Consider the following 57,671-nt stretch of genomic DNA (forward strand, 5'->3'; position numbering starts at 1 on the left):
TCAACCATTTTAAACACGCGATTGATGCCTAATGATTTTCTTCGTGTATATACATCTTCTTCAGAAACATTTCCTAATATCCAGGCAATCTGACCATCTGAATAGCCTTTCTGCTTTAAGGTTAGGAAGAATTCTTTCGGGATGTTATAGAGTTGATATCTTTTAAGTTCTGTTTCTAATAGAACAAGTTCTTGTATTTGAACTAAGAACCATTTGTCGATTAGAGTGATTTTACGAATGGATTCTAATGGTACACCCATTTCGAAGGCATCTTTGATATGGAATAAACGATCAGCGCTTGGATGTTCAAGACTATACATGATTTCTTCCAGATTTCTGTTTTGACGACCATCGGCGCCTAATCCCAGACGGTTGGTTTCTAAACTCTGACATCCTTTTTGAAGAGCTTCGATGAAGGTACGACCGATCGCCATCACCTCTCCTACTGATTTCATTTGTAAACCTAATTCGACATTTGCACCTTTAAATTTATCAAAGTTCCAGCGTGGTATTTTCACAATCACATAGTCTAAGCTTGGCTCAAAATATGCTGATGTGTTTTTTGTAATCTGATTTTCTATTTCATCCAGGTTATAGCCTATTGCTAATTTTGATGCAATTTTTGCAATCGGATAACCGGTTGCTTTGGATGCAAGAGCAGATGAGCGTGATACACGAGGATTAATTTCAATAGCGATTATTTCTTCATTATCAGGATTAACAGAGAACTGAACGTTACAACCACCTGCAAAGTTACCAATAGCGCGCATCATTTTAATGGCCTGATTGCGCATCTCTTGATAGCAGCGATCACTTAGAGTCATGGTAGGTGCAACAGTTATTGAGTCTCCTGTATGAATACCCATTGGGTCAAAGTTTTCGATTGCGCAAATAATGATTACATTATCGTTGCTGTCACGAAGAAGTTCAAGCTCAAACTCTTTCCAGCCTAATACGGCTTGTTCAACTAATACTTCGTGAGTAGGAGAAGCTTGCAGGCCTCTGCTTAAAGCTAATTCAAATTCTTCTTTCTTATGAACAAATCCTCCTCCTGTTCCACCAAGTGTATAAGAAGGGCGAATTACCAATGGGTAACCTATCTCTTGAGCGGCTTCTTTTCCTTCTAAAAAGGAGTTTGCGATTTTTGAGCGGGCAACTCCGATGCCAATATCAACCATTAATTGTCTGAATGCCTCGCGGTTTTCAGTTGTTTCAATTGCGGCAATATCAACGCCTATAATATCGACATTGTATTTTTTCCAAATACCTCTTTCGTCGGCCTCAATACATAAGTTAAGAGCAGTTTGTCCGCCCATTGTAGGTAAAACTGCATCAATCTTACGCTCCGATAAGATTTCTTCAATACTTTCGCATGTGAGCGGTAGTAAATAAACATGATCCGCAATAACCTTATCGGTCATGATGGTTGCTGGATTTGAGTTTATGATTGAAACTTCGATACCTTCTTCTTTTAAAGAAAGTGCTGCTTGAGATCCAGCATAATCGAATTCACAGGCTTGGCCGATTATTATAGGTCCTGAACCAATAATTAATACGGAACGAATGGAAGTGTTTTTAGGCATTTTTTATTTAAAAAGTATAAAACGAACAGCACTATTACAGATCGGGATTTGTCCGTTTAGGAAGGAAATTCCGACTGCTTTGTCGGAGTGCAAAGATAGAAAATTTCTAGAGTCTTTTTGATAAAATCAAGCGTTTTTCTTAAAAATCTTTGCATACACCTGTTATTTCTTTTTCTAGTCGTAAATTGCGGGTTGATATGGGGGCAAATAAAATTATTAAGATTGCAATTGTAGGGCCGGAATCGACTGGTAAATCTTCTTTAACCAAACAGTTGGCAGATTATTTTGAAACTTTGCTTGTTCCTGAATTTGCCAGGGAATATTGTAAAGACCTTCATCGGAATTATACGTTGGAGGATGAGATCAATATTTTTCATGGTCAAATAGCTTCAGAGAAAAGGATTATTAAATCAGCGAAGAAGGATTTTATTTTTTGCGATACAATGGTTCTGACTGTGAAGATCTGGTGTGACCATCTTTTTGGCTCTACTCCGAAGGAAGTGTTAAAGGGTATAGCAGAGCAATCTTATGATTTATATTTATTGATGGATATTGATTTGCCTTGGCAGGAAGATGAATTGCGTGATTTCCCAACATTAAGAGAACATTTTATGGAAATATGGCATCAGGAGTTGCAGGCACTCTCTGCAAATTATAAGATAGTTTCTGGAACTGGTGATCAGAGGCTTCTTAATGCCAAAGATATTGTGCAACAGTTCCTAAGAGAGAACAGCAAAAGTGTTTAATTATAAACGGTTGCTTTTAAGATCAGCTAAACCCTTCTTTAAGGTAAATAAAATGTAATTTTCATCACGTTTTACACGTTTAGCTAAACGATTTACCAGTTCAGCTTCTTGTCCTGGCTGATATGCCAGGTCTTCGGCACTCAAATGAATATATTTGCGCAGTAGCTTTAGTTTTAATACTTCCCATTGCTCTGCATTGATAACTAGATCTGCCATTTTATTAACTTTTCACAAAAGTAATTAAAATGAAGATGGAAGTCAAACAAATTATTGATGGTTTAGGCTCGAAATTTGCTTGTACTTTGTAATTTTTAAACTATATAATTATTAACCATGAAAAAAATCTTTCTAAGTCTGCTTTTAATCGCGGGAACGACGCTGGCAGCATCGGCACAAATACTTCCTTCTTTTCAGTTTGGATTGAAGGCGGGTGCTAACTTTTCTAATTTAAAGGATGTTTCTATTAAATCAGAGACCCGAACAGGAGTTCTTGGGGGAGTATGGGCACGTGTTGGAGGTGCAGGAGTTCATTTTCAACCTGAATTGTATTTTATATCCAAAGGTTCGGATGGGACGGATGGTAAATTTAAATTTACTACTATGGACTTACCTTTATTGTTAGGTACTCGTATAGGAGTAGGGCCAATTGCTGCTCGTGTGCAAATAGGACCTGTAGTATCATTTGTAATGGATGAAGAGCACTCATTTATAGATAATGTTGGACAAGTAACACAGTTTGATGAATATAAGAAACAAACTTTTGCTTTAACAGGTGGTATCGGGGTTGATATCAGTAACCTTAGAGCTGATCTGCGTTACGAACAAGGCTTGAGCGATGTTTATGATAGTAGTGAGAGCGATGATAATGGTCGTTTAAAACTATGGACTTTAAGTGTTGGTTACCGTCTTTTTTAATTCGATAGCTCTTTAAGATTAGAGTTTTGATCAAAAGAAATTTAGAGGTGAGGATCCATATCCTCACCTTTTTGGTTGAATGGAATATCTTCACGCCTTAATCGTTCTAATCTTTTCTCTGCCATTTTATTGGTTTCGTAGATTCTTACAGTAATTAAAAAGTATGAAAGTAAGAGCGGACCATAAACTAATCCCATCAGTCCAAAAAGAGGGATGCCTATAATTACCCCAATAATTGTAATAATGGGGTGAATATTCCCCACACGTTTGGCTATGATTAGCCGGAGAACATTATCGATGTTACTAATGAAGATTAATCCGAAAAGTAACATGCCTATTCCATTAAAGTTATCGCCCTGAACAATTGCCCATATACTTGCTGGTACAAATATCATAGGAGCACCCACTACAGGAATAAAAGATAAAATGGCTGATATTACTCCCCAGAAAATAGGGTCATTGAAATTAAAATACCAATAACCTAAGGTTACCAAGGATCCTTGAATCAGTGAGATTAATCCCTGACCTAAGACATTGGAATAGGTGATATTTCTGAGTTCGCGACCAAATCGAAGTGCATTTTCCTGTCTAAATGGTGCAAACCTAAATAAGCCAGCCTCAAATTGTTTATAGTCTACCAGAGCAAAATATAAGAGGAAATACATAACAGAGATACTTAAGAGTAAGTTGGCAGCTCCGCTTAACAAAGAAGTGAATATATTACCGGCAGAGGATAGGATATTCCGAAGTACGTTTTCTATTAAATCTGGTTGATGTAGCTTGTCACCGGCAAAATCGCTTATTTGTTGAATTACTTGCTGTATCCATTGTGGATTTTCTTGAATTTCCACAATCTTTGAAACTACCATAGATCCTACACCAAGGATTGGAAGTATAATGACCAGAAATGAAAAAAGAATGATAAAGATCGCGGCAAAATTCTTTTGTAGTTTCCATTTATCCATTATGTATAGAAACATGGGACGGAAGATAGTATACATAACAATGGTGCCCAATATAGCGCCGAAGATTCCGCGAACAGAATAGAGAATAAAGCCTCCTAGTATAATTAATAAGACGAAAGTAACACGATTTCGTTCTTTGTTATTATAAAGTGGAGTAGCCATCTTGCTTTAAAGTTAGGATTAATCAGAAATTAGGCTTTCTTTTTTCCAGAAAAGCAAGTACCCCTTCTTTGAATTCTTCGGTGCCAAACAGGTTGGAAAACTCATTAATCTCTGTTTCATAACCTTCGTTAGATAGAGAGGCGTTTACTGCACGGATAGCTGCAGAAATGGCTCGTGGAGAACGTGTGGCAATTTTATTCAATAGTGTGTTTGCTTTATTTATGAGGTCTGATAATGGAACTACATAGTTTACAAGGCCAATAGAAAGAGCCTTATTGGCATCAATCATATCTCCAGTCAAAATAATCTCGAGTGCATGCCCTCTTCCTACTAATTGAGTAAGACGCTGTGTTCCGCCATAGCCGGGTATCAATCCTAATGAAACTTCCGGAAGTCCCATTAAGGCGTGATCTGCTGCTATGCGGATATGACAAGCCATGGCTAATTCCAATCCTCCACCTAGTGCAAAACCATTGATTGCCGCAATAATTGGTTTGCTTGCTTGATGTATTACATCAAATACTTTGCTTTGCTCTTCACGAGCTAATTCCTTACCTTCTTTTGAATCAAACGTTGAAAACTCAGCGATATCTGCTCCTGCGACGAATGCTTTTTCACCTGTTCCAGTTAATATAACACCTTTTACATTATCTTCTCTTAAGGCATCGATAATTGCATGATGCAGTTCATCTAATGTGTCTTTATTGAGCGCATTTAGTTTCTTTTCCCTGTTAATTGAGATCGTACAAGTTGAAAGATCCTGATTAACAATAATGTTATGATAATCTGTTTTCATGAAAGACAAATTAGAAGATTAGTAATTTCTGTTCTCTAAAGTCCAGTTTTGGATATATGCTACAATATCATTCATAGAAGTTCCTGGAGCAAAGAGTTTGCCAACGCCTATTTTATTCAAGGCTTGCATATCGTCCTCTGGAATAATCCCTCCTCCTGTAAGCAAGACGTTTTTTACGCCTTTTTCTTTCATAAGATTGATGATCTTCGTGAAGACAGTCATATGTGCTCCAGATAATATAGATATTCCGATGGCATCAACATCCTCCTGAAGAGCGGCATTAACAACCATTTCCGGACTCTGGCGTAAACCGGTATAAATAACCTCCATTCCTGCATCACGTAAGGTTGTTGCAATGACTTTGGCCCCACGGTCATGTCCGTCTAATCCAACTTTAGCAACTAAAACGCGAATAGGTCTGCTTAATGTTTCTGCCATAAATACTTTTGCTTAAAGTTAGAAACTTTTAGATGAATTAGGATATTGAATTATTCTGATTTTTAATTTAAAAAATAATTTTCGTATATTTATACTTAATTATCTAATAGTTACTTTTTTGGCATTAATGAGTTTTAAAAATTATATTTGCCAACTTTAATAGAGATTTTGCATGGATGTGAGAAAGATTACTTTATTTCCGAAATTAATATTGCTTGTAATAGCTATCATTACCCTAAGTTGGGTGCCTGTTAATTCCGTAAATGAAAATAGTTTTAAAGTAAATAAAAAGAGTTCGGTACTAAGCCCGGTTAAATTATTAGAAAGCGAAGCCTCGACAATTTATGAGAACACTAAGTTGGCGGACGTTGGTCTTTCTTTTAATGTATTTGAACAAGCCTATATTGGTTTTCTAAATTTAAAAAAATCAGATAAAATAAGTGAAGACGCTTCTGTCTTAAGTATTGCCGATTTTGATCAATCAAGTAAAGCCAAACGTTTATGGATTCTTGATTTGAAGACAGATAGTTTATTGTTAAATACCTGGGTATCTCACGGTAGAGGAAGTGGCAATGATATGGCAACAAAATTTTCTAATTTGAGTAATTCATATCAAAGCAGCTTAGGATTTTATGTGACCGGAGAGGTATATAGGGGTAAGCATGGACGTTCTTTGCGATTAGATGGTATGGATAATGGATTTAATGATAATGCACGCGATCGCGCCATTGTTTTGCACGGCGCTCCTTATGTAAGCTCTCAAGCCATTAAAAGTTTGAATCGTTTAGGTTTGAGTCATGGTTGTCCTGCTGTTCCTCTTGAACTAACTAATCAGATTATTGATCTTATCAAGGAAAAAACGGTTCTTTATATTCATGCAAGTTCACCTGTCTATCATTCTGTATATTTAGATTCAGAAGAAGCCGGCAAACATTTATTAGCCTATACTCATCTAGATTCCACTTTTCAAGTAGGGATATAAAACAGTATCTTCTCCGTATATATCGGAATAAAAATACAAAGTATTGTTTCTCAGATTGATGGTTTTATAGTCTAAAACTACTTGCGTCTGTGGTGATAATGCGATGTCGTTAGCGTCCATTTGTTCGGTTGATTCCATCTCGCTTTTAATTTCATTGAATTTATCCCCATTTCCAAAGAGTGCTTGTGCCAAATCCAGAGGTTTAGCAACCCGAACACAACCATGGCTTAGTGCTCTATTTTCTTTTTCAAAAGCAGTTTGAGTAGGTGTATCGTGTAAGTATACACTGCTATTATTTTTAAATAAGAATTTAATTTTTCCAAGTGCATTCTCACTTCCGGGTCTTTGTCTAAAACGATAAGGCAGATTGTCTGGTGAGAAAGCAGACCAGTCTATATTCTCCGAGCCTTCTATAACTTTCCCATCTTCAAGAACGTCAATTCCACTGTTAACGAGATAGAATCGATCCTCCTGTACATGCTTTAACATTTCTTTACCAGCAATACTTTTTGGAATATTCCAAACAGGGTTTACTTGTACACTATGAATTTTGCTTGCTAAAACAGGAGTCTCGTGACCAGTTTCGCCAACTACCACCTTCATGTTTATTATGGATTTCCCTTCTTTAAATACATCCAATTGAAAGGCCGGAATATTTACATATACCATATTAGAAGCATCAAAATCTTGTTTCCAACGTGCTCGTTCCATATTAACTATAATAGTTTTTGAAATTTCTTTTCTCTGCTGGTCTTCTACTGCTAAGTTCGACTTTAATTCTTTTTGTAAAGCGAGGTAAAGAGGTGATGTTGGTTGGATACTATCCAAGAGAGATGTTAGGTCTGTCGAGGTAAGAATGCTTTTCATAAAAACAGAATCTGGCCGTTTTGTTTCTATATAATAGCGCCGCAACACTTTATTAGGATTAACAACACCGTATTGAAGGGCATTGCTATAGTTAATTAAAGCATCTGCAGTTGAGATTTCCAACTGAGCAAGCTCTTTGTATGCATCTTCTTCTGTCTTGATTGCATCCTTGGAGATTATCGCATTTAGAAGCTTCTGATAATTATCAGCGTGGAAATAATCAGAACCTATTCCATGCTCAAGACTATTAGCTAATCGTTCAGCAAGTTGATTCAATTTATTGTCGTGAATAAACTTCTTAATTAGCGTAGCCTGATAGCCATTTTGTTTATAGTAGTTGGCAAGGAAGGTTTTATTTTTGAAATTATTTCCTTCTTTTTCAAGGGTTGACTGTAGAGTAGCGGCCAGCTTCTCTTCCTCTATATTCTTATAGACATCATTCTTTGTTTCTTTAGATAAGATACTTCCTAAAGTAGATTCACGATTACAAGATGTAAATATTAATAAAAATATAAAGGATATAAGTAATATCGGATGGTAACTTCTAACTTTCATATATAGTTTATGTTAAACTATGGTTAGAATGCAATAAGTTTGCCAGTTCTGAAGAGAAGAATTAATTAGTAATAGGTGTCGCTGGCTCTATTCTTAATCCAATGTCACTAATCCCTTTAAGGCCATTTACACGCATATTTTGCTCGAATTGAAAAGTATATTTTCCAGTATCAGTGAAGTGATAATCTTTTAAAAAACGCACCTGTTGGCTAATCAGGCTCCCGGCACTTTTGCCTTTCCAAAGGCCTTCAGGGTTGGCTAATTTAACTTCTACCCGGTAGGTTATCCTGGTTTTATCCGGATTTTGCTGATGGATTAAGATGAAAATATTTGAAAAGGGATAATCGATAGAATTCCTTAGGTTTAAATAGAGATGATATGGAGTATCCTTATTGGTTATATGAACAGGAAACAGAGGTTTCTGTTCATATAACCAAGCTTTGTTTTTAATGGGTATATTTTGATCTATAAGCGCATTGTCTGAACAAGCAGCCAGACCAAAAAAAAGAATTATCAGCAAGGAAAGCTTAGCCTTCATTTGTATTATCCGGTTTGTTAGGATTTTTAGGACGCTTATTATACCGCTTCTTTTTACGTACTTGTCCTTCTGTTTTAGGCTGAGGCTCCTTTGTTGCACCTTTTACTTCAACAGTTTTGTTTTCTACAGGAACTCGTTCAGCAGGTTTTTTTGCAGGAGCCTTATCCATTAAAGGTTTATTCTCGCTTGTTGTCTTTTCTAACCGATTATTCTTATTTCTTGAACGATTCTTTGAATTGCGTCTTTTATTTTTGTTCTCGTCTAAGCGGGTTAAGCTGTCTTGTCCTACTACATTTTCATAATCATAGGTACGTTCTTTTTCTTTAACTCCTACAGTCGGGATTGTTAGATCTTTAATATCCTCCGGTTTTATCCCTTTAAGGTTTTGTTGTTGAATTTCTTTTACCCGGTCAATTGGTAAAGGAATCCAGCTGTCATCACCTTGAAAACTAAACCACATCAGTCGTTTAAAGATATCGGTCTTCTGTAGGTAAGCATTGCCTTTTATGGTTTCCAGTTTATTAATATCTGTTGGAATATCCTTTAAAGCATCCATATAAGTGTCTAACTCATAGTTTAAACAACATTTCAGTTTGCCACATTGGCCAGCCAATTTTAGGGTATTTAAAGAAAGATTCTGATATCGGGCTGCAGAGGTGGATACCGTTTTAAAGTCTGTTAACCAAGTTGAGCAACATAATTCACGACCGCAGGAGCCAATACCACCTAAGCGGCTAGCTTCTTGACGCATACCTATTTGTCGCATCTCAATCCTTATGCGGAAGGTCTCGGCCATGCTTTTTATTAGCTCTCTAAAGTCAACACGACCATCGGCTGTATAATAGAAAGTAGCTTTAGATTTATCTCCCTGATAATCTACATCGCTAATTTTCATGGATAAGCCTAATTGCAGAGCAAGGGTACGTGCTTTATGCATAGTTTCCCATTCCAATGCTTTTGCTGCTTCATATTTTTCAATATCAGATGGTGTCGGTTTACGATATACCTTCTTTAAAACAGATTCTTCCTTTGTGTTTTGTTTTTTTAGCTGTAATCGTACCAGTTCGCCCATGAGCGATACATGTCCGATATCATAGCCATTAGTAGATGATTCAACAACAATCATCTCACCCATTTCCATATATAAGTCATTCTCATTTACGAAAAACTCTTTTCTGGATCCCTTAAAACGTACTTCAATGATGTTAAAAGGTTTATAATTTGATGGCATATCCATGTGGGACAGCCAGTCGTAAACATCTAATTTATTGCAACCATTTGTGGTGCATGTGCCATTACTTTGGCAACCCTTTGGTGAACAACCACCTCCGGATGAACAACTATTACATCCCATATTATATATATTGAGTCCCTTTCGGGAGCGTTTGGTACTTTAAAAACAATACGATCTGCAAAGATACATCTAAAAATAAGATTTTCGGATTTGCATTCCGTTCAATATGATAGCTTGCTTTCTCAAACTCAGCTACTACTGCTTCAATTTGTGTGTAGTCAAAACGTTTGCTAAACTTATCTGCAAAGTCTTGCTCCACTTCAGGTAAAAATACTAACTCAACCAGATCTTCTTTTAATAGAAGCGCCTCTCGCATCATGTTTATGGCATATAGAAGAAAGCTTTTCTGGCCTTCTCTGCCTAGTTTAGCCAAACTATTTTCTACAAATTCAATGATATCAGAACCCCTATCTGTTACACAAACATTCATCCATGTTTTTAGCAGATCCAAGTGGTCATTCTCTTCTTCACCAATTAAATTTTGAGCTTTTTGAATGTTCCCATCACTAATGTATGCAATTTGTTTGGCCTTATATTCGTTTAGCCCTTTATTTACTAATAAATATTCAACTACTTCTTGTTCTTTTAACCGATTAACTTTTATCAATTGAGTACGAGAGAGAATAGTTGTTAAAATCTGGTCCTGATTTTCGGCTACTAATAAGAATAGAGTATTAGCAGGTGGCTCTTCAATCAGTTTAAGCAGTGCATTCCCTTGTTTATCCAGGTATTCAGGGAGCCACATAATAAGTACTTTATAAGCCCCCTCGTAGCTTTTTAGACTTAATTTCTTTATGATTTGGTGGCATTCGGCAATATTGATATTAGCCTGCTTATTATCTTCTCCCAGATGATTACGCCAATTATCTAAATTTAGATAAGGGTTCTTAAGGAAAATTGATCGCCATTGTTCCATATAATTCGCCGCAGTTTCATCCTTCTTTTTTGCAAAAAACGGGTAAGAAAAATGAAGGTCTGGATGAATTAGCTTAATATATTTCCGACATGAAGGACAAAGGCCGCAGCTGTCTTCTTCTTGTTTGTTTTCACAATTCAAATATTGCGCATAGGCTACAGCAAGAGCCAGACTTCCGCTTCCTGTTGGACCAAGAAATAGTTGAGCATGGCTCACCCTATTATCCTGAACAGACTGTATAAGTCTCTTCTTCAGAACCTCTTGTCCGAAAATATCTTTAAATTGCATACAAGGTGAAAATGTCTTTGGTTTCTAAGGCGTATCTTTGCATCTTAACAAAGATAATAAAAATGAGGATAATGGCTTTTGATTATGGAACTAAGCGAATCGGAATTGCGGTTACAGATCCGCTTCAGATCATAGCTACGGCTTTAACTACTATTCATCCAAATGAATCCTTAACTTTTATAAAAAAATATATCCAGACCGAAGCTGTCGAAAAGTTTATTGTTGGCTCTCCTTTGCAAATGGATGGTAGCCCCTCTGAATCGGCTCCTCATGTAAATGGTTTTGTTCGAAGCCTGAAAAAGAACTTTCCTGATATTCCTGTTGTTACAATTGACGAGCGATTTACTTCAAAAATGGCATCGGCAGTTATTGCACAAAGCGGATTAAAAAAGGGTAAAAGACAACAAAAGTCGTTGGTAGATCAAATTTCTGCTGTTATAATCTTGCAAAGCTATATGGAAAGTTCGTATCTTGAATAGGTTTTAATTATTACTTTTGCTATATGAATTTGTTTGATGATAATTTAGCTGGTTATTTAGAGAATCATTCTAGTCCTGAGAATGAGCTTTTGAAGCAGATTAACAGAGAAACACATCTTAAAGAGCCAAGAGCACACATGCTTTCAGGCCATTATCAAGGTCGTGTGTTAAGCCTGATAAGTAAAATGAAATCTCCAAAAAGAATTATTGAAGTAGGTACTTTTACAGGATATGCAACGTTATGTCTGGCAGAAGGATTAAACTCTGATGGAATTATTCATACCATCGATATAAATGAGGAGCTGGAAGAAAGGGTTCAAGGATATTTTAATGACTCAATTTATGCAGATCAAATAAAATACCATATAGGAGATGCGATTGATATCATTCCTACCCTTCATGATTCATTTGATATGGCTTTTATTGATGCCGATAAAAAGAACAACTTCAACTATTATGAGTTAATTCTTGATAAAATGCCATCAGGTGGTGTTATCCTAATTGATAATGTACTATGGAAAGGTAAAGTACTGGAAGATACACCTGATAAGCAAACCGAAATTATTTTAGAGCTAAATGAGAAAATAGCTGCGGATGAACGTGTAGAAAAGGTAATTCTACCCATCCGCGACGGATTGTTCCTGATCCGTAAGTTGTAACAAAAAAGACAAAGATGGAAGTTAAGAAATATATAGGTTGGATATTTATCAGTATCAGTTTAACTTTATTTATTCCTCAACAACTGCTTGCACAGCAAAAATACACGGCTCAATCTTATATCCAGGCAAACAAAGACGCTGCTATAAAGTATATGAAGGAATATGGAATCCCGGCAAGTATTATACTGGGTATTGCTTATCATGAGAGTGCTCATGGAAATAGTAAGCTTGCTACTTATCTCAATAATCATTTTGGAATTAAAGGTAAAAACAACAGCACCAAAATTAAATCAGCTTATAAAGGGTACGATTCAGTTGAGGATTCTTATTTCGACTTTGTTAATCTCATAGAAAGTCGTAAACAGTTCAATGTTCTTATCGATAAATATGGCCCTGGAAATTATAAAGATTGGGTGTTTGGTATTGCAAGAGGCGGTTATGCTGCAAGCAGTAAATGGGCATCTCAGGTAATTGCAATTATAGATAAACATAAACTTTATGAATTGGATGAGAATCCTGCTAGCCAGTCTAATGTACAGCTTGCTGATTCCCAGAATAATTATACAGTTAAGAAAGGAGATTCATTATCAGAATTAGCAAGGCGTTTCCAGACAACTGTAAGTGATATCAAGGATAAAAATAAGCTTACATCATCAAACCTTCAAATCGGTCAAGAATTAATGCTCTAAACTTCTATGAGGCAAATTTCCTTATTATTTATACTTATTGTTTTTCTGTCATCCTGTTTGCCGAAGCAAGGTGTTGTTCGCCAACCTCCTGACAGACGTGATTCTGCTCCTGAAAGATCGTCACCTGCACCCACACCTATTACAGGAAGCAGCACTAATTTAGCACGAAGTACTTCCGCAGAAGCTTATATTGCCCGCTTTAAAGATATTGCTATCTCAGAGATGGATGAGTATGGCATCCCGGCCAGTATAAAATTGGCCCAAGCACTTTTGGAATCAGGAAATGGGAATTCATCATTGGCGCGTAATGCGAATAATCATTTTGGAATCAAATGTACAACCAGTTGGCAAGGACGAACTGTTTTGCAATCAGACGATCATATTAACGATTGCTTTCGCGTATACAACAATCCGGAAGAGTCATTTAGAGACCATTCAGAATTTCTTCTGAGAGCACGCTATGCTGCTCTTTTTAAATTAGACAAAGATGATTATGTAGGTTGGGCCAGAGGTTTAAAAAGTGCAGGCTATGCAACAAACCCACGCTATGCTGAACTGCTTATCAGTTTAATAGAGCGTTATAATTTGCATCAGTATGATAAAGCAGAAACAAGGAGAGAGAAAACTCAGCGCGAAGAAGTAGTCTTAACAGAAATCGTACAAGAGATGCCGCAGCAAGCTAAAATGGAGCAAGCCCAACCTGTTGTTGCTATGAGTATCCACGAGGTTAGACCAGGAGATACACTTTTCAGTATTTCTCAGAAATACAACCTTACAGTTGATGAGCTTAAAATTTTGAATAATTTGAATGGAGAAGGCATCAGTGTCGGACAGTTGCTACTAGTCTCTAAGTAGTCATCTGTTAAAAATTGTGAAATCGTTAAACCTTCTGAATTATCTTCTTAGTTTTACGCTAGTGAAGAAATTAGGCCTATTTATATCTTTTATATTCTATTCCGGGTTCCTTTTAGCCCAGCAGGAAACTGATGGCTTAGTTTACGATGAAGGTACCAAGCAACGCATCGCAAAAGTTTATATCTATAATACCAATAGTGATACAGGAACCTTTAGTAATCTTAAGGGTGAATTTCATTTAAAAGTTTCCGATGGTGATGTTTTAATAGCTGCCGTTGAGGGTTATTTTCCTGATACACTTACATTCAGGAATGAATCAGCTATTTTGATTTATCTTAAACGGTCATCAACTTTATTAAGGGAAGTAACAATCATTGCTCGTAGGTCGCCAGAAGAACTCTTAAAAGAAAAAAAGGAGGATTATAATACAGCCTATAGTAAGGGAGATCCAGGCCCTCTATTCTCAGTTGGTAATACAGGTGCCGGGTTGAGTATAGGTGCTTTATATTCGCTTTTAAGTAAAGAAGGAAAGAATGCACGCTATCTTCAGGAAATAATAGAGCGGGATTATCAAAACGATATCATCGACTATCGATTTACCCCAGAGCTGGTAACCGCACTGACTGGATTGAGGGATAAAGATCTGGATGATTTCATGATGCAATACCGTCCTTCTTATTATTTTATATTAGCTAGCAACGATTACTCATTGGCTTTATATATTCGTTCATCTTATCAGGACTATAGGAGAAATCCTTACTTAAGACGTTTGCCTCCATTAAAAGAGGAGTTACAAAGTCCATAGATAAATATAGATAATTAGATACTTTGCTTACTTTTGTTTTATGAAGTATATTTTTACCTTGTCTACCGTATTGCTTTTAGCTTTTCAGTATGCGGCTTTTGCTCAACAAGATACTGATCTGAACTCTCTTCGTCAAGCTCCTCAAAAGGAAAGTTTACCAGTAAAAACGCCTCCATTAATTATTGAAGAAATAAAGGTGCCACAAAGTACACTGGATTTAGAGATAGATTATTGGAGGAATTGGACAACCTTTGGAATCAATGTCAATCAAGCTTCTTTTAGTGACAATTGGAAAGGAGGAGGACTAAGTTCATTCTCTATCGGGGGGCTTTTCAATCATAAATCGGAATATAATAAAGACGGCAAAAACTTTCATACAGAATTAGTACTTCAATATGGAACGTTGAGAAATAAAGATCAACTTTCCAGAAAAAGTAATGACCGTATCTTTTGGGATAATAAAGGAGGTATTAAGCTATCAAAATCCTGGTCATTCTTTGCTTCTCTAGCTTTGGAGACTCAATTTTCTGCAGGTTATGCCTATGAAATGGAGGATGGAAAGGATACCAGGGGCGCATTGATTTCTAATTTCTTTGCTCCTGGCTATATAACAGAGTCGGTGGGTATTGAATTTGCACCAGATAAAACATTCTCTTTGCGGTTTGGTACAGGAACAGCACGGCAAACTTTTGTTCTGGATGATCGTATAATGCTAGATAAAAATAAAAAACGATTTGGTGTTGATTCAGGGAAGAATTTTAGAAATGAACTGGCATTTCAGCTTGTTGCAAATTTGAATCGTGACTTAAGTAAGAACTTTAATATAAAGAGTCGTTATGCTTTTTTTGCAAATTATAATGAATTGGGAGATGCTAGTCATCGTTTAGATGCAACTCTCACAAGTCAGGTAACTCGCGTTATTAATGTGTCATTAAGTGGTGTATTATGGTATGATAAAACCATTGTTGATGGCGTTCAACTAAGTCAGGCATTGGCACTTGGAGTTATATACAAATTTCCACGATAGTAAATGGAATGTTAAATGATGGGATTATGAAAGGACTAAACGTATTTATTTTTGGATGTATATTAACGTTGCTTATAACCTCCTGCGCAGCGAAGAAAAATAAGTACGCTGAAACCAATGAAATTCATACTCAGCATGTTGAAGAAATAGTTGAAGACATTCAGAAACCATTACCTCCTCCTCAGCCTTCGCCCGAGGTTTTTGTGGCAGATGTCAAAGGAAAACGAGATGATCTTGATTGGGTAGGTACGGTTAACTTTGATATGCGCAGACCCAGCTATGTAGTTATTCATCATACTGCACAAGAAAGCCTGGATCAAACCATTCGTACTTTTACTCTTGAAAGCACACAAGTAAGTGCTCACTATGTAATTGGTAGAGATGGAAAGACTGTGCAGATGTTGAATGATTACCTACGTTCATGGCATGCCGGAGTTTCCCGTTGGGGCAAGATTACTGACATGAACTCTCAATCGATTGGTATCGAATTAGATAATAATGGAAAGGAGCCCTTCTCTAATCTACAAATCAATAGTTTACTTCGTTTATTAGATACGTTAAAAGCACATTATCGCATTCCAACAGAAAACTTTATAGGGCATTCCGATATTGCCCCAACTCGTAAACAAGATCCCAGTGTTTATTTTCCCTGGAAATTATTGGCAGAGAAAGGCTTTGGGATCTGGTACGATGATTCTCTCGCAACACCGCCTATAGATTTTAATCCGGCCCTGGCCTTACAGATAATCGGCTTTGATACACGAAATATGCCTGCAGCTATTATAGCTTTTAAACGGCACTATGTTCAAAGTGATATCTTGCCAGTATTTACAGAGTCCGATCTCAAGATACTCTACAACATCTATTTAAAGCAGAATTAACGGGTTATTTATTAGTTTCCTTGGCCCAATTATCCCTTAATCCTACAGTACGGTTGAATATAAGTTTGTCAGAACTTGTTAGCTTATCCAACGTAAAATAACCCAATCGAATAAATTGATAGCCTCTGCCAACTATTGCATTTGCCAGGTCCGGCTCAATATAAGCGTTTATAATAGTTAAGCTATCTGGATTTAATGTCGATTTAAAATCTTCTTCTAAAACAGGATTCTCTACTTGGAATAAGCGATCATATAAGCGAACTTCAGCAGTTTTGGCATGAAGAGCACTCACCCAATGGATGGTTCCTTTTACCTTTAGGCCACTTGTATCTTCTCCACTTTTAGAGTTTGGTATGTAGCTGCAATGTATTTCTGTTACCTTACCATCGGAATCTTTCTTAAAATCGTCGCATTGGATAATGTAAGCATTCTTTAAACGTACTTGCTTATCTGGTCCTAAGCGAAAAAATTTCTTAGGGGCATCTTCCATAAAATCATCACGTTCAATCCACAATTCTCTGCTAAAAGGAATCTCGCGTTCACCCTCACCACCTTCTACTTCCGGATTGTTTTCTCCAATTAGAATCTCTTCCTTTCCTTCCGGATAGTTTGTAATTATTAGCTTAACAGGATCTAATACAGCCATTCTTCGCCAGGCTGTTTTGTTAAGGTCTTCACGAATGCAAAACTCCAGCAAGCCAAAATCGATCATATTCTCACGCTTCGCTACACCAATTCTATCGCAGAAATTACGAATACTGGCTGCTGTATAACCTCTTCTTCGTAAACCACTAATCGTTGGCATACGTGGATCATCCCATCCATCTACCAGTTTTTCATTAACTAATTGCAATAAGCGGCGCTTGCTCATAACGGTATAAGTCATATTTAAGCGAGCAAATTCATATTGTTTTGACTCATAAATACCAATATTCTCTATCAGCCAATTATATAGATCACGATGTGGAATAAACTCTAACGTACAAACAGAGTGAGTAATTTCTTCGATCGAATCACTTTGTCCATGTGCAAAGTCATACATTGGGTAAATGCACCACTCATTTCCGGTACGGTGATGATGTGCATGTTTAATGCGGTATAATAAAGGGTCGCGAAGATGCATATTAGGATTAGCTAAATCAATCTTAGCTCTTAATACCATTTCGCCATCTTGATATCTTCCTGCACGCATTTCTTCAAACAAACGCAGGTTATCTTCAACGCTTCTACTACGGGCACTTGTAGGTTTACCAGCTTCTGTTGGAGTTCCTTTAGCTGCTGCAATTTCTTCAGCACTACTTTCATCTACATAAGCTAAACCTTTTTTGATTAGAATGACTGCGAAATCATATAGTTTTTGGAAATAATCAGAAGTATATAATTCCTTATCCCATTCAAAGCCTAACCATTTGATATCGTTCTTGATGCTATCTACATATTCCACATCTTCTGTTACAGGATTGGTATCATCAAAACGTAAATTGGTCTTGCCATTATATTTTTTTGCTAATCCAAAGTTTAAGCAAATAGATTTAGCATGACCAATGTGTAAATAGCCATTTGGCTCAGGCGGGAAACGCGTTAAAACACGACCACCATGTTTATTGGTTCTTAAGTCTTCCTCTATAATTTCCTCAATAAAATTGAGTGATTTCTCTTCAGTCATAATGTGACAAAAATAGCGATTTGACCTTGATAAAAATAATATAGCCTATTATTAATAGGAGAATGAAGTTAATAATTTTGACTCATTATTAATAATGTTATATTTGTTAATATAAACTCTGGTAATATATACTCAAATGATATTGCTAACCAATTATTAATACAATGAAAACCAATCGGTTAAGTTCTGGTGAGATGAAGGATTTAGCGACTTCGCAGATCTTTTCTCTTGAAAATAGAATAGCCAATGGCAAATGTACTTTAAATGAAATTGGAGATTTCATACCAGGATCAGTTATGGTTCAGAACCTGAAAATACCACAGGTTACTTATATGAATACTTGGGGGTGTGAAAACTTAGGTCATTCAATGGACGAAATTAATGCACTGGGCGATGAATATTATGATAAATTCTTTGTGCCTGGTGAATCTGAAAGACTTCTTAATGGTATGAAGAATTACCTTCAGCGTGGTGACCAATCTGAATTATACAGCTTTTTTCAGCAAGTAAAGACTGGCCCTAAATCTGAATACGGATGGTTTTATACTATATGTAAACATATGAGGGGAAATGTGAAAAATCAAGACCCCACCGGACTCTTTCTTTTATCTACCCCAATGTCTGGAATGAACCCTGTAGTAACTAAAGTTAATAAACTTCTTGATGGCAATGAATTTGTTGTTAAACACTACAGAGTGTTCGCACTATTAACCAAGCGTGAGAAAGAAATAATTTCACTTCTGACAGAAGGTAAATCTTCACCCGAGATAGCTGACCAACTATTTATCTCAAAACATACGGTCAGCACTCATAGGAAGAATATAGCCAGCAAACTTAACATAACATCCTTCGCAGAACTATTAAAGTTTGCTATTGCTTTTGATCTTATCCGGTAATTATTTCTTTCATATTGTATATAGCTGATCTTCTTATAAATACCTAAAAGTGAGTATTGTATCGAAGCCATCAATAGCTGATTTTTGGATTTAATTGTAAAGTTAAATTATAACCAATAGTATTAAAACCAAAAATTATGAAACACAATTATTTGCTAATCGTCACAATATTAGCATTTGGACTCATTACGTCCTGTAAGAAAGATCCTGCTCCTAAGCCAGATCCAGAACCCGATCCAGGTACAACTATCGTAGATGACCGTCCACCTGAGAAAGTTGTTGAAGCATTAACAACAGAACTTGCCAAAGTAGAAGATGTCAGTGAGTTTGCCGAAGCCCTGAAAAATGTTGTGCTTACCCAGGAAGAGGTCTCCCAGGGGCTTACTATTTTTGCTCCTTTAAATTCGCAAAGGTCTGCTCCACAAGCTATAGCATCTCGGTTTTCTAATAGAACAATGGTTGCATCTGCTTCTCAAGAGCGTTTTTCGAACAGATTATCTGCTGAAGTCTCTGAGCCTGTTGAATTAACTGACGCGGAATTAAGAGATCATATTGTTAAAGGTGTATATAAACTTGCAGATTTAGCAGATGGAACAGTATTGATTACTTTAAGCGGTAAGAGTCTTAAGATTAAGAAAGAAGGCGATCAGACGTGGATTAATGGAGTAAAGATGAATGAGGGTACAGTCTCGGCTGATGGTAAACAAACAATTTTTGTAGTTAATGAGCCATTAACTGGTACCGAAGTAACCGATGAGCCGGCTGCTCCGAGTGGCATTGAGGTTACCGTATGGGATGCAACAGAATGGAGCCCTGAAAATTCAATGGGTAAAGTTGCTTCAGGTGCACAAGTAGCTATTTATCGCACTCAGTTAGATTATGCCAATGATAATCCACTTTTTGAGGAAGAATCAGATGCTCAAGGGAAGGTAACATTTAATAATGTAGAACCAGGAATCTATTATATAGTAGCAACAAAAGGGGATATGAGCAATATCTTTTATAAGAATAAAAACCCTGGGGATGAGCTATTTACTGGTATGGTTTCAGTGGGAATTTTCCAAACTCAAGGTCAGATGGATGCTGCCGCTGCGAATCAATCAAAAAAGCTTGGTAATTTTGAATGGATGGATATGAATGGAGATGGAGTGATTAACAATGATGATAGAGTAACTCTGCCAGCTGAATCTGTGGATATAGAAGAGGGTAATATAGTTCCAATTTCAATTTTAATTGGCTACAGTGATAACGATGCAATGGGACCTTTAAGAAGAGAATCTCAAGTGCTTGATTTCTTGACAGGTGGTTATATAAATATCACAGATTGGTTAAGCAAAGAGATCCCATTGTTGGATGGAGTATTGAGTGATGACTCAGACGCTCCTCAGGATGGGTACTCAACTTATTTGGGCATGCCGGCAATCGATAATTTTACCTTTTTAGCAACTAATGTTGCAATTAATCAGTTATGGAATGTTTCATATGGAAATATAAGTAATTTAAATAAATTGATCCGTGACGTTCCTAATGTAAATATGGCAAATAAGAACCAAGTACTTGCTCAGGCAAGAGCTTTGCGCGCTGCTATTTACATTCAGTTAATGACCTATTACGGAAATGTTCCTATTCAAAACGATGTAGTGATGGAAGCGGGAATAGTTAATAGTAGTAAACAAGAAGTGTATGAGTATATTAAACAAGAGCTAACTGAAATTCAGAATGATATGCCTGGCGCAAATACAGGTAATTTAGGGCAATTAAATAACTTGTTTACTTCTGCATTATTATCTAAAGCTGCTTTAGCAAATAAAGATTATACACTAGCTGCTGCAGCTGCTGCCGAGGTTATTAATTCAAATAAATATGTATTGGAGAGCTCGAACACTGCTTTTACACAAACTAGTAAAGAAACTATATGGGGTTATCCTTCACAGTTTACAAATGAATTCAGAGCATACTTCTTTGGTAGAACATTCTCGCCTGTTATACGCTTATCAGAGATCTATTTAATTGCTGCTGAAGCGAATATTCAAACAGGAAACGTTCAAAAAGCAATAGGTTATTTAAATCCGATCTTGCAAAGTAATTCATTACCTAGCCTTTTGGGTACAGAAAGTACAGGTGCTTTAAATAATGCACTCAGAAATGTATGGAAAACTTCCATGCCACGTGAGGGACTTCGCTTTGCTAATTTAGTACGATGGGGAATAGCTTCTGAAGTATTGGGAAATAAAGGATTCAATGCGTCTAAGCATAATTTATTGCCAATACCTCAAGTAACTATTGATAGATTCTCAGGTATCACACAAAATCCTGGATACTAATTAGATTCCATAGAGAGATAGAAATTGTAATTATTGATTTCTATCTCTCTATTTCTTGTGAAGATAACTATCTTTGCATCAAACGTGAATATAGCCAGTATCTTAAAACAATTTAAAAGTAATGCCAGTGTAGAAGCTCTGGTGAAAGCTTTACATGCGCCTAATCCTAAAATAGCATTAAAAGGGTTAATTGGCTCGGCAAATGCTATGGTAGCTATTAGCTCCTATCAGATTCAAGAAAGACCTTACTTGTTTATCCTTCCAGACCATGAAGAAGCCTCCTTCTTTTTGAGCGATATGGAAAATATATTGGATAGAGGCTTACTTTTCTTTCCATCTTCTTTCCGTAAACCATTTGATTTTACACAAATAGATAGTGCACAGGTTTTACAGCGTGCCGAAACGTTGAACTCGTTAAACCATGCCAGCGAATTTCCAAGATTAGTAGTTACTTATCCAGAGGCTTTGGCCGAGAAAGTAATTAATCGTAATGAGCTTGTTAAAAACACATTAGAAATAAAGCAGGATACACAAGTTAATATTGACTTCATTAATGAATTCCTGATAGAATATGATTTTGATCGGGTAGATTTTGTTTATGAACCAGGTCAATTTGCTATTCGTGGTGGCATTGTTGATATCTTTTCATTCTCTAACGACCTACCCTATCGAATTGAATTCTTTGGAGATACCATTGAAAGCATCCGCACATTTGATATAGAAAGCCAACTTTCTGTCAGCAAGATTCATACGGTCACTATTTTGCCCAATGTACAAGCCAAATTTCTAACAGAAAGCAACATCTCCATTTTAGAGTATATTGATAAAGATTCTGTGCTTTGGTTTAAAGATGTACAGTTTACATTAGATATAATAAAAACTGGTTACAAGAAAGCAACTGCACTATGGCAGGCACTTTCTGATCAGGAGAAAGAGCATAATCCTGAATGGATTGACCCTAAGTTCAGTTTTACGACAGAGAAGTTAATTGCAGACCTCGTTCAGGAATTTCCGATTATTGAGTTCGGAAAGCAATTCTTTTATACAGCTAATGAAACCATCCATTTTGAACAAAAACCTCAACCTTCTTTTAATAAAGATTTCAATCTGCTAATCCATCATTTAAAAGAAAGTAAAGAAGCTTCTTTTCAAAATTATATATTCAGCGATTCAGTAAAGCAAACCGAGCGGCTCTTCTCAATTATAGAAGATCTGGATAAATCGGTCACTTTTACACCCATTAACATTGCCTTGCGACAAGGATTTGTAGACGATAGTCTGAAAATCCGCGCCTATACCGATCATCAGATATTCGATCGTTACTACAAATACAAGTTAAAAAAAGGTTATACACGTTCGCAAGCGATTACCCTAAAAGAATTACGTGATTTAAAAGCAGGCGATTACATTACCCATATTGATCATGGTGTGGGTAAATATGCCGGGCTCGAAAAGATTGAGGTGAATGGTAAGGCTCAGGAAATGATTCGTTTGGTATATGCCGATAACGATTTATTGTATGTCAATATCAATTCCTTAAACCGGATCTCAAAATATTCTGGTAAAGAAGGTACTGTGCCTAAAATGAATAAATTAGGAACCGATACCTGGGAGAAGCTAAAAAAAACTACTAAAAAAAAAGTTAAGGACATTGCCCGTGACCTGATTAAGCTTTATGCACTGCGAAAAGCTGAAACAGGAAATGCATTTCCTCCAGATACCTATCTTCAAAATGAGCTGGAAGCATCTTTCATTTATGAAGATACCCCCGATCAGGAAAAAGCGACCATTGATGTAAAGAGAGATATGGAATCGCCGCATCCGATGGATAGGCTAGTTTGTGGAGATGTGGGCTTTGGAAAGACCGAGGTCGCTATTCGTGCTGCCTTTAAGGCTGTGGCAGACAGTAAGCAAGTCGCCATTTTAGTTCCAACAACCATTTTAGCCTCACAGCATTATCGAACCTTTATAGATCGATTGAAAGATTTTCCGGTTACGGTAGATTATATTAACCGCTTTAAAACCTCAAAGCAGATCAAGGAAACCTTAGCCAAATTATCAGAAGGAAAGGTTGATATTATTATCGGTACTCACCGTTTGGTTAGTAAAGATGTTAAGTTCAAAGATCTCGGTTTGTTAATTATTGATGAAGAGCAAAAATTTGGTGTATCTGTCAAAGAGAAGCTAAAGCAGATGCGTGCAAACGTGGATACCTTAACATTAACGGCAACTCCCATTCCTCGTACACTTCATTTTTCATTAATGGGTGCACGCGATCTAAGCATTATCAGCACCCCTCCGCCAAACCGGCAATCTGTACAAACAGAGCTTCATGTTTTCAATGAAACGTTAATTCAAGAGGCAGTTTCTTATGAATTAGAAAGATCCGGACAAGTATTCTTTATTCATAACCGTGTAAATGATTTGGAACAGCTGGGTGGACTGATAAAGAAATTAGTGCCACATGCGCGGATTGGAGTAGCACACGGGCAATTAGAAGGAGATAAGCTGGAAGATGTAATGCTCAAGTTCATCAACCATGATTTCGATGTACTGGTTGCCACAACTATTATTGAGGCAGGGCTAGATATTCCTAATGCAAATACCATTATCATCAACCATGCGCATATGTTTGGTTTAAGTGATCTGCACCAAATGCGTGGGCGTGTTGGTCGTTCCAATAAAAAGGCCTTCTGTTATTTATTAAGCCCTCCTTTGTCTACCCTTACAAGCGAAGCGCGCAAGCGATTGAGTGCTATTGAAGAGTTCTCTGAATTAGGAAGTGGTTTTAATGTAGCTATGCGTGATTTGGATATCCGGGGAAGTGGTAATTTATTGGGTGCCGAGCAGAGTGGTTTTATTGCAGAGATTGGGTTTGAGATGTATCACAAGATTCTGGATGAAGCCATTCAGGAGTTAAAGGACGAAGAATTTGTTGGCTTATTTAAAGATGAAAAACCAAGAGCCTTTGTTAGTTTCACCCAGGTAGATACCGATTTAGAAGTCCACATTCCAAGCGATTATGTTACCAATATTACCGAACGATACAATTTGTATTCAGAGCTTTCTAACTTAGAAAATGAAGAACAATTGCTTGCTTTTCAACAACAGCTTCTCGATCGTTTCGGCCCTTTACCAGCCGAGGTAAACGAGCTTTTTAATACTTTACGTTTGCAATGGTATGGAAAATCTATTGGCTTTGAAAAGATATCCTATAAGAAGAATGTATTACGTGGTTATTTTGTAAGTGATAAACAATCTCCATATTTTGAGAGTGATCGTTTCGGCAAGGTATTAGAATTTGTACGAAACAATCCTTCTATCTGCAATCTAAAAGAAGTGAAAGGCACTTTGCGTATTGGCTTTGAGCGCATTTATACCATTAAACAAGCCATTGATATATTACAAGAACTCGCTATTTAATGGACTCTGAAATTCTTCTCGCACTGGTCAAAACCACTATGCCCTTTGGCAAATACAAAGATCGCTATATCTGCAATTTGCCAGAGTCTTATCTCGTCTGGTTTCATTCACAAGGTTTCCCTCCCGGAAAGCTGGGAATCTTATTAGGCACCATGTATGAAATTAAGCTAAATGGCTTAGAATACCTGCTTGATCCCTTAAAAAAACGTTAATCTTCCTGATCAACCGCTTCATAAAGAAATTCCAAAAAGGGTTGTAGTCCTGAAAAGATCTTCAATATTTCTTCGTCAGCGCGGTTGCTTAGTAAAACTTTGTCTTCAATGAAATGGCTTGCCGTAAAGCTTTTTAGTCGTAAAAATTCAATATCAGGATGATCAACAAGATAACCACTTGGTGCTTTCTTTAATTTATCCTCTTGATCAAGAGTAACCGTGCTTTTAAAAGTAGGGTCGTTGATGATAGCATTAAACTTCTCACTATTATAATCTATTTCCTGGCGGATTGCTGCTAGCTCTTCTTTATCCGGATGCCATAATCCGGCAGTAACAAAACTTTTTCCAGGTTGAATATGAACATAATAACCCGGTAAATTGGTGGTTCTTCCATGAGTAGAATAGGCAGAAGAAAAATAATCCTTATAGGGTGTTTTATCTTTGCTAAATCGGATATCCCTATAAATCCTAAATACACATTTCGAAACAGGCATATCTTCCGGAACCCGTTTGTCAATACTCGATAAACCTGTTAAAATAAGCTGGGCGAATTCAATGAAATTCTGTCGGGCTCTTTCATAGGTTTCTTTATTATCTTGAAACCATTCTCGATTGTTATTTTCTTTTAAAGCTCTTAAAAAGTCGAAAGTACTTGACGGAACGTTCATTTTTATATAAGTTTAATTCATGGATCATTTACACCACGTGCTTTCTTCAACAGCCATTGACTCAACAAGCACAATTGAAGTTGAAGAAGGGTTCGTTACAGCCGCTAAGTTAATTCTTTTAGATTATAAGCTTGTTGCAGGAGACACAGATTTTGAAGTTCTTGAACTAGAATTTTATTTCTATCAGAAGAATATTCATCCCGATCCATATTCCCACGCCTTTCAATATCCCAATCGGGTTGTTGCAAAAATGTCTGTTACAGGCTCCTGGTATTTCCACCGTTTTATTGGAATTGAGAAATATACCCATACGCGCAGAGGGCTTGATTTAACCTATGGCAGTGGTGCACATGAAGCCTATGGCGGTTTATTAATTCGTTCTGTAAAAAGAGAATACGATGGAAAGGTTATCTCCGGGCCATCGAATGTGGTTTCCTATGTATTAGATGCAGCCAATGATCCAGAAGGAATTCAGAAACTTGCTTTTAATTTGGAAGAGGGCATGGCCTTTCGAAAAGATTCAGTAATCAGATGGGTTCCGCGTGAGAAGCCTCTTTCAATCCCTTTATTTAGAACGAAACGTCAGGGCTTAGGTGATAAGAATCCCTTTTACCGCGATAAAGAATTCCGGTTCTTCTCTGACCTTTCTGTTATTAAAAAAGGCAAAGGTTTTCACTACAGCCCATTAAATTAGTTAGCTACAACTTCTGGTCTACCAATACCTTTTTGTGGGTTATCTGCAAGTTCCTGAAATATTTTTTCTAGAGTTCTAATAGTCCCTTCGTCAGTTCCAGAAACAGATAAACCAGCGGTGCTGCTAAAAGCAAACCATCAAAGCGATCCAGTAAACCACCGTGTCCTGGTAAAATATTCCCAGAATCTTTGATGTTGTAGCTCCTCTTTAGCATGGATTCAACCAAATCGCCATAGGTACCAAAAACTACAATAATCATCGAACTAACCAACCATTGCCAAGGTGCAATCCCTATGTAAAAGCGTGAAAGAATAAAAGAAGCAATACCACTAATAATTAAACCGCCTAAAGCTCCTTCCCATGTTTTCTTGGGTGAATGACGCTCAAATAATTTAGTTTTCCCAAAAGCATTTCCAGCCAGATAGGCTCCTGTATCGCTTGCCCATAGCATAATTAGAAAACCCAAAGGATATTGGAAGTTATAAGCTCCTTCTATAAAACCCAGTTGAAAAAAGAATAGAAAAGGTAATACAGCAAAGATTATCCCCAAAAAAGTGAACGCAATATTGCTAAAGGGGTTTTCTTGTTTTCGAAATAGCTCCAACCAGAATATCAGTGTTATAAAAGGAATGCTATATAACAATATGGAAAATGAAGCTCCGCGTAAATGGATTAAAACTAAGGTAATAAATAAAACAGCACTCAAAGCAAGACCTGCCCAGCGGTTAGCTTGCACAGATCCTGTTTTATCTCCTTTTAAGCTATTCCCTCCAGCGGTATTGATAATGCGATAGAACTCATCGAGGCCAAATAAGCTGACCAAGAAAAAGAAAACAGCAAATACCCAGGGTCCCAAAAGGGTAGACGCCACCATGACGATTACAAATAAAACTCCGGTTATCGCTCTTGTTTTCATTCTGTTTCGGTTCCTGGTTCTGACATCTCCTCAATGATTGCCAGGGCCGCAGCCTCATCATCATCGTGTGTATAAAGTTCAATTTGCCCGAAACGATATGATGAATCTTGCTTATTCATAATTACTGCAGCAATATTGTTTTCATCCAAAGCCTGACGTATCAGTTCGATCCGAAAGAAATCAGTTGTTACGTAAATCTTTTTCCAGTCTTTTTCCATTAGGATAGGTTTTGAATTGTATTCGTTTCTATGTTTTGTGTTTTACTTAATTTCCAGAATCGGTAGATAAAAAATGCAAGAAAGAAAGCACTAACAATATAAAAGCTCCAGTGAGGGATTCCTTCATTGTTAATCTCTTCAAAGCTTTTACCTTGTTTCAACATGACAAAGGTATAAATAACCGCGGCGGCATTGTTTATAAAGTGAGCAATTATAGGTAGCCAGATACTTTTGCCCCAATAAAGCATATATCCAAATACGGCACCCATTAACATACGTGGTATAAAACCATAAAATTGAATATGAATGGCACTAAAAAGGATGGCTGAAATCCATATAGCAACATGAATGTTATTTGTCCATCGATGAAATATAGGCTGCAAACAACCTCTGAAAATTAATTCCTCTCCGATCCCCGGAATTAAAGCAATCATAAAGAGGTTAAACAGTAAACCCGAAATAGAGCTTGTAAACAAGAGCTTCTCAGTTAATTGTTTCATCTCTAGCTCCTTATCCTTCATCCAATTTTCCATATCAGATAGAAAATCTGGCAATTGCATTTGTTGGTTTACAAGAGAAGTAAGTTCAAGAAAGGGACTGGATACCAACATAATCACGACGGCAATGATCATAAGCCGTTTCGGATTAGGGATGGAGAAATTCAAGTATTGAGTTCTATTTCTTTCAATATATTTTAAAAGCAAAGCCGGTATAACAAATGTTCCTATGCTTGATAAGGTTTGGAAAAGTTTAAGAAAATTCAGACCTGTACTGGTATCTCCGGTCATTAAACTGGTTAGGTTTCCTAATAATCCTGGTCCGTATAAAACAACTCCGATCAAAAAAGCCAGTAGCGAAAATACCAAAGAAGACACCACAATAAGCAGCAATAGATAGATTAAAGACACTATCGGGTGATTTTCAGGATATTTGTAGGTAAAGCCTTCTGAATTTTCGTAAATTTGCGACATTGTTTTAGAGATTAAAAAAATCTGGCTCAAGATAGGGAATGTCTGTTAAGATTGGAAATATAGATTTAGGAGAGTTTCCATTGTTGTTAGCACCAATGGAAGATGTAAGTGATCCACCTTTTCGCTTTGTTTGTAAACAAAACGGGGTGGATATGATGTATACAGAGTTTATTTCTTCTGAGGGACTTATTCGCGATGCTGCCAAGAGCCGTCAAAAGTTAGATATCTTCGAATACGAACGCCCTATCGGTATTCAAATCTTTGGAAGCGAGATAGAAACTATGCGCGAGGCCACTGCAATCGCCAGTCAGGCCGGCCCAGATTTAATCGATATCAATTACGGATGCCCGGTAAAACAGGTAGCTTGTCGCGGTGCTGGTGCTAGCCTCTTACAAGATATTGATAAGATGGTTGCTATGACAAAAGCCGTGATAGAATCAACCCATTTACCAGTTACTGTTAAAACCCGCTTAGGCTGGGATGATAATACTAAAAATGTTGATGAGGTTGCTGAGCGATTACAAGATATTGGTATCCAGGCATTGAGTATTCATGGCCGCACGCGTGCACAAATGTATAAAGGGCAGGCAGATTGGTCCATGATCCGTGATGTTAAACGCAATCCGCGCATTAAGATCCCTATTTTTGGTAACGGTGATATCGACAGCTTAGAAAAAGCAGCAGCCTGGAGAATGGAGTATGAGGTAGATGGCATTATGATTGGGCGGGCATCCATCGGTTACCCTTGGATATTTCGTGAGATCAAGCATTTTTTCAATACGGGCGAGCGTTTAGCAGAACCAACTATTACCGAACGGGTTGATACCTGTCGTATCCATCTTCAAAAATCCATTGAATGGAAAGGCCCCAAAACTGGTATTTTTGAAATGCGCCGTCATTATGCCAATTATTTCAAAGGCATTCCTCATTTTAAAGAATACCGCATGAAATTGGTTAAGCTTGATCAGCTTTCAGATATTGAAGAGGTTTTGAGTGAGATAGAATCTAATTTTGCTAATTTGGAAGCCATTTATTAACTTGGTAAAAATTGCAATGAATGATTACACAAATTACAGATGGTGTTAAAGTTACTGTAGAAACAGTTTACCAATCGGAATACTCAAATCCGGGGAACGACCATTTTATGTTTGCCTATCACATTACAATCGAGAATTTAGGTCCGCACAGCATTCAGTTATTACGCAGACACTGGCTTATCTATGACTCTAGTGGAACCAAGCGCGAAATAGATGGTGAAGGAGTGGTAGGTCTTCAACCTATTATCCCGCCAGGCGAACAGCACGATTATGTATCGGGATGTAATCTAAAGAGTGAGATGGGTTATATGGAAGGAAGCTATCAAATGCTTCGTGAAATAGACGGAACTGTGTTTGATGTCAACATCCCACGCTTTGATTTGGTTGCTCCTTTCCGAATGAATTAGAAAGACATTTCTAAAAGTACCGGACAATGGTCTGAATGCAAAGCATCTTTTAAAATTACCGATCGCTTAATTTTATCACTCAATTGTTGGCTCACCATATTATAATCAATACGCCAGCCTAAATTCTTAGCTCGCGCATTTGCCCGATAGCTCCACCAGGTATAATGATGTGGATCGGGGTTTAAAAACCGGAAAGAATCTACATACCCCGAACTAATAAAACCTTCCATCCATTCGCGTTCTTGAGGTAAGAACCCAGAAGAATTTGCATTCGATTTAGGATTATGAATATCAATTGCCCGGTGACAAATATTATAATCACCTGAAACAATCAGGTTAGGAATATCAGTTAATAGCTTATTGCTATATTGTTGAAAGTCATCTAAAAAGCGATACTTAAATTCCTGACGCAGATCTCCACTTGAACCAGAAGGGAAATAAGCACTAATAACAGAGAATTCATCAAAATCTGCCCTAATTATCCTTCCTTCTTTATCATAATCGCTTTCACCACAGCCATATTCAACATGCTTCGGACTTTTTCTGGTCAGAATAGCCGTACCACTGTAACCTTTCTTTTCTGCAGGATACCAATAATGCTCATAGCCTAATTGCTCAATTAGCAACAGATCCACCAATTGATCAGGAGAAGCCTTGATTTCTTGCAAGCAAATTACATCTGCATCGGTTGCTTTTACCCAAGCCAACCAATCTTTGCGCATAGCTGCCCGGATACCATTTACATTATAAGTAACTATCTTCATGATTCTTTTGCTTTTGCCAACTCTTTTTCCAAACGACGTACTTCTCCGCGTTTTAACATAGTAACTTCCATTTTTTGGTCTACCAAAGGCCTGTCATTTGAATCAGTAGCTACATTCTCCAATTTATCAAACATATCCATTCCTTCTACAACCTCGCCAAAAACTGTATATCTTTGATCGAGGTATGGAACCCCTCCAATGGTTTTATATACCTCACGTTGATAGGCCGGTATTTTTCTTCCTTCCATCCGCAAGGTTTCTAAACTGTCTAAAGCGCCATCTGTAAAGGTTTCACCTTCAACAATAAAGAACTGCGCTGCGCTAGATGCCTTATCAGGATTCTCATCGCGAGCTGCTGCCAATGCCCCCTTTTTATGAAACAAACTATCACGAAACTCTGCCGGAATAGTATAGCCTAAATCTCCTTCACCCAATTCTGCACCTTTCACAGCATTCCTTGAGTCGGGGTCACCACCCTGGATCATAAAGTCTTTAATAATGCGATGGAAAAGTAATCCGTTATAAAAACCTTCCTTAACCAGCTTTATAAAATTATCCCGATGAAGTGGTGTTTCGTTATACAGCTTAATAATGGATACACCATAATCTGTACGAATGCGCACATACTCGTTCCTGGGCTGTGCAGCCCAAGACGAAAAGGACAGTAAGCTTACGATCAATAAAATACTTAATTTCTTTAGCATACTATATATTATCAAGTTCCATTTCATCAAAGTAGTTGATGATCAATGATTTCATAATCATTTCCTGCTCTAAAATAGTATAATTGGGTATGGTTTTCACTAACGTCCAATGCGGCCAGCCATCTTGATCCAACCCTTCTAATTCATAGAAACCCATTGCACTAAAGAGTTTGCAATTTGCAATATGCATCAATTCCTCTTTTTCTCTCTTACTGAATTTTTTTGGTCCTTGACCTAGCTCCTGAATGCCAATTAAAAACAGGAAGCTTTGTATATCTGGTGTATCAACATCGAAATCCTCTACTATTTTCATTTGGAGTTCGGGCCACCTTTTGTTTACGGTTGCTATATTCATTTCACAAATATACTGATTTTGAATTGTGGTTTGAAGCGTCAAAACGGGGAAATTGTACACATCGGTATCCACGGAAAAGCATTGTTATCGACTAAAATGGCGACCTCTATAAGCTTTTACGAGGTATATGATTTATGGCACAGATTTTTCATTTAGTAGTTTAACCGTGTTAGGAAGATTCACTTAAAAAATCTTTATTAAGTATAGTTTGTTTTAGTATCTGGAAAGGAGGTTGTTGAGAAATAACCTCCTTTTGTTTTGATAAGAAATTATCTAAAACTTATTTGCAGCATACAATCATCAAACATTCAAAGAATAGTAGATGTACAGTAGTTAAGCAGTCCTTCTACCACTGCTTGAGGACTGTTTAACCACTGTTCAACCACTGTTTGACCACTGTTTGATTAAATTCAGTTAGAAGCAAGTTTCCTTTTCTTTTTGTTCATGTACCTTCTTCTAAATGTATACTTTGAGGTGTATACTTTTTTAAGAATGGACACTATAAATTTTACTTTATTTGTATAAAAGCAGTTACAGACGAATTGGTTTTTTTATATATTAGTTTATTCTATCTTGAAGAATTTTCTTTTCAGGATAGTCACAAATAAACCCTCAAACCAATGAAAATTATTTATTTAAGAAAAATTACAGTATTGCTGTTCCTTTTTACGTTACTTTCAACTGTAACATTTGCTCAAGAAGCTAAGTGGAGATCTCTTTTTAATGGGAAAGATTTAAAGAATTGGGACACTTACTTGAGAGCATCGCCTCAATCTGCTGATAAAACTCCCATTGGGTTAAATAATGATCCTAATCAAGTGTTTAGTGTTGTGGATGGCACTTTACGAATTTCAGGTCAGGATTGGGGTGGAATAGCTACCAAAGAAAGTTTTTCCAATTACCATATCCGTTTTCAAATAAAATGGGGTGAAAAGAGATGGCCTCCTAGAGAAAATGCGAAACGCGATGGAGGCTTATTATTTCATTCTTCTGAACCATATGATTTTGGATCTAAAAGTTGGATGCGAAGTATGGAACTGCAAATACAGGAGGGAGATATGGGCGATGCTCATAATGTTGGTGCTGGTATTCCGGTATTTCAGTTGTCAAAAACGAAAACTCCGGAAGGCCAGGATGTACAGCAATATGATCCTTTTGCTCCATTTATGACTTCTACTAATCGTGTTTTTCGTTCTGGAAACTTCGAAAGTCCTTACGGTGAATGGACTACCGGTGAATTGGTGGCACATGGATCAGATGCAGTTTTTATTATCAACGGGTTTGTAGTTAACAGGATATATAATATTTTCCGTACAGACTTACACGAGCAAGTAACGAGTGGTCGTATTCAATTTCAAAGTGAAAGCGGAGAGCATTATCTTAGAAATATAGAACTTCGTGATATCGCTTCAGTTAAGTCGGGAAAGCCAGTTTTTATAAGCGACAAAGCACAGATTGATGTAACAGCCGATAAGATCCAAAACTTTAAAATAACTAATAATGGAGAGTCTGTAGAAATTATTGCGGTTGAGTTGTTGGGTAAAGACATTGATCAATTTAATATTAAATTGCCTACATTTCCTCTTCTTGTTAAAAAAGGTGAAAGTTTAAATCTGCAAGCTTCTTTGAAACCTGGAAGTACTTTAAATAATAATGTAAAACTAAAATTAGAAACTGTGTATGGACCTGTTTCAGAATTTGAGATAACATTGGTTTCGAAGCAGGTAAAAACTCATACCTTCAAGAATCACATCCCCAATAATGGGGTGTGATTCTGCTATACGATGCTAATTCTTCTTTATTAATTTATACACTACCTTTTCGATCAGCGTATTCGTTTTTTTGTTTATTTTGCTGCTCTCTATAATGTAACCAGCATCGTTGTATTTATATTCATATATCGATTCGGTTACTTCGCCTGTAGACCAAGTTTCTTTTTCATAGCGCGGATTGTGTTTTTGATTTTCATGTCCATATAAAATATCAAAGGGTTGTTTATCATCAAAGTCTCCAAATTCAGACTTGACCTTGAATAAACCGGTTTCGGTTAATATTTCAATCACATTTCCATCCGCGTCATAACTATGTGTTTGAATAATCGTGCCACCCTCAACGGCTACCGAAGTAATTACTGTTTGATTCTTAGGATAGGTAAAATTCTGATTTTGAACCACCTTGCCATCTATAATTGTAGTTCCTTTAAGCGGTCGGTCAGAAGCATCGTATTCCATATTGATTATTGACACATTATTTGGACCAATGACTGTTTGGACTAATAATCCTTTTTCATTGTAATGATATTCAGATGTGCTAATAACCTTATCATCTTCATACATCGTGACAGATTTCAGCCTGTTCTTGTTATCATAGGTTCTGGAATGTTGTAATTTTCCATCAACCCATGCCTCACTGATCATATATTCGGCAGAGCCGGGAGTATTGGGTTCAACAGAGTTGTCTTTTGAACATCCTGTTATAGCCAGGATTCCTATAATCATAGCACAGATTGTTTTCATTTTAAAGTTTGTTGTTTTCATAATCTTCATTTTGAGTTGATTACAACAAAATTACTTTGGGCAGATAATATTTATCACCCCCTAAAGGGGAGTATTGAAAAAAACCGAATGAGAAATAGCAGCTTTTTCTGTTATTGTGTTCTAGCATTTTCTAAAAGCGAGACATGGTTTTATAGTAAGTTTTGCCGCATATTGTAGAACAGCTTCCCCAAAGAATGAGAGCAATTCTTGAAAATAGTGGCTTTCTAGCACTTTTATAGGCATTTGCTGTGGTTGGCACAGTCTTTCCATATACTTCTACAATTAAATTAATAGAACATTAAATTTAAAAGTAATAGAAATGAAAAAGATCATGTTATCAGCCGCAGTATTGGCTTTCGCCGGAATGGCAACCGTAAATGCAGAAACAGTTAAGACTCCAGTAGCTTCAGCAATTGTAATGAATGTTCAAGATAAAACTCCTGTAAAAGCAGAAGATTTACCAGATGCTATTAAAACAGCATTAGCAGGTGATGATTATGCTGGATGGACTGTTAAAGAAGCATTTGCAGTTCAAACTGGTGGAGCTGTTACTTATGAAATCTCACTACAAAAAGGTGATGAAAACCGAGTAGTAAGTTTAAACGAAGCCGGTGAAGCTGCCGAAGCTGCTTCTGCAACTGAAGCTGCACCAGCAGAACAACCAACTCAAACAGAGCAAAGTCCTGCAGATCAAGCACCAGCTGAAGAGACTCCATCTGTTACAGCACCAGCTATGTAAGGTTTTCTTTAGCCGAAATGTTTAAGTAATTTAAGTAAATATCTCAACATAATAAGTAAAAATCAACAGTAAACGGCACACCCTTTTGGGTGTGTCGTTTTTTTTTACGACATTTTTTTAATTTTAAAAAACAATTTGATCTTACTTGTGTTAAAGGGGGAACGTAAAATCATTGTTATAAAGCTATTTAAAGGTATTGGTTTATGTTATTTATTATTGAATAATAATGATACCTTTGCAGACTTTTAAGGATAGTATCGTTATCTTTGAATGAATTTCTTATTTATAAGATGAAAGGAGGGTAATATATAGTTGAAAAAAACTACATTCTAATATATAGAGCACTTGGAATAATTAGGGTATTTGGGCAATCCCGTATTTCATTTCTCAGCTCTTAAAGCCTTATTGTTTAATCGAAAACAATAATATCGAGTAAAATTTCTAACAAAAACAAAAACACATGAAACAAAAACTACTAGCTTTCTTCATGGTGGGAATGATGCTGATCGGATCGGCGTTCGCACAACGGATCGTAAGTGGTACTGTAATTTCACAAGAGGATGGGTCAACCCTTCCCGGAGTTTCAGTACAAGTATCCGGCACCACTGTAGGAACACAAACAGATGTCAATGGACATTACAGTCTATCTGTACCAGCTACAGCTACGACTATCAATTTTTCATTTATTGGCTTTGTGACACAAAGCGTTACAATCGGAAATCAAACTGCTATTAATGTAAGCCTGGCTTCGGATGCTACTCAATTAGGAGAAGTTGTGGTAACGGCTGTTGGTATTACAAGAGAGGCCAAATCTTTGGGTTACTCAGCTTCTGTACTTAGGACGGATGATTTGACTGTTGCTCGTGAGTCGAATGTCTTGAATTCGCTTGCAGGTAAAGCTGCTGGGGTTCGTGTCAATTCTACTTCAGGAACCTTGGGTGGTTCTGCAAAAATCGTGATTCGTGGTGTCAATTCATTAGAATCGAATTCAGTACTATTTGTTGTTGATGGTGTACCTGTATCTAACAGTACATCTGTTGGAGGGACTGGCGGTACCGTGGATTTTGGTAACCGTATGGGAGACTTAGGTTCAGATGATATTGAATCAATGACTGTTCTGAAAGGTGCTGCTGCAACTGCTTTATACGGTTCAAGAGCAAAAGATGGAGCGATCATCATCACAACTAAAAAGGGTAATAGAAATACACCAATGTCTATTGATGTAAACTCTTCAGTTCGTTTCGAGAGCCCTTTAATACTTCCAGATTTTCAAAATGAATATGCACAGGGTAACCAAGGTGTATATAGTTTGAAATATGAAAATGGATGGGGTCCTAAAATAGCAGATGTTCAAGATCAGACATTTAAGGATTTTTTAGGTGATGACGTTAAATTACAAGCTCACCCTGATAACGTAAAAGACTTTTTCCAAACAGGAGTTTCTTATATTAATAATATTAGTTTCTCTGGTGGAGATGAGAAGTCTGATTACAGATTGGGTATTTCTGCTATTAATGAATCAGGGATTATTCCTGAGTCTACTTTAGATAAATATAACTTTACTGTGAATGCAGGTCGTCAATTTAGTCCAAAAGTATCATCTCGTTTCTCTGGAATGTATACTAATATTGGATCAGATGGCCGCCCGGCTCAAAGTTCAAATAACACAAATATTATTACTTCTTCTATCTATAGCTTGCCTAGAGTAGTTGATATTAATAAATTGAAAGCAAACTTTGAAGATCCTATTACCGGTGAGCAGATCTTCATGAGTACTGATAAAAACGGTAATAACCCTTATTGGATTCTTAACTATAATAAGAGTTCAAATAAAGTAGATCGTTTTGTAGGATCTTATAATGTTACTTACAAACCAGTTGATTGGATTACCATCTCTAACAATTTAGGAGGTGATATCTATACTGAAAAGAGATCTACAGTGGTACGTAAAGGTACTGCAGGAACAATTAATGGTAAGTTTACAAATACGGATCTATTTTACAAACAACTTAACAATGATTTAATTGTAACTGTTGACCGTGATGTAAATGAAGATTTAAGCTTGAAGTTGATTGTCGGAAACAACATCAATGAGGTTACTTCTGAATCTACTAATGTTGATGCGGTTGATTTAACGATTGATCAATTGTGGAACTATACTAATGCTGCAAGTAAGACTCCGACATTAACTTATTCTAAACGAAGAATAATAGGTGTTTATGGAGATTTAGGCTTTAATTATAAAGACTTCTTATATGCCAATGTTACTGGTAGAAATGACTGGTCTTCTACGCTTCCTGTTGCAAACAGATCTTATTTCTACCCTTCAGTGAGTGGAGGTTTAATATTTTCTGAGCTGCTTAAGGACAGCAACATGGATTGGTTAAGTTTTGGTAAATTGAGAGGAAGCTGGGCTTCTGTAGGTAGTGATTTAACTGCTTATCAATTAGATTATCAATACACTCCGGTTTCTCAGGTTTTCTTCCAATTCCTTGGTAATTCAAATATATTCCCAATTGGCCCTATTACTACTGCCTTTACCGGACCAAGAATATTGCCGAATGAGAATTTGAAACCACAGAGACAGAAATCATTCGAAATTGGTACTGATCTTCGTTTCTTTAGTAACCGATTAGGGGTTGATTTTACCTATTATAATACTGTAACACGTGATCAATTGATTCCAATTGATATTGCAACGTCTACTGGATATAGAAGTAAATATGTTAACGTAGGTGCTATTCGTAATAAGGGTGTTGAATTAATGTTAACAGGAACTCCCGTAAAAACTCGTGATTTTGCATGGGATATTAATGTAAACTTTGCAAAGAATAATCAAGTTGTAGAAGAGCTTACTGAAGGTATAACACAATATAGCTTAGCAAGTGGATGGAGCGGATTACAAATTAAAGCTGAAGTAGGTGAGCCATTCAGTATTTATGGTTCTGCATGGGCTGTAGATCCTGCTTCTGGAAAATACATTATTGATGCTAATAGTGGGTTTAAAACGACTGTTCTTGACCAAAATTTGGGTAGTATTTACCCTGATTGGACTATGGGTATTAATAACCAATTTTCTTATAAAGGAATATCTTTAAGTGCATTGGTTGATATTCGTCAAGGAGGTGTATTCTATTCAGGAACTGTTTCTGATTTAAGGACTGGTGGAATGGCGATTGAGACGGGTGGTGATAGAGGTCCTTTTGTAGATGATGGGGTGATATTACAGGGTGACACTTATGTTCCTAATACAGTTCCGGTGGCAGGTGCCCAAGAGTATTGGTCAAATGAAGCAAAGAGTGATAATACACAAGGTAACTTATTTGATGCTTCTTTCATTAAATTAAGAGAAGTAAGATTGGGTTATGCCTTACCACAGAGTTTGCTTAAAAATACTTCCGCAATTAAAGGAATAGAGATTGGTGTTGAAGGTAGAAACCTTTGGTTAATTAAGAGCCATGTTCCGCATGTTGATCCAGAATTAAATTTCTTTGGTGCTGGTAGTGTGGGTGAAGGTGTAGAATTTAATAGTATGCCTTCTACTCGTTCATTTGGATTCAACTTAAGATTAAAGTTTTAAAAGAAAAATCTCATGAAAATAAGAAATAAAATATTAATAGGCACCCTTACTGTATTGCTTGCAGTAGGAGGAATGTCCTGCAAAAAGTATTTAGATATAAATACGAGTCCGCTAACAGCAACCAAGGTTGATGCTGGTCTTTTATTCGGCTATGCTATCACATCATGGGATGTTAATAAAAACGGTGGTGATACTTGGCTTCCGATTGGTTTATTCATTCAGAATATTGCCAGCGGTGGTGATTTCGGTTGGGAGAAAGGTAATTTATATGATGTAAGTGTATACTCTATACAAAACTCATGGTCGCTTTATTATGCAACTGGGGGCAATAACCTTGAGTTAGCTATACGTGATGCAGAAGCAGCTGATCCGGTTAATAATAATACTGCAGCGCAGTGTAAGATTATTAAGGCGCTAATGATGTATGAGGCAACAACACTATTTGGAGATGTGCCATTCACTGAGGCATGGCAACCAGAAGAGTTTCCATATCCAAAGTTTGATGCACAAAAGGATGTGTTTGAGGGTATCATTGCATTATTAGACGAGGCTGTAGCTCAGATGGATCCATCTAGTCCTTTAAGAATAACTGATTATGATGTTTTTTATAAAGGTGATTTAGCTAAATGGACTAAACTTGCTAATTCTATCAAGTTTAAGACATTAATGACGATGGTAGATAAGGACCCAAGTAAAGCTGCTGCAATAGGCGCTATGCTTAGTAACCCAGGTTCGATGCTTTCATCTGCTGCGGATGATATGACTTATAAATATTATGAAAAGTCTGATAACGAAAATCCTAAATACAGACTTTTCAAGGAATATACCGGAGGAAAGAATGTTTGGTTCTTTGCTAATAATAATGTGTTTAAATACATGGAGCCTAAGAATGACCCTAGGATTCCTCAGTATTTTGATCTTGGATTAGGAGAGGGCGTTACTACTTATGAAGGTGTGGATACTGAAGTTGATGCTGATAATAATACGTCTTTATTGAGCTCTTCTTATTTATACAGGAAAGATGCTCCTTCATTGATACTGTCTTATCAAGAAATCTTGTTATTACAAGCAGAAGCTTATGCAAGAGGTTTAGGAGTTGCGAAGAATTTAGTAACTGCTCAACAATTGTTTAGAAAAGGTGTAGAAGCAAGTATGAATTTCTATGAAGCAGATCCTGATGCGATTCAGGTTTATTTGGATACGCAATTGCCGAATTTGGTTACTGCTGCAGATCCAGCAAAAGAAATTCATCTTCAACAATGGATTGACTTAATGGATAGACCTTTAGAGGCGTTTGTACAATGGAGACGTTCTGGTTCTGAAGGAAACGAAGTTCCTACTTTGACATTACCTCCAGGAGCAACCGCTGGTCCTTTGATTAGACGTTTTGTTTTACCTCCAAACGAGATCTCGTCTAATCCAAATGTTCCAGATCCACAACCAAAGTATTATGACAAAGTTTGGTTTGATTTATAGAAATTAAAATTTTTCTAGTAGTTTTTGAAAGAGGGTGGCATTAATGCCATCCTCTTTTTTTGTTGTTATATCTTATGAAAACCGAAGTCTATAAAACAATCTAACTATACTGTTGTTGAAAAATTAAAATTGACATAGTTTTTCATGAAGAATCCATATATAAAGATTAATCAATTTCTATTGTTTTGGATACTACTGGTTATTGTGTTAATATATGGGCGTCCTGTCTTAATTCCTATAACATTTGCTGCTTTACTGTCTATGTTGATGGCTCCCTTGATAGATTATCTTGATAAAAAAGGATTGAAGAGGGTGTTTTCAACAATTGTTTGCATAATTATCTTATTGACAGTAATTGTTTTATTAGCATTAATATTAATTGGCCAATTAACGAATATACGAGAGGAGTTACCTAGAATTGAAACACGTGCTAATGAATTAATTCAACGATTGCACGACTATATTGAAATGAATTTTAATTATCCTGTTAGCTCGCAGAAAGAGTATTTACAGAATCAGGTTAAAAATTTGGGAGAGTTGTCTGCTTCTTATCTCAGTACAATTTTAAAAGGTGCTTCTGGTTTGCTGGTACAGACAATCATTATGCTTGTGGTTACATTTCTTCTATTGTTTGATAAAGAGAAATATCGGTCATTCTTTATGCAGGTTATAAAAGGAAAGGAACAAGGTGAGAAGCATGAAATATTGAATAGGATTACGAATGTTTCGCAGCAATATTTATTGGGGAGAATGATCTCAATTTCAATCCTTTTTATTTTATACTTTATCGTATTATTAATAATAGGAGTGGAAAATGCATTATTGTTAGCTGCGGTGGCTGCAGTGGTTAATGTTATCCCCTATATTGGGCCAATATTGGCAGGAGTGTTCCCGGTGATTATAGCTTTGGTAACAAAGGATAGTTTTGAACCTGCATTATGGGTAATTATTACATTTATTGTTATTCAAGGGATTGATAATTACTTTGTAACACCCTTTGTTATGGGTGGAGAGGTTAATTTAAGTGCATTGGCAACCATACTTATTATAATTTGTGGGGGCTATATTTGGGGTATAGCTGGGATGATCTTATTTGTTCCTTTGTTGAGTATAGCTAAAATATTATTTGACCATACAGATGAATTTAAGCCTTATGGATATCTGATCGGTGATCCGGCTGAGGAAAGACCTTCTAAATGGTTTTACAGATGGTTGAAGGAAAAAAGAGATATCCGTAAGAAATAGATTAAAAAAAAGCCAGTCTCGATAGAACGACACTGGCTTTTTTTTATAGGATATTAATCCTTGAAAGGTTAGAATTCAATGAAACTCGTTACTGGTAAATGATCTGAAGGGTAACGATTGTCATTATAGGTATCTGACAATACTTTATAATCATAAACCTGAATTTGTGAACTCACAAATACATAATCGATCCGTCCACCTGGGTCACCTTGAAATACACCACCAGGAAAACCAGTTCCTTCTACTCCTTGTCTTTCGGTTTTCGTTACTTCGTAAGCATCATTTAAAACCTCCTTCACAGCTCCAATCTGCGAAGTTTGGGGAGTTGAGTTAAAGTCGCCGGTTATGATTGTAGGAGTATCGCCTGCAATTTCTTTTATTTTTTTCGCAATCAACGGTCCCGATTCTTGTTTTGCGACCTGTTTACGCCAATAGAAATGCACATTGAAGAAAAAGAATTCCTTACCAGAATTTTTCTCCTTAAACTTTACCCAATTGCAAATTCGCCGATCGCTGGCATCCCAACCAATACTTGGAATTTCTGGCGTTTCGCTTAGCCAAAATACGCCTGAATCAAGCAGTGTGAATTGATCTTTTTTGTAAAGAATAGCAGCATTATGCAAATCATTATCACCGCCATAAGGATGAGCAACAACATCAAAGTCAGGAAGAAGCTCTTTTAAGTCATTTATTTGACCTGAGTCGCCTTCTTGTGTACCCACGATATCAAAAGCATGCTGTCTTATCAGTCTTGCTAATGGTACCTTACGAGAATCCCAGGAATTACCACTCTCAATATCCATTTGTGCATTGTAGCGAATATTATAAGCAGCTACGCGGAAACTTGCTGGTATCGGTTTAGCCGATTGAAACAAGAGAATGCAAAAAAAGCAAGCAATAAAGGCAAATATTATTTTCTTAGTTTTCATTTTTATTTAATTAACATCCCACCATACCTTTGAATTTATATCGTCGCCACCCATTTGCTGTGCAGCTGCCTCATAATTCGCAGGATTGTATATTTTCTGAACATCCGGATATAAAAGGCGTGAAGGTAGAATAGCGTCGTTCAACATGCTGGTAGTTGTTGGAAGTTCTGGAAATCCGGTACGACGGTAATCTGCCCATTGCTGATTATCTGTAAAGTATGTTGCTAAATACTTATGTAAGATAATCCTTTCCAAAGTACCATCATAATTAGCTAAAGGGCTATCGAAATAACTTTCCGGAAGCGATTCTTTCGTCCAAAGTTCAATAGCAGCATGTATACCTGATTTGAAGTGGCCTTCTGCATCGTTCCAATGCCCTTTTTGAGCTAATTCAGCTTGGATAAATTCAACTTCTGCTAAGGTCAGGATCGGGATAATCATGGGTGCTACTACTTGTTGGTTATTCATATAAGATGGTGAATAATCAAAGCTGGCTGCATCATAGCCACTTGGAATACCTTTGTAACCAATTGTTACGGTATTTCTAACAGCCTGGCCGGCAATAAGCGGACGGCGAGGGTCTTCAAGGTCATTCAATACATCTATAAAGAATTCGCCTATGGAATGTTGATTACTAAAATCCAGTGCACGAGACCATGGAGAAATATTTGGGGTAATACCTGTTATTAATAATACAGCAGCATCAGTAGCGTCTGTAATAATCGGATTGCCAACCGGGTCTTGAAGAATCGCAGTCATTTCTGAATACGAAGCAGGACGGACATCTGACGTACGTAATAATAATCTTAAGCGAAGTGAATTTGTGAATTTTTGCCATTTTCTGGTGTTATTCGCAAAAAGGATATCAGTACCATAGTTCATGGTCTGTGTATGGTCATAAAGGGAGTTTGCAGTTGCTAAGTCACTTAATATCTGCGTATAGATATCCTCTTGCCTGTCATACTTAGGTTGCAAAACACCTTCTTCTGCTTGCGATGCTTCGGAGAATGGAATATCTCCAAAGGTATCTGTAAGGTTTGAATAAATCCATGCATTTAAGGTAAGTCCAATTGCGGTGTAGTTCACTGCCTGATCGGCTTCGGCCGCCTTGAGCATTTCACGCAGGTTTTTAGCCCATTTATACCCTGCATTCCATTGCGAGTTACCAGTTGTTTCCAAAATTTCATAACGCTGGATACCAGCATAATATTGAGGATAAGAAAGTTGCACTTGCATTAGCTGAGCATTCACGTTATAGTGATTTGTCAGGTTATTAGATGTCATGTTGTAAATTACCTCGTTTAATAAGGTGCCGGGGCTGATCTGGTCGATCAGGTTCGGATTTGTATTGATTTCTTCAAAATTATCGGTACAGCTTGAGAAACCTAATAACAAGCATGCCGCTACAATTATTTTTATCTTTTTCATTCTAAACAGGATTAAAAGTCAGCTTTTAAAGTAAGACCATAAGTGGCTGTATATGGCATTGGAGCCATTTCAAGACCTTGTACGAAATTAGTACCGTTCATGGTACCACCTTCTGGATCCCAGAATGGGAATTTGTCGAATACAGCTAGATTTCGCCCAAATACCGTTAATGATAAGTTATTAGCATAAATAGACTTGGCAAATTTTTGTGGTAGATTATAGGTTACCGATACGTCACGAACTTTAATAAAACTAGCATCGAATACACCTGCTTCAGCGATTTGGTGATATTGACTCCAATAAGAGTTTGTTGCTGCTTTTACTGTATTTGGTGAATATGATCCATCTGTATTTCTCATTACCCCTTCACCTATAATAAATCCTTCTTCACGACCTGGAATGGTGTTTGTTGTAAATCCGTCCCAGGAAGAGCGATTATAAGTACCCGAATAAATCAGACCTCCATATTGTCCATCCAGGGTGAAGCTTAAACGGAAATCTTTATAACGTAAGGTATTTGTTAAACCGGCTTTCCAATCAGGAGCAATATTTCCAATGTATTCTGAAGTGCTTGTTCGTACTGGAATACCATTTTCGAAAACTTGATTGCCAGCATCGTCGCGAAGGAATTTTGGTCCCCAAAGATCTGTTGTACGCCCACCTACGGTACCGATCAATGATGCTTGCCAAACAGTTGATAGGGTCTGTTTTTCAAGATTATCGTTGAGTTCCATAATCTCGTTTTCGTTTGTCGACCAGTTCAACATGACATTCCAGTCAAAATCAGGCTTTACGATCGGTTTAGCATTCAAGACTAATTCTACTCCTTTATTTTGAACTTCACCTGCGTTAATAATTCGACTGCTGTATCCGGTAACGATATCATTTGGCAAAGAAAGAATTTGGTTTTCTGTACTTGACATATAGTAAGTAGCATCCAGGCTCAAACGATTGTTCAGTAAGCGAATATCAAATCCGGTTTCCCAGCTTGATGTGATTTCAGGTTTTAGATCCGCATTAAACATGGACGAAGGCATAACTGCGGAACTTGCAAAACCACTTTGGGAATAGTATTTTGAAGTTTGATATGGATTTGCATCGCTACCTACCTTCGCATAAGAAAGTCTGTATTTCAAAAAGCTAATCGGTTCTGGTAAGTTAAATAACTCGGATACGATAAAGCTAGAGCTAACAGAAGGATAGAAATACGAATTATTATTCTTAGGTAAGGTGCTCGACCAGTCATTACGGCCCGTAATATCCAGATAGATACTGCTTCTCCAACCTAGTGTAAACATTCCATATAAACTGTTGATCTGTTTTTTTGCATCATTGGTTCTTACAAGTGGATTGTTTACTCCATTAGCTAGTGTATATACGCCTGGAACAATTAAGGCATCGATGGAAGACATCACATTGCGGTGATCGTAGGTCATTTTGCTTGCGCCTCCAACTACTGTATAGTCGAAATCATCAGAAATGCGATCCTTATACGTTAAAAGGAAGTCGGCATTAATTTCCTGACTTGATACATCTTGTCTTCCATAATATCCGCGAGCGTGTTTCTTACTTGAATAACCACGTTGAGTTTCACGTAATTGAGAAAGGGAATTATAAGATAGGCGGCCCATTAAGTCTAGCTTATTCGTCAGTTTGATATCTGCACGAACGTTTCCTACCAATTGGTTACTATTTAGCGGGTTTGTATCAACATACATCAAGAAATAGGGGTTGCTTGACCAATCAGAGAAAGGGTTTAATTGGCTCACATTTTCCTTACCAGTTTGCCAAATTGGTTTATACCAATTAATATCTACATTGGGTAACAAGAACATCATGAAATAACCCAGGGAACCATTACTCATACCAAATCCCGGAAGGTTATCACTTGTTCTGTTATTGAAGTTGATTGTTGATGATAGCTTAATACGATTTGTAATATCATAGTTCCCGTTGAATGAAACTGAATTACGTTTGTAACCTGTGTTTGGGGCAATGTATTCATTGTCTGTACGTGACAGATTAAGACGCATAGAACCTTTATCATCACCTCCTTGTAGTGTTAATGAATTCTCGAAAGTCATACCTGTACGATAGAAATCCTTCATATTATCTTTATAAGGTTTCCAAGTTGTACGCTCAGTTCCCATAGTTTGAGTTTTCGGATCGTATTGATAAAATTGCTGTCCTTCAAACTTTGGACCCCATGCGGCTGGAGTATTTGTATGCGGACCATCTTCTGAGTTTCCCCAAGAGTAGTAAGGTTCGCCATTTGCATCTAATGCATTTAACCGACCGCCACCATATTCGTATTGATAGTTCGGCCAATTGATTATATGATCAAATAAGGCAGTGGAGTTAAAACCGATACCCATTTTCTGGTTCTTTTTGCCTGATTTTGTAGTGATAATTACTGCACCGTTTGCAGCGCGAGAACCATATAGAGCTGCTGCTGAAGGACCTTTTAGGACACTCACACTTTCAATATCATCTTGTCTCAGTTCAGAGATTGCATTTCCATAATCTACGGGGGCTTCTGTACCATATGCTGCACCAACGTTATTACCATAAGCTGTTGTCTCCTGATTCATCGGAACACCGTCGATTACAATCAGTGCATTATTGCCACCAGCTGCAAGGGAAGTTGTTCCTCTTAATTGAATTGCTTGAGAGTTAATGGGTCCTGTATTGCCATTAATGATATTTAAACCGGCAACTTTACCTTTCAAACCTTCTGACCAGCTTGTTGATGGGGCTGTCGATAATTGCTCTGCGTTGATTGTTTGTTGAGCATAGCCAATTTCTTTCTCTTCACGAGTGATACCGAGTGCTGTTACAACTACCTCTTGCATTGCACTACTACCTTCTATCAACATTGCATTTACCGTTACGGTTGAACCGTTTGTTATGGCAATTGCCGACCTTTCAAAGTTTTCGTGCCCGAGGTAAGTTACTTTTAATGAGTAAGTGCCTGCAGGGACATCCAGCGTGAAATTTCCTTGAGCATCGGTCATGGTTGTCCGGTTCAATTCAAGAACCTCAACAGTTGCACCTGCAAGAGCTATTGCAGAGCTACTGGTAACTTTTCCAATAAGACGTCCGTTTTGCTGTGTCCGTTGAGTTGTAGTATTTGCATTGGATGAGATGTTTCTTCTGATGGTGACAATCTTATCCTCTATTGTATAGGTATAGTCGTCATCAAATGATTTATCCAATACCTCGTTGATGTCGGCATTTTCAACATCGATATTTATTTTCTTAGCGTCATTGAAGATATTGGCATCGTAGAAGAAATCATATCCGCTTTGATTTCTAATTTCTCGTAAAACATCAGAAATACTGGTGTTTTCTTTTTTTATGGTCAGTCGTTGACCATAGGTTGCATATGCCTGCATTATAAAACAGGTAAGCAATATCATCGTGGCTTTTATAACACGCATGAATGGTTGAAATTTCATATTTTTGTTGATGTAAATTCTTTATTCTATTTTTTTAAATGAGGGAATGAATGAACTTATAGTCTGCGGGAAGTGTTAGTAGCGCTTCCCGCTTCTTTTATTAAGTCAATCGTTTTAGGATAATTCAAATTGTTATTCTATTACAATGGACCTCCTTCCTTTTCTAATTGCTTTTACTGTACCAGTTGATTCAAGCATGGTTATAATGCTAGACAAAGGCCGCTCTCGCGATACCATGCCACTAAATTTTAACGAAGTCAGATGGGCCGGACAGTTAATATCGATGTTATACCAACGGGATACTTGTTCCAAAATATCCCCTAACTTTTCGTTTTTAAAGATAAAATCTCCGTTTTTCCAAGCGAGAGCTCTTTCTATATCAGCCTGAATTACATAGACTTGATCGCGCACCAGCGCTTGCTGTCCCGGAGATAGGAATACATTCTTAGTTATATCTTTGGATATTAGTTTAACCTTTCCTGTTATTAACGTGACTTCCATTTGATCACTTCGATAGTCATTCACATTGAATTGTGTACCTAAAACTTCGATTGTTTGCTTGCTGGTTTCAACGAGGAAAGGAATTCGTTTCTTTTGATCTGTTGATTCATACTGGGTGGCAATATCAAAATACACTTCGCCGGTTACCTTTACTTTTCTTTCGAATGGTGAAAACTGAACTGGAAATGTTATGGAAGAATAGGCATTTAACCAGGCTATAGATCCATCTGGTAAGACAACCTGATATTGTCCTCCCTTTGGAGTTTCTATGGTATTATAGTTGTAAGCATCAGTCGGAAAAACCAGCTTATTATTCTTGAAATTCATTGAATAAACCAATGTGCCAGTCTCTTCATTAGTAATTTGAGTGCCTTGCTGTTCAGCAATTCTGCCATTGATTGTATCTGCCAAGGCAATTTTTGTTCCATCGGAAAGGGTTAAATAGGCATGATTTCCTCCCGGAGCAATATCGGCCATCACTACAGTCTCTGAATGAGAATAATCTTTCATTAGAAAGAACGTGATACCACAAATAAGCAGTAAGGCAGCAGCAATGGAAGCCACCTTTGCCAAGCTTCTGTGTTTAATTGGTAAGACTCGTCCTTGATTGGGTTCTTCTATTGAATACTTTTCAGCAAATCGAGGTGAACTTTTTAGCTTGTTTAAAATGCTTTCGACTCGTTCATCGCTTAAAAAGGTGCCTTCACTTTCTGCCCCGATTTCCATAAACCAAGCCTCAATGATGCGTAACTCCTCTTTAGTGCAGGTATTCTGACTGTATTTTTCTAATAAATGATGGATATTTTCTTTCACCTATAACATTTTAATAAGCATAATGAGACAGCTTTTTAATGGTCTGCTATAGATATAGGAACAGAAAATGAAGTTTCGGCTATTGCTAAAATCCGATTTAACGATTTAGTAATCTTATTAACATTGGCTTAATGTTAATAGAGAAGGAAATAACTCAGATATAGAAGGTAACTTGTGTTTTTCAAGGCTTCTGAAACACGTTTACGAATGGTTTTTAATTGGTTGTGAATCGTATTAGGTGAAGTAGATAAGGTTTTAGCTATTTCTGCGATCGACAGATCTTTTTCATAACGTAGTTGGTAAACCTGCAGCATCCTTGTTGGCAAAGAAGAAATAGTATTAGCGACCAGGGATTCCATTTCTTCGGATTGCGTATGTCGAAATGCAGCAGAGAGTTCTGATGTCTCTGAGAGATCATCCGACATATTTTCCCATATTTCAATAAATTTAGGCTGAACTTTATTTTTCCGATAGTAATTCAGAACCCGATTCATCGCCATCCCATAGAGATAGGGAAAGATATCTCCCTTGGGTTGATATGCTTCCCTTTTTTCCCAAAGTGTCAGAAAGATATCCTGGGTGAGGTCTTCTGCTATTTCCAGATTTTCAATACGTTTACTGATTTCCCGATAGAGACTACGTACGTAGCGACGATAGATCATCTCAAAAGCCAGTCTATCTCCACTTTTCAATAAACGCCAAAGCTGTTGATCTGAATACGATTCCAATTTGATGATTACTAATGTTAAACAACCTGCTCAATGAAGACAAAACTAAGCCATTAAGTTTGCCTTAGTATTAAGCCTATATTAACCTTACTAATTAAGCAGACAATTCCAAAAGTCATCTAGAAAATATATCTTAGCTTAAGGAATTGTTTTTATCTTATTTTCTTAATTATGCTTTCAGTTTTTTCGATTGCTATTTCTTTTGTTTTTTCAATGTTTACAGCGATACCTGCTGTGGTTCCTGATTCTATTACTCCGGGCGCGGATCAACTTGAAGAATACCTCCCTTTATTAAAAGGTAAGAAAGTGGGTTTGATGGGGAATCAAACATCTATAGTGGGTGATAAGCACCTAGTTGATGTTTTGTTTGAAAACGATGTAGATTTACGGTTTGCATTTGCACCTGAGCATGGTTTTAGGGGTGATATTGAACGAGGTGAGAGTGTGAGGAATGATGTGGATGAGAAAACGGGATTAACGCTTCATTCGCTGTATGGAACTAATGAGAAGGCAGACTCAATCGTTAACTCAGTAGATGTTATGATTTTTGATCTGCAAGATGTAGGAGCGCGGTTTTATACTTATGTGGTTTCTATGCATCAGATTATGCAGCTATGTGCAGATAATGGAAAGAAAGTAATTGTATTGGATAGGCCAAATCCGAATGGTGATCAGGTTGATGGGCCTGTTAGAAAGGATGATAAGTTTAAATCAAATGTGAGCTATCATAAAGTTGCCATGATTCATGGCTTGACGGTAGGAGAGCTTGCAAAGATGATTAATGGAGAAGGGTGGTTGGAGAATGGAGTTCAGTGTGATTTAGCAGTTATTCCTGTTAAAAACTACGACCATAGCATGAAGTATGAATTGCCGGTGATACCATCGCCAAGTTTGCCGAATTATACATCGGTACGTTTATATATGTCTTTATGTTTGTTTGAAGGTACGAATATTAGTGTGGGAAGAGGAACGGACTGGCCTTTTCAGGTAATAGGGTATCCGGATCCTGTATTTGGAAAGTTTACATTTGTGCCAGGAGTTCGACCTGGAATGGCAGCACATGTTGAACAGCAGGGTGAATTGTGTTACGGTCTGGATTTGAGAGGTGTGGATGCTGTTTCGGAGAAATTTACATTGAAATATTTGCTAGATTTTTATAAAAAATCGGGATTAAAGGAAAAGTTTTTTGCAAGACCAGATTTTTTCGATAAGCTTGCAGGGACTGATAAACTACGAAAACAGATTATTGCCGGAATGAATGAGAAAGAAATTCGGGATTCATGGAAGGATGAATTAACGGCTTATAAAATAATGCGAAAAAAGTACTTGCTTTATCCGGATTTTGAATAATTTATAAGGTGTCTTCTGGTATCGTTAATAGGCTTGTATGAGTACTTCTGTTGGTATTCGCATTTTGTCGTGTATTTGACGAATCATCTTGAGAGATAGTTTTCTTTTCTTATTTAATATTTCACTGGCTCTGCTCTTTAGCCCAATTATTTTCCCTAGATCGTTTTGGTTATAACCCATTTGCTCCATTCTAAATTTAATGGCCTCGATGGGATCTGGAAGTTCAATCGGAAAATGTTCGTCTTCGTATTTCTCTATTAATATTGATAGTATTTCTAATTCATCTCCTTCTGAAGATTCTTTTTTGGCATCAAAGATGAATTCTAATCGCTCTAATGCTTTTTGATAATCTTTTTGTGTTTTTATAGGTTTAATATTCATGTTTCAAATTTTATTAGCGTCTATCTTGTTGTATTCTGAATGAGTTCCGATAAAACGAATCCATATTATTTTGTGCTCGTAGTTTATTTTCACTATTAATCGATAGGTATTACCTTTAATGTTAAATACAATTCTATTTTTTAACAAAACACTAGCGCTTGGATATTCCTTTTTAATATCGTTGGGTGTTTCCCAATTACTTTTACTTGATTCCTGATACCATGAAAGTAATTGTTGTTTACTATCGGAATGCTTCTCCCAAAAATCTCGAAGTGTTTTCTTAGAAATTATTCTCAAGTTTATTCTTTTATCAAAGTTAATAAATAGTTCCCATATTGGGAAGTTGTGGAGATAATATTTTAATATAGAAACAGCAGAATTAACTATCTTTAATTTCATATTTTAAGAATTATTGCTTTTTCTCAATTTTTGAGCATTAAAGGAATATAACACTGGCAAAACACTAAATTGTTTGCCGAAGTTATATAAGCATCTGAGTTGAATAACATCAAGAAATGAAGTACACGACCGAAAAAGAATCAAATTATACAAATCTGGAGCACATGAGTGTGCATGAGCTTCTTGTTAATATTAATAAAGAAGATCAAAGCGTGGCGCTAGCTGTGCAAAAAAGTATTCTGCAGATTGAAGCGTTAACAACTGTGATTGTAGATAGGATGAAGAAAGGTGGCAGGTTGTTTTATATTGGAGCGGGTACAAGTGGGCGCTTAGGCATTTTAGATGCTTCTGAGTGTCCACCAACCTTTGGTGTGCCCCATGATTGGGTAATCGGACTTATTGCTGGTGGCGATACTGCTATTCGCAAAGCGGTTGAATTTGCAGAAGATGATACAGAACAGGGTTGGAAAGATTTGTCGGAATATTCTATTAATGAAAAGGATGTGCTGGTAGGGATCGCTGCTTCTGGAACAACGCCTTATGTAATTGGGGCCTTAAAAGCTGCTAATGAAGCTGGTTTAGCTACTGGTTGTATTGTTTGCAATGTTGGTTCACCTGTAGCTAGTGAAGCGAATTATGCAGTAGAAGTTGTAGTAGGTCCTGAATTTGTTACCGGTTCTACGAGAATGAAGGCTGGAACGGCGCAGAAGATGGTATTAAATATGATAACAACGGCTACCATGATTCAATTGGGAAGAGTGAAGGGAAATAAAATGGTGGATATGCAGCTAAGCAATAATAAATTGGTAGCAAGGGGGGTGAGAATGATTGTTGAGGAAACGGGCGCTACAGAACATTTAGCGGCAGAGCTGCTTGAGAAATATGGAAGCGTTCGTGCAGCCATAGCCCATTATAATAATTAAAGCCTGAAAACATGACCCCTTTTGTATTATTGAGTTTCTTGATTGTTTATTTTACGGTTCTTGTTGGTGTGGCCCATTTTACTTCTCGTAAGAAGTCGGACAACTCTGCTTTTTTCTCTGCTAATAAGAATTCTAAATGGTATATCGTTGCCTTTGGAATGATAGGAACAGCTTTATCGGGTGTTACTTTTATTTCAGTTCCAGGTGCTGTTGGTGGTGGTAGTTTTAGTTATTTCCAATTTGTTTTGGGAAATGCGGTAGGCTACGTAATTGTAGCTTTTGTTTTATTGCCACTTTATTATCGGATGAATTTAGTCTCCATTTATACATATTTGGAACAACGTTTTGGACATATGAGTTATAAGAGCGGAGCAATGATTTTCTTGATATCAAGAACGATTGGTTCTGCGTTTCGCTTGTATTTGGTAGCAATTATTCTTCAGCGTTTTATTTTTGATGCATGGAATGTGCCTTTTGCGGTGACTATAATTATTTGTTTAGTGTTGATCTGGGTGTATACGCATAAGGGAGGGCTGAAGACAATTATTATAACTGATCTTCTGCAAACCTTTTTTCTTTTGTTTTCAGTGGTTCTTTCTATTTATTTTATTGCACAAAGTCTGGATATGAACTTTGTAGAAGCATTTGATGCTATTAAAGAAAGCACATATTCGAAGATGTTTTTCTGGGATGATTTTATGGGGGATACAAAGAATTTCTTTAAACTGTTTTTAGGAGGAATATTTGTAACGCTAGCGATGTTTGGTCTGGATCAGGATATGATGCAGAAGAATATTAGTTTGAAGACGATTGGGGAAGCTCAGAAGAATATGCTTTCGTTTACGCTTGTTTTTGTGATCATTAATATCTTCTTTTTGTCGGTTGGTGCTATGCTTTATTTATATGCTGCTCAAAATAACATTGATGTTGCGGCACTTCCTACTCCCGATCACTTGTTTCCAGAGATTGCATTGAATTATTTACCCATTTTACCTGGTATCATTTTTATGATGGGCTTAACGGCTGCAACATTTGCAACAACAGATTCTGCATTAACGGCTTTAACAACTTCATTTTGTGTCGATTTTCTGAATTTTCATAAGAAAGAAGATCCAAATGACCCAAAATTGTTAAGGCAACGAACTTCTGTTCATGTAGGTTTCTCAATCCTAATGTTATTGGTGATTATGGGCTTTCGGGTAATTAATGATGAATCGGTTGTAACAGCTATTTTTACAGCAGCTGGATATACATATGGACCTTTGCTTGGTCTTTTTGTATTTGGGATGTTCACCAACCGGGCTGTAAGAGATTCTTTAGTGCCTTATATCTGTATTTTATCGCCTATTTTGCTTTATGGATTGAAGCTCTTGCTGGAAAGTACAGTGGGCTATGGGATGAGTTTTGAGCTGATTGTTATCAATGCTTTTTTAACGTGGATTATGTTATTTATAACAAGTAAACCGGGGCTTAAGGTTCCTGTTAAATTCTAATAGGTTTTAAAGATTAATATAAAGCAAAAGGCCGGATCAATTGATCCGGCCTTTTGCTTTATATTAAGAACTCGAATTGTTATTGGTATTTTTTCGAGTTTACTTTACGATCTGCTTCACGAAGATGTATTTTACGCATACGGATACTTTTTGGTGTTACCTCAATGTATTCGTCACCTTGTATATATTCCATTGATTCTTCTAACGAGAATTTAATAGCAGGTGCAATACGAGTATTGTCATCTGTTCCTGAAGCACGCATGTTAGTCAATTGTTTCCCTTTGGTGATATTGATAGTTAAATCATTATCACGGATATGCTCTCCAACGATTTGACCTTCATAAATATCAACACCTGGATCGATAAAGAAGCGACCACGATCTTGTAATTTATCAATGGCATAAGCTGTTGTTGTACCTTTTTCCATTGAAATCAATACACCGCTTAATCTTCCAGGAATAACACCCTTCCATGGTTCGTAATCTTTGAAACGATGAGCCATTACAGCTTCTCCGGCAGTGGCAGTCAATACGTTGTTACGTAAACCGATAATCCCACGTGCTGGTATTTCAAATTCTAGATGTTGTAATAAACCTTTGGTTTCCATTACAAGGAGTTCTCCTTTACGTTGGGTAACCAATTCAATAACTTTACCTGCAACTTCTGCAGGAACATCTACAGTTAATACTTCAATAGGTTCACATTTTTTGCCATCGATCTCTTTGATGATTACTTGTGGTTGTCCAACTTGAAGTTCATAGCCTTCGCGGCGCATGGTTTCAATTAATACTGAAAGATGCAATATACCACGACCATATACTAAGAACGCATCAGCTGAATCTGTTGGAACAACTTTTAATGCCAGGTTTTTCTCCATTTCTTTGTATAAACGATCATGCAAATGGCGTGATGTTACAAATTTACCTTCCTTTCCAAAGAAAGGAGAGTTATTGATGGTGAATAGCATATTCATTGTAGGCTCATCAATGTGAATTACCTCCAATTGTTCCGGGTTTTCGAAGTCGGCAATGGTATCACCAATATCGAAGCCTTCGATTCCTACTACTGCGCAAATATCGCCGGCTTTTACTTCCGATACTTTTAGTTTACCTAAGCCTACAAAGGTATGAAGTTCCTTAACTCGTGACTTTATAATTTTACCATCACGCTTAACTAGTGAAACGGGTTGATTTTCTTTTATAACTCCGCGTGCAACACGTCCTACAGCAATACGTCCAACAAAGGATGAGTAATCTAAGGAAGTGATTTGCATTTGAAGTGTTCCTTCATTTATTGGAGCAGCAGGAATGAATTCCAGGATGGCATCTAATAGAGGAATGAAATCTTCGGTTGGTTTTTGCCAGTCTGTAGACATCCATCCTTGTTTGGATGAACCATACAATACCGGGAAGTTTAGTTGTTCATCATTGGCATCTAAACTAAAGAATAGTTCCCATACAGCTTCATAAACCTCTTCTGGACGGCAGTTTTCTTTATCTACCTTATTTACAACTACAATAGGCTTTAAACCTAGTGCAAGTGCTTTTTGAGTTACGAAACGAGTTTGAGGCATCGGTCCTTCAAAAGCATCTACCAGAAGAATTACTCCATCTGCCATTTTTAAAACACGCTCAACTTCTCCTCCAAAGTCGGCGTGACCTGGGGTATCAATGATATTGATCTTAACGTCTTTGTACTGAATAGAAACGTTTTTCGAAACAATAGTAATTCCTCGTTCACGTTCAAGGTCATTGTTGTCAAGAATTAAAACACCGCTTTGTTCGTTGTCACGAAAAAGATGTGTAGAGTGTAGGATTTTGTCAACAAGGGTAGTTTTTCCGTGGTCAACGTGTGCAATAATTGCTATATTTCTGATTTTCTGCATTTTATCGGTAATAGTATACTCGAAATTTTTCGCAAAGATAGTTATTAGGATTGGAAAAATTTGTTAGAGGTATTAGTTTTTTTATAGGGTAACTGTATTTTTTTTATATGAATCTGACAAAAGCATGCTTTTGATTCGCTAAGTTTGTGCTATGGATGTCCAATTAATACTTGTATTTGTTCTTTTTGGAATAGCCCTGTTATATTTGGGCAGGACGGTTTATCTTAATGTTAAACCTAAGAAAGGCGGCGCTTGTAAGACTTGTAGTGCTTGCAGTGATATAGCTGAGCCTCTAAAGAAAAAAGCAGATATTACTTCGTAATTAAACAAACTGCATAAGCCACTAAACCTTCTTCTCTTCCAATAAATCCCATTGTTTCATTGGTTGTAGCTTTTATTGAGATATCATCCGTACTAAGACCAGTTGCCAAACTGATATTGTTTTTCATCTCTGAGATATAAGGTTTTATTTTCGGCGCTTCTATACAAAGCATAGCATCGATGTTCCCTATCTCCCAACCTTTTTCTTTTAACAACTTTACACAATGTTCCAACAGTATTGTACTGCGGATATCTTTCCATTGCGGATCTGTATTTGGAAAATGGTATCCTATGTCTTCCAGGTTTGCTGCACCTAGAACAGCATCACAGATGGCATGAACAAGAACGTCTGCATCGGAATGACCGAATGCTCCTGAATGATGTTCAAGTTGAACCCCTCCTATAATAAATGGATGATTTTCTCTTAATTGGTGTACATCAAACCCGAATCCTACTTTAATCTTCATCTTTTCTCCTTATTGTGCCAAACATATATAATTGAATCTTAGGAAACAAAAATATAGACGTATTGCCCCTGTTCTTGCTATTCAACAGTAACTGATTTTGCCAGGTTACGGGGTTGGTCAACATTGCAGCCTCGCAAAAGAGCAACGTGATAAGCAAGTAATTGTAAAGGTATGGTAGCTAATAAAGGAAGAAAAGTATCATCTGCATCAGGAATTTCAATTACAAAGTCTGCACTCTTTCGTACATCAACATCGCCTTTGGTTACAATGGCAATTACTTTTCCTTTCCGCGCTTTAACTTCTTGAATATTACTTACAACCTTTTCGTATGAGCTGCTTTTAGTAGCAATAACTATTACAGGAAATCCTTCGTCAATTAGGGCTATTGGACCATGCTTCATCTCAGCCGCGGGATATCCTTCTGCATGGATGTATGATATTTCTTTTAGTTTTAGAGCGCCTTCCAGGGCTATTGGGAAACCAATTCCACGACCTAGATATAAGCTGTTATTAATATCTTTGATGTCTTGAGCAATGTATTTAGTTGCTTCTTCTGTTTTTAAGCATTCTTTGATTAAATCAGGGATGCTATCTAATTCAGTTAATAGAACTTTCATTGCATCAGGCTTAATTTTTTCTTTTAATTGAGCGATGTAGAAGGCGATTAAAGTTAAAACAGTGACCTGAGCTGTAAATGCTTTTGTAGAAGCAACACCGATTTCTGGCCCGGCGTGAGTATAAACGCCTGCATCTGTGAAACGGGTTATTGATGAACCTGCTACGTTGCAAATCCCGAATATTGTTGCTCCTCGTTCTTTGGCAATTTCTAAGGCAGCAAGTGTATCGGCTGTCTCTCCTGATTGAGAAATAGCCATCACAATATCATTTTCTGAGATGATAGGATTACGGTACCTGAACTCTGAAGCATATTCTACTTCAACAGGGATACGCGCATACTCTTCTATCAGGTATTCACCAACCAGACCTGCATGCCATGATGTACCACAGGCAATGATGATAATACGGTTAGCGGTTTTTAGTTTTTCGTCGAAATCTTTTAATCCGCCTAGTTGTATTTTTCCTTCATTTGGATAGATTCTGCCTCGCATACAATCGCGTACAGTAAAAGCTTGCTCATGGATTTCTTTTAACATGAAATGTTCATAACCGCCTTTTTCAAGCATTTCAAGCTTTAATTCTAATTTATGAATAGAAGGGGTTTGTATTTCATTCTGAACTGTTCGGATCTCAATTCCTCTTATTGTAATAGTGGCGATTTCAAGATCCTTTAAATAAATAATATTTTGAGTGTATTCGATAATT

At 37.0% G+C, this 57,671-nt stretch carries 53 protein-coding genes (2 of these 53 only partly in view); 25 read left to right on the top strand and 28 right to left on the bottom strand.

The window, feature by feature from the left end:
• Positions 1 to 1,583: the 5' portion of a carbamoyl-phosphate synthase large subunit gene (carB, locus tag C8N28_RS08690; protein ID WP_132223888.1), read on the bottom strand. 1,234 nt of this gene lie to the left of the window's left edge; 1,583 of the gene's 2,817 nt are visible here — the first part of the coding sequence; the start codon lies at positions 1,581 to 1,583; the stop codon falls past the left edge of the window.
• 197 nt (positions 1,584 to 1,780) lie between these two features.
• On the opposite strand from carB, the gene C8N28_RS08695 reads away from it, so the two are divergent.
• The gene (locus tag C8N28_RS08695) at positions 1,781 to 2,329 is read left to right on the top strand and encodes an AAA family ATPase (RefSeq protein WP_132223891.1); all 549 of its coding nucleotides are present in this window, start codon (positions 1,781 to 1,783) and stop codon (positions 2,327 to 2,329) included.
• Here C8N28_RS08695 and C8N28_RS08700 read toward each other — a convergent pair whose 3' ends face one another.
• On the bottom strand, positions 2,330 to 2,545 hold the full coding sequence (locus tag C8N28_RS08700; protein ID WP_132223894.1) for a hypothetical protein: 216 nt from the start codon (positions 2,543 to 2,545) through the stop codon (positions 2,330 to 2,332).
• A gap of 117 nt (positions 2,546 to 2,662) precedes the next feature.
• Between C8N28_RS08700 and C8N28_RS08705 the strand changes: the two genes are divergently transcribed.
• Positions 2,663 to 3,244 (top strand): porin family protein, encoded by a 582-nt coding sequence (locus C8N28_RS08705; protein ID WP_132223897.1) that lies wholly within the window; start codon positions 2,663 to 2,665, stop codon positions 3,242 to 3,244.
• A 41-nt stretch (positions 3,245 to 3,285) separates the two neighbouring features.
• Here C8N28_RS08705 and C8N28_RS08710 read toward each other — a convergent pair whose 3' ends face one another.
• Genes C8N28_RS08710 through C8N28_RS08720 form a run of 3 tightly spaced genes read right to left on the bottom strand, consistent with a single transcriptional unit; the run spans position 3,286 to position 5,605 of the window.
• Positions 3,286 to 4,371, bottom strand: coding sequence for an AI-2E family transporter (locus C8N28_RS08710; RefSeq protein WP_132223900.1), 1,086 nt, complete (start codon positions 4,369 to 4,371; stop codon positions 3,286 to 3,288).
• Between the two features lie 22 nt (positions 4,372 to 4,393).
• Complete coding sequence (locus tag C8N28_RS08715) at positions 4,394 to 5,167, bottom strand: enoyl-CoA hydratase/isomerase family protein (RefSeq protein ID WP_132223903.1); 774 nt, start codon at positions 5,165 to 5,167, stop codon at positions 4,394 to 4,396.
• A gap of 18 nt (positions 5,168 to 5,185) precedes the next feature.
• Positions 5,186 to 5,605, bottom strand: coding sequence for a cobalamin B12-binding domain-containing protein (locus C8N28_RS08720; protein WP_132223906.1), 420 nt, complete (start codon positions 5,603 to 5,605; stop codon positions 5,186 to 5,188).
• A gap of 172 nt (positions 5,606 to 5,777) precedes the next feature.
• Between C8N28_RS08720 and C8N28_RS08725 the strand changes: the two genes are divergently transcribed.
• Positions 5,778 to 6,587 carry a murein L,D-transpeptidase catalytic domain family protein gene (locus C8N28_RS08725; RefSeq protein WP_132223908.1) on the top strand — a complete coding sequence of 270 codons (810 nt, stop codon included), beginning with the start codon at positions 5,778 to 5,780 and terminating at the stop codon, positions 6,585 to 6,587.
• Here C8N28_RS08725 and C8N28_RS08730 read toward each other — a convergent pair.
• The 4 genes from C8N28_RS08730 to C8N28_RS08745 form a co-directional block, all read right to left on the bottom strand.
• Positions 6,558 to 8,009 (bottom strand): L,D-transpeptidase family protein, encoded by a 1,452-nt coding sequence (locus C8N28_RS08730; protein ID WP_132223911.1) that lies wholly within the window; start codon positions 8,007 to 8,009, stop codon positions 6,558 to 6,560. The genes C8N28_RS08725 and C8N28_RS08730 overlap by 30 nt on opposite strands.
• A 61-nt stretch (positions 8,010 to 8,070) precedes the next feature.
• Positions 8,071 to 8,547 carry a gliding motility lipoprotein GldH gene (locus C8N28_RS08735; RefSeq protein ID WP_132223914.1) on the bottom strand — a complete coding sequence of 159 codons (477 nt, stop codon included), beginning with the start codon at positions 8,545 to 8,547 and terminating at the stop codon, positions 8,071 to 8,073.
• Positions 8,537 to 9,901 carry a PSP1 domain-containing protein gene (locus C8N28_RS08740; protein WP_132223917.1) on the bottom strand — a complete coding sequence of 455 codons (1,365 nt, stop codon included), beginning with the start codon at positions 9,899 to 9,901 and terminating at the stop codon, positions 8,537 to 8,539. Before C8N28_RS08740 ends, C8N28_RS08735 begins: the two co-directional genes overlap by 11 nt.
• A 1-nt stretch (position 9,902) precedes the next feature.
• Complete coding sequence (locus tag C8N28_RS08745) at positions 9,903 to 11,045, bottom strand: DNA polymerase III subunit (protein ID WP_132223920.1); 1,143 nt, start codon at positions 11,043 to 11,045, stop codon at positions 9,903 to 9,905.
• Positions 11,046 to 11,107: 62 nt separating this feature from the next.
• Between C8N28_RS08745 and ruvX the strand changes: the two genes are divergently transcribed.
• Genes ruvX through C8N28_RS08780 form a run of 7 tightly spaced genes read left to right on the top strand, consistent with a single transcriptional unit; the run spans position 11,108 to position 16,440 of the window.
• Positions 11,108 to 11,524, top strand: a complete 417-nt coding sequence (gene ruvX / locus C8N28_RS08750; RefSeq protein ID WP_132223923.1) for a Holliday junction resolvase RuvX — start codon at positions 11,108 to 11,110, stop codon at positions 11,522 to 11,524.
• A 23-nt stretch (positions 11,525 to 11,547) separates the two neighbouring features.
• Positions 11,548 to 12,183: an O-methyltransferase gene (locus tag C8N28_RS08755; protein WP_132223926.1), complete on the top strand. Its 636-nt coding sequence runs from the start codon at positions 11,548 to 11,550 to the stop codon at positions 12,181 to 12,183.
• 14 nt (positions 12,184 to 12,197) lie between these two features.
• The gene (locus C8N28_RS08760) at positions 12,198 to 12,872 is read left to right on the top strand and encodes a glucosaminidase domain and LysM peptidoglycan-binding domain-containing protein (protein WP_132223929.1); all 675 of its coding nucleotides are present in this window, start codon (positions 12,198 to 12,200) and stop codon (positions 12,870 to 12,872) included.
• Between the two features lie 6 nt (positions 12,873 to 12,878).
• Complete coding sequence (locus C8N28_RS08765) at positions 12,879 to 13,727, top strand: glucosaminidase domain-containing protein (protein ID WP_132223932.1); 849 nt, start codon at positions 12,879 to 12,881, stop codon at positions 13,725 to 13,727.
• A gap of 16 nt (positions 13,728 to 13,743) precedes the next feature.
• Positions 13,744 to 14,532 carry a carboxypeptidase-like regulatory domain-containing protein gene (locus C8N28_RS08770; RefSeq protein ID WP_246012782.1) on the top strand — a complete coding sequence of 263 codons (789 nt, stop codon included), beginning with the start codon at positions 13,744 to 13,746 and terminating at the stop codon, positions 14,530 to 14,532.
• A 40-nt stretch (positions 14,533 to 14,572) separates the two neighbouring features.
• Positions 14,573 to 15,559, top strand: coding sequence for a DUF3078 domain-containing protein (locus tag C8N28_RS08775; RefSeq protein WP_132223935.1), 987 nt, complete (start codon positions 14,573 to 14,575; stop codon positions 15,557 to 15,559).
• Between the two features lie 26 nt (positions 15,560 to 15,585).
• Positions 15,586 to 16,440, top strand: a complete 855-nt coding sequence (locus C8N28_RS08780) for an N-acetylmuramoyl-L-alanine amidase (protein WP_132223938.1) — start codon at positions 15,586 to 15,588, stop codon at positions 16,438 to 16,440.
• A 4-nt stretch (positions 16,441 to 16,444) separates the two neighbouring features.
• Here C8N28_RS08780 and C8N28_RS08785 read toward each other — a convergent pair whose 3' ends face one another.
• Complete coding sequence (locus C8N28_RS08785; protein WP_185140136.1) at positions 16,445 to 18,106, bottom strand: glutamine--tRNA ligase/YqeY domain fusion protein; 1,662 nt, start codon at positions 18,104 to 18,106, stop codon at positions 16,445 to 16,447.
• Positions 18,107 to 18,270: 164 nt separating this feature from the next.
• Here C8N28_RS08785 and C8N28_RS08790 point away from each other — a divergent pair, with 164 nt between their 5' ends.
• From C8N28_RS08790 to C8N28_RS08805, 4 genes are all read left to right on the top strand, one after another.
• Complete coding sequence (locus C8N28_RS08790; protein ID WP_132223944.1) at positions 18,271 to 19,002, top strand: response regulator transcription factor; 732 nt, start codon at positions 18,271 to 18,273, stop codon at positions 19,000 to 19,002.
• Between the two features lie 137 nt (positions 19,003 to 19,139).
• Positions 19,140 to 21,326 carry a RagB/SusD family nutrient uptake outer membrane protein gene (locus C8N28_RS08795; RefSeq protein ID WP_132223947.1) on the top strand — a complete coding sequence of 729 codons (2,187 nt, stop codon included), beginning with the start codon at positions 19,140 to 19,142 and terminating at the stop codon, positions 21,324 to 21,326.
• An 84-nt stretch (positions 21,327 to 21,410) separates the two neighbouring features.
• Positions 21,411 to 24,749, top strand: a complete 3,339-nt coding sequence (gene mfd / locus C8N28_RS08800) for a transcription-repair coupling factor (protein WP_132223950.1) — start codon at positions 21,411 to 21,413, stop codon at positions 24,747 to 24,749.
• Positions 24,749 to 24,961 (top strand): DUF3820 family protein, encoded by a 213-nt coding sequence (locus tag C8N28_RS08805; RefSeq protein WP_132223953.1) that lies wholly within the window; start codon positions 24,749 to 24,751, stop codon positions 24,959 to 24,961. Before mfd ends, C8N28_RS08805 begins: the two co-directional genes overlap by 1 nt.
• Here C8N28_RS08805 and C8N28_RS08810 read toward each other — a convergent pair.
• Positions 24,958 to 25,629 (bottom strand): DUF2461 domain-containing protein, encoded by a 672-nt coding sequence (locus C8N28_RS08810; RefSeq protein ID WP_132223956.1) that lies wholly within the window; start codon positions 25,627 to 25,629, stop codon positions 24,958 to 24,960. The two genes, C8N28_RS08805 and C8N28_RS08810, sit on opposite strands and share 4 nt — an antisense overlap.
• A 19-nt stretch (positions 25,630 to 25,648) precedes the next feature.
• Here C8N28_RS08810 and C8N28_RS08815 point away from each other — a divergent pair, with 19 nt between their 5' ends.
• Entirely contained in the window at positions 25,649 to 26,323 is a 675-nt protein-coding gene (locus tag C8N28_RS08815; protein WP_132223959.1) for a hypothetical protein, read from the top strand.
• 67 nt (positions 26,324 to 26,390) lie between these two features.
• Here the strand turns inward: C8N28_RS08815 and C8N28_RS08820 are convergent, their stop codons facing one another.
• The 3 genes from C8N28_RS08820 to C8N28_RS08830 are packed head-to-tail and all read right to left on the bottom strand — an operon-like array spanning position 26,391 to position 28,428.
• The gene (locus C8N28_RS08820; protein ID WP_132223962.1) at positions 26,391 to 27,239 is read right to left on the bottom strand and encodes a phosphatidate cytidylyltransferase; all 849 of its coding nucleotides are present in this window, start codon (positions 27,237 to 27,239) and stop codon (positions 26,391 to 26,393) included.
• Positions 27,236 to 27,457, bottom strand: coding sequence for a putative signal transducing protein (locus tag C8N28_RS08825; RefSeq protein WP_132223965.1), 222 nt, complete (start codon positions 27,455 to 27,457; stop codon positions 27,236 to 27,238). Before C8N28_RS08825 ends, C8N28_RS08820 begins: the two co-directional genes overlap by 4 nt.
• Complete coding sequence (locus tag C8N28_RS08830) at positions 27,457 to 28,428, bottom strand: CPBP family intramembrane glutamic endopeptidase (RefSeq protein ID WP_132223968.1); 972 nt, start codon at positions 28,426 to 28,428, stop codon at positions 27,457 to 27,459. The genes C8N28_RS08825 and C8N28_RS08830 overlap by 1 nt, the downstream gene beginning before the upstream one ends.
• Positions 28,429 to 28,466: 38 nt before the next feature.
• On the opposite strand from C8N28_RS08830, the gene dusB reads away from it, so the two are divergent.
• Entirely contained in the window at positions 28,467 to 29,465 is a 999-nt protein-coding gene (gene dusB, locus C8N28_RS08835; RefSeq protein WP_132223971.1) for a tRNA dihydrouridine synthase DusB, read from the top strand.
• Positions 29,466 to 29,485: 20 nt separating this feature from the next.
• Complete coding sequence (gene apaG, locus C8N28_RS08840; protein ID WP_132223974.1) at positions 29,486 to 29,872, top strand: Co2+/Mg2+ efflux protein ApaG; 387 nt, start codon at positions 29,486 to 29,488, stop codon at positions 29,870 to 29,872.
• On the opposite strand, the gene C8N28_RS08845 is transcribed toward apaG, so the two are convergent.
• From C8N28_RS08845 to C8N28_RS08855, 3 genes are read right to left on the bottom strand one after another with little or no spacing between them, the layout of a single operon-like run.
• Entirely contained in the window at positions 29,869 to 30,636 is a 768-nt protein-coding gene (locus C8N28_RS08845) for an exodeoxyribonuclease III (protein WP_132223977.1), read from the bottom strand. The genes apaG and C8N28_RS08845 overlap by 4 nt on opposite strands.
• Positions 30,633 to 31,340, bottom strand: coding sequence for a peptidylprolyl isomerase (locus C8N28_RS08850; protein ID WP_132223979.1), 708 nt, complete (start codon positions 31,338 to 31,340; stop codon positions 30,633 to 30,635). Before C8N28_RS08850 ends, C8N28_RS08845 begins: the two co-directional genes overlap by 4 nt.
• A gap of 1 nt (position 31,341) precedes the next feature.
• Positions 31,342 to 31,695, bottom strand: a complete 354-nt coding sequence (locus C8N28_RS08855; RefSeq protein ID WP_132223982.1) for a hypothetical protein — start codon at positions 31,693 to 31,695, stop codon at positions 31,342 to 31,344.
• A 620-nt stretch (positions 31,696 to 32,315) separates the two neighbouring features.
• Here C8N28_RS08855 and C8N28_RS08860 point away from each other — a divergent pair.
• The gene (locus tag C8N28_RS08860; protein ID WP_132223985.1) at positions 32,316 to 33,467 is read left to right on the top strand and encodes a 3-keto-disaccharide hydrolase; all 1,152 of its coding nucleotides are present in this window, start codon (positions 32,316 to 32,318) and stop codon (positions 33,465 to 33,467) included.
• 15 nt (positions 33,468 to 33,482) lie between these two features.
• Here C8N28_RS08860 and C8N28_RS08865 read toward each other — a convergent pair whose 3' ends face one another.
• On the bottom strand, positions 33,483 to 34,232 hold the full coding sequence (locus C8N28_RS08865) for a hypothetical protein (protein WP_132223988.1): 750 nt from the start codon (positions 34,230 to 34,232) through the stop codon (positions 33,483 to 33,485).
• A 319-nt stretch (positions 34,233 to 34,551) separates the two neighbouring features.
• Between C8N28_RS08865 and C8N28_RS08870 the strand changes: the two genes are divergently transcribed.
• The 4 genes from C8N28_RS08870 to C8N28_RS08885 all read left to right on the top strand — a co-directional run bounded on the left by C8N28_RS08870 (position 34,552) and on the right by C8N28_RS08885 (position 41,272).
• Positions 34,552 to 34,971: a hypothetical protein gene (locus C8N28_RS08870; RefSeq protein WP_132223990.1), complete on the top strand. Its 420-nt coding sequence runs from the start codon at positions 34,552 to 34,554 to the stop codon at positions 34,969 to 34,971.
• 460 nt (positions 34,972 to 35,431) lie between these two features.
• Positions 35,432 to 38,551, top strand: a complete 3,120-nt coding sequence (locus tag C8N28_RS08875; protein WP_132223992.1) for a SusC/RagA family TonB-linked outer membrane protein — start codon at positions 35,432 to 35,434, stop codon at positions 38,549 to 38,551.
• A 12-nt stretch (positions 38,552 to 38,563) separates the two neighbouring features.
• Complete coding sequence (locus tag C8N28_RS08880; protein ID WP_132223994.1) at positions 38,564 to 40,027, top strand: SusD/RagB family nutrient-binding outer membrane lipoprotein; 1,464 nt, start codon at positions 38,564 to 38,566, stop codon at positions 40,025 to 40,027.
• A 144-nt stretch (positions 40,028 to 40,171) separates the two neighbouring features.
• Positions 40,172 to 41,272 (top strand): AI-2E family transporter, encoded by a 1,101-nt coding sequence (locus C8N28_RS08885; protein ID WP_132223996.1) that lies wholly within the window; start codon positions 40,172 to 40,174, stop codon positions 41,270 to 41,272.
• A 68-nt stretch (positions 41,273 to 41,340) separates the two neighbouring features.
• On the opposite strand, the gene C8N28_RS08890 is transcribed toward C8N28_RS08885, so the two are convergent.
• The 5 genes from C8N28_RS08890 to C8N28_RS08910 all read right to left on the bottom strand — a co-directional run bounded on the left by C8N28_RS08890 (position 41,341) and on the right by C8N28_RS08910 (position 49,129).
• The gene (locus tag C8N28_RS08890) at positions 41,341 to 42,201 is read right to left on the bottom strand and encodes an endonuclease/exonuclease/phosphatase family protein (protein WP_132223998.1); all 861 of its coding nucleotides are present in this window, start codon (positions 42,199 to 42,201) and stop codon (positions 41,341 to 41,343) included.
• A gap of 6 nt (positions 42,202 to 42,207) precedes the next feature.
• Positions 42,208 to 43,629, bottom strand: a complete 1,422-nt coding sequence (locus tag C8N28_RS08895) for a SusD/RagB family nutrient-binding outer membrane lipoprotein (protein ID WP_132224000.1) — start codon at positions 43,627 to 43,629, stop codon at positions 42,208 to 42,210.
• Positions 43,630 to 43,640: 11 nt separating this feature from the next.
• On the bottom strand, positions 43,641 to 47,087 hold the full coding sequence (locus C8N28_RS08900) for a SusC/RagA family TonB-linked outer membrane protein (RefSeq protein WP_132224002.1): 3,447 nt from the start codon (positions 47,085 to 47,087) through the stop codon (positions 43,641 to 43,643).
• A 132-nt stretch (positions 47,088 to 47,219) separates the two neighbouring features.
• A complete protein-coding gene (locus C8N28_RS08905) occupies positions 47,220 to 48,401 on the bottom strand; it encodes a FecR family protein (RefSeq protein WP_132224004.1) in 1,182 nt (393 codons plus the stop codon).
• Positions 48,402 to 48,535: 134 nt separating this feature from the next.
• Positions 48,536 to 49,129 carry an RNA polymerase sigma factor gene (locus C8N28_RS08910; RefSeq protein ID WP_132224006.1) on the bottom strand — a complete coding sequence of 198 codons (594 nt, stop codon included), beginning with the start codon at positions 49,127 to 49,129 and terminating at the stop codon, positions 48,536 to 48,538.
• 171 nt (positions 49,130 to 49,300) lie between these two features.
• Between C8N28_RS08910 and C8N28_RS08915 the strand changes: the two genes are divergently transcribed.
• Positions 49,301 to 50,479 (top strand): exo-beta-N-acetylmuramidase NamZ family protein, encoded by a 1,179-nt coding sequence (locus C8N28_RS08915; RefSeq protein WP_132224008.1) that lies wholly within the window; start codon positions 49,301 to 49,303, stop codon positions 50,477 to 50,479.
• A gap of 24 nt (positions 50,480 to 50,503) precedes the next feature.
• Here the strand turns inward: C8N28_RS08915 and C8N28_RS08920 are convergent, their stop codons facing one another.
• Both C8N28_RS08920 and C8N28_RS08925 read right to left on the bottom strand, forming a co-directional pair.
• Positions 50,504 to 50,860 carry a helix-turn-helix domain-containing protein gene (locus C8N28_RS08920; protein ID WP_132224010.1) on the bottom strand — a complete coding sequence of 119 codons (357 nt, stop codon included), beginning with the start codon at positions 50,858 to 50,860 and terminating at the stop codon, positions 50,504 to 50,506.
• A 3-nt stretch (positions 50,861 to 50,863) separates the two neighbouring features.
• Positions 50,864 to 51,157 (bottom strand): type II toxin-antitoxin system HigB family toxin, encoded by a 294-nt coding sequence (locus C8N28_RS08925; protein ID WP_132224012.1) that lies wholly within the window; start codon positions 51,155 to 51,157, stop codon positions 50,864 to 50,866.
• A gap of 218 nt (positions 51,158 to 51,375) precedes the next feature.
• On the opposite strand from C8N28_RS08925, the gene murQ reads away from it, so the two are divergent.
• The gene (murQ, locus tag C8N28_RS08930) at positions 51,376 to 52,182 is read left to right on the top strand and encodes an N-acetylmuramic acid 6-phosphate etherase (protein WP_132224014.1); all 807 of its coding nucleotides are present in this window, start codon (positions 51,376 to 51,378) and stop codon (positions 52,180 to 52,182) included.
• Between the two features lie 11 nt (positions 52,183 to 52,193).
• Entirely contained in the window at positions 52,194 to 53,675 is a 1,482-nt protein-coding gene (locus C8N28_RS08935) for a sodium:solute symporter (RefSeq protein ID WP_132224016.1), read from the top strand.
• A 79-nt stretch (positions 53,676 to 53,754) separates the two neighbouring features.
• Here the strand turns inward: C8N28_RS08935 and typA are convergent, their stop codons facing one another.
• The 3 genes from typA to glmS form a co-directional block, all read right to left on the bottom strand.
• Positions 53,755 to 55,560 (bottom strand): translational GTPase TypA, encoded by a 1,806-nt coding sequence (typA, locus tag C8N28_RS08940; protein ID WP_132224018.1) that lies wholly within the window; start codon positions 55,558 to 55,560, stop codon positions 53,755 to 53,757.
• A 311-nt stretch (positions 55,561 to 55,871) separates the two neighbouring features.
• Complete coding sequence (gene ispF / locus C8N28_RS08950) at positions 55,872 to 56,348, bottom strand: 2-C-methyl-D-erythritol 2,4-cyclodiphosphate synthase (protein WP_132224022.1); 477 nt, start codon at positions 56,346 to 56,348, stop codon at positions 55,872 to 55,874.
• A gap of 77 nt (positions 56,349 to 56,425) precedes the next feature.
• A protein-coding gene (gene glmS / locus C8N28_RS08955) for a glutamine--fructose-6-phosphate transaminase (isomerizing) (protein ID WP_132224024.1) crosses the window boundary here: on the bottom strand, positions 56,426 to 57,671 show its 3' portion. It continues 593 nt past the right edge of the window; only the last 1,246 of its 1,839 coding nucleotides appear in the window; the start codon falls outside the window, past its right edge — the gene reads right to left on this strand; its stop codon occupies positions 56,426 to 56,428.

Origin of the sequence: Albibacterium bauzanense (genome assembly GCF_004339765.1) — a bacterium.
Taxonomy (GTDB): domain Bacteria; phylum Bacteroidota; class Bacteroidia; order Sphingobacteriales; family Sphingobacteriaceae; genus Albibacterium; species Albibacterium bauzanense.

Coding starts and splice junctions, on each gene's coding strand:
- C8N28_RS08695 (WP_132223891.1), top strand. CDS start 1,781: ATGGGGGCAAATAAAATTATTAAGATTGCAATTGTAGGGCCGGAATCG.
- C8N28_RS08700 (WP_132223894.1), bottom strand. CDS start 2,545: ATGGCAGATCTAGTTATCAATGCAGAGCAATGGGAAGTATTAAAACTA.
- C8N28_RS08705 (WP_132223897.1), top strand. CDS start 2,663: ATGAAAAAAATCTTTCTAAGTCTGCTTTTAATCGCGGGAACGACGCTG.
- C8N28_RS08710 (WP_132223900.1), bottom strand. CDS start 4,371: ATGGCTACTCCACTTTATAATAACAAAGAACGAAATCGTGTTACTTTC.
- C8N28_RS08715 (WP_132223903.1), bottom strand. CDS start 5,167: ATGAAAACAGATTATCATAACATTATTGTTAATCAGGATCTTTCAACT.
- C8N28_RS08720 (WP_132223906.1), bottom strand. CDS start 5,605: ATGGCAGAAACATTAAGCAGACCTATTCGCGTTTTAGTTGCTAAAGTT.
- C8N28_RS08725 (WP_132223908.1), top strand. CDS start 5,778: ATGGATGTGAGAAAGATTACTTTATTTCCGAAATTAATATTGCTTGTA.
- C8N28_RS08730 (WP_132223911.1), bottom strand. CDS start 8,009: ATGAAAGTTAGAAGTTACCATCCGATATTACTTATATCCTTTATATTT.
- C8N28_RS08735 (WP_132223914.1), bottom strand. CDS start 8,547: ATGAAGGCTAAGCTTTCCTTGCTGATAATTCTTTTTTTTGGTCTGGCT.
- C8N28_RS08740 (WP_132223917.1), bottom strand. CDS start 9,901: ATGGGATGTAATAGTTGTTCATCCGGAGGTGGTTGTTCACCAAAGGGT.
- C8N28_RS08745 (WP_132223920.1), bottom strand. CDS start 11,045: ATGCAATTTAAAGATATTTTCGGACAAGAGGTTCTGAAGAAGAGACTT.
- ruvX (WP_132223923.1), top strand. CDS start 11,108: ATGAGGATAATGGCTTTTGATTATGGAACTAAGCGAATCGGAATTGCG.
- C8N28_RS08755 (WP_132223926.1), top strand. CDS start 11,548: ATGAATTTGTTTGATGATAATTTAGCTGGTTATTTAGAGAATCATTCT.
- C8N28_RS08760 (WP_132223929.1), top strand. CDS start 12,198: ATGGAAGTTAAGAAATATATAGGTTGGATATTTATCAGTATCAGTTTA.
- C8N28_RS08765 (WP_132223932.1), top strand. CDS start 12,879: ATGAGGCAAATTTCCTTATTATTTATACTTATTGTTTTTCTGTCATCC.
- C8N28_RS08775 (WP_132223935.1), top strand. CDS start 14,573: ATGAAGTATATTTTTACCTTGTCTACCGTATTGCTTTTAGCTTTTCAG.
- C8N28_RS08780 (WP_132223938.1), top strand. CDS start 15,586: ATGAAAGGACTAAACGTATTTATTTTTGGATGTATATTAACGTTGCTT.
- C8N28_RS08785 (WP_185140136.1), bottom strand. CDS start 18,106: ATGACTGAAGAGAAATCACTCAATTTTATTGAGGAAATTATAGAGGAA.
- C8N28_RS08790 (WP_132223944.1), top strand. CDS start 18,271: ATGAAAACCAATCGGTTAAGTTCTGGTGAGATGAAGGATTTAGCGACT.
- C8N28_RS08795 (WP_132223947.1), top strand. CDS start 19,140: ATGAAACACAATTATTTGCTAATCGTCACAATATTAGCATTTGGACTC.
- C8N28_RS08805 (WP_132223953.1), top strand. CDS start 24,749: ATGGACTCTGAAATTCTTCTCGCACTGGTCAAAACCACTATGCCCTTT.
- C8N28_RS08810 (WP_132223956.1), bottom strand. CDS start 25,629: ATGAACGTTCCGTCAAGTACTTTCGACTTTTTAAGAGCTTTAAAAGAA.
- C8N28_RS08815 (WP_132223959.1), top strand. CDS start 25,649: ATGGATCATTTACACCACGTGCTTTCTTCAACAGCCATTGACTCAACA.
- C8N28_RS08820 (WP_132223962.1), bottom strand. CDS start 27,239: ATGAAAACAAGAGCGATAACCGGAGTTTTATTTGTAATCGTCATGGTG.
- C8N28_RS08825 (WP_132223965.1), bottom strand. CDS start 27,457: ATGGAAAAAGACTGGAAAAAGATTTACGTAACAACTGATTTCTTTCGG.
- C8N28_RS08830 (WP_132223968.1), bottom strand. CDS start 28,428: ATGTCGCAAATTTACGAAAATTCAGAAGGCTTTACCTACAAATATCCT.
- dusB (WP_132223971.1), top strand. CDS start 28,467: ATGTCTGTTAAGATTGGAAATATAGATTTAGGAGAGTTTCCATTGTTG.
- apaG (WP_132223974.1), top strand. CDS start 29,486: ATGATTACACAAATTACAGATGGTGTTAAAGTTACTGTAGAAACAGTT.
- C8N28_RS08845 (WP_132223977.1), bottom strand. CDS start 30,636: ATGAAGATAGTTACTTATAATGTAAATGGTATCCGGGCAGCTATGCGC.
- C8N28_RS08850 (WP_132223979.1), bottom strand. CDS start 31,340: ATGCTAAAGAAATTAAGTATTTTATTGATCGTAAGCTTACTGTCCTTT.
- C8N28_RS08855 (WP_132223982.1), bottom strand. CDS start 31,695: ATGAATATAGCAACCGTAAACAAAAGGTGGCCCGAACTCCAAATGAAA.
- C8N28_RS08860 (WP_132223985.1), top strand. CDS start 32,316: ATGAAAATTATTTATTTAAGAAAAATTACAGTATTGCTGTTCCTTTTT.
- C8N28_RS08865 (WP_132223988.1), bottom strand. CDS start 34,232: ATGAAAACAACAAACTTTAAAATGAAAACAATCTGTGCTATGATTATA.
- C8N28_RS08870 (WP_132223990.1), top strand. CDS start 34,552: ATGAAAAAGATCATGTTATCAGCCGCAGTATTGGCTTTCGCCGGAATG.
- C8N28_RS08875 (WP_132223992.1), top strand. CDS start 35,432: ATGAAACAAAAACTACTAGCTTTCTTCATGGTGGGAATGATGCTGATC.
- C8N28_RS08880 (WP_132223994.1), top strand. CDS start 38,564: ATGAAAATAAGAAATAAAATATTAATAGGCACCCTTACTGTATTGCTT.
- C8N28_RS08885 (WP_132223996.1), top strand. CDS start 40,172: ATGAAGAATCCATATATAAAGATTAATCAATTTCTATTGTTTTGGATA.
- C8N28_RS08890 (WP_132223998.1), bottom strand. CDS start 42,201: ATGAAAACTAAGAAAATAATATTTGCCTTTATTGCTTGCTTTTTTTGC.
- C8N28_RS08895 (WP_132224000.1), bottom strand. CDS start 43,629: ATGAAAAAGATAAAAATAATTGTAGCGGCATGCTTGTTATTAGGTTTC.
- C8N28_RS08900 (WP_132224002.1), bottom strand. CDS start 47,087: ATGAAATTTCAACCATTCATGCGTGTTATAAAAGCCACGATGATATTG.
- C8N28_RS08915 (WP_132224008.1), top strand. CDS start 49,301: ATGCTTTCAGTTTTTTCGATTGCTATTTCTTTTGTTTTTTCAATGTTT.
- C8N28_RS08920 (WP_132224010.1), bottom strand. CDS start 50,860: ATGAATATTAAACCTATAAAAACACAAAAAGATTATCAAAAAGCATTA.
- murQ (WP_132224014.1), top strand. CDS start 51,376: ATGAAGTACACGACCGAAAAAGAATCAAATTATACAAATCTGGAGCAC.
- C8N28_RS08935 (WP_132224016.1), top strand. CDS start 52,194: ATGACCCCTTTTGTATTATTGAGTTTCTTGATTGTTTATTTTACGGTT.
- typA (WP_132224018.1), bottom strand. CDS start 55,560: ATGCAGAAAATCAGAAATATAGCAATTATTGCACACGTTGACCACGGA.
- ispF (WP_132224022.1), bottom strand. CDS start 56,348: ATGAAGATTAAAGTAGGATTCGGGTTTGATGTACACCAATTAAGAGAA.